This is a genomic window from Georgenia sunbinii (genome assembly GCF_036421875.1).
Classification (GTDB): domain Bacteria; phylum Actinomycetota; class Actinomycetes; order Actinomycetales; family Actinomycetaceae; genus Georgenia_B; species Georgenia_B sunbinii.
Window position 1 is genome coordinate 56,266 of sequence record NZ_JAZGOL010000004.1, and the last position, 57,671, is coordinate 113,936.

The 57,671-nt window shown below is 72.5% G+C and carries 48 protein-coding genes (2 of these 48 only partly in view); 13 read left to right on the plus strand and 35 right to left on the minus strand.

Translation table 11 applies throughout. The features are described from left to right. Positions 1-153: the start of a mannitol dehydrogenase family protein gene (locus tag V2J52_RS11365; protein WP_331227829.1), read on the minus strand. 1,233 nt of this gene lie to the left of the window's left edge; only the first 153 of its 1,386 coding nucleotides appear in the window; its start codon is at positions 151-153; its stop codon lies beyond the left edge, outside the window. Continuing rightward, on the minus strand, positions 150-1,583 hold the full coding sequence (gene uxaC / locus V2J52_RS11370; RefSeq protein ID WP_491062121.1) for a glucuronate isomerase: 1,434 nt from the start codon (positions 1,581-1,583) through the stop codon (positions 150-152). The genes V2J52_RS11365 and uxaC overlap by 4 nt, the downstream gene beginning before the upstream one ends. A gap of 142 nt (positions 1,584-1,725) precedes the next feature. Between uxaC and V2J52_RS11375 the strand changes: the two genes are divergently transcribed. Beyond that, a complete protein-coding gene (locus V2J52_RS11375; RefSeq protein ID WP_331227831.1) occupies positions 1,726-3,045 on the plus strand; it encodes a nickel-dependent putative hexonate epimerase in 1,320 nt (439 codons plus the stop codon). 255 nt (positions 3,046-3,300) lie between these two features. Next, positions 3,301-3,528 (plus strand): hypothetical protein, encoded by a 228-nt coding sequence (locus V2J52_RS11380; RefSeq protein ID WP_331227832.1) that lies wholly within the window; start codon positions 3,301-3,303, stop codon positions 3,526-3,528. 31 nt (positions 3,529-3,559) lie between these two features. On the opposite strand, the gene V2J52_RS11385 is transcribed toward V2J52_RS11380, so the two are convergent. From V2J52_RS11385 to V2J52_RS11395, 3 genes are all read right to left on the minus strand, one after another. Next, positions 3,560-6,151 carry a glycoside hydrolase family 3 protein gene (locus tag V2J52_RS11385; protein ID WP_331227833.1) on the minus strand — a complete coding sequence of 864 codons (2,592 nt, stop codon included), beginning with the start codon at positions 6,149-6,151 and terminating at the stop codon, positions 3,560-3,562. Between the two features lie 409 nt (positions 6,152-6,560). Then, positions 6,561-8,009 (minus strand): NADP-dependent phosphogluconate dehydrogenase, encoded by a 1,449-nt coding sequence (gene gnd / locus V2J52_RS11390; RefSeq protein ID WP_331227834.1) that lies wholly within the window; start codon positions 8,007-8,009, stop codon positions 6,561-6,563. 92 nt (positions 8,010-8,101) lie between these two features. Next, on the minus strand, positions 8,102-9,130 hold the full coding sequence (locus V2J52_RS11395; RefSeq protein ID WP_331227835.1) for a LacI family DNA-binding transcriptional regulator: 1,029 nt from the start codon (positions 9,128-9,130) through the stop codon (positions 8,102-8,104). Positions 9,131-9,248: 118 nt separating this feature from the next. On the opposite strand from V2J52_RS11395, the gene larE reads away from it, so the two are divergent. The 5 genes from larE (at position 9,249) to V2J52_RS11420 (ending at position 14,080) form a co-directional block, all read left to right on the plus strand. After that, the gene (gene larE, locus V2J52_RS11400) at positions 9,249-10,127 is read left to right on the plus strand and encodes an ATP-dependent sacrificial sulfur transferase LarE (RefSeq protein WP_331227836.1); all 879 of its coding nucleotides are present in this window, start codon (positions 9,249-9,251) and stop codon (positions 10,125-10,127) included. Further along, entirely contained in the window at positions 10,120-10,803 is a 684-nt protein-coding gene (gene larB, locus V2J52_RS11405; RefSeq protein WP_434056421.1) for a nickel pincer cofactor biosynthesis protein LarB, read from the plus strand. The genes larE and larB overlap by 8 nt, the downstream gene beginning before the upstream one ends. Positions 10,804-11,083: 280 nt before the next feature. Next, a complete protein-coding gene (locus tag V2J52_RS11410; RefSeq protein WP_331227837.1) occupies positions 11,084-12,106 on the plus strand; it encodes a TRAP transporter substrate-binding protein in 1,023 nt (340 codons plus the stop codon). Between the two features lie 41 nt (positions 12,107-12,147). Then, positions 12,148-12,768 carry a TRAP transporter small permease gene (locus V2J52_RS11415; protein WP_331227838.1) on the plus strand — a complete coding sequence of 207 codons (621 nt, stop codon included), beginning with the start codon at positions 12,148-12,150 and terminating at the stop codon, positions 12,766-12,768. A 1-nt stretch (position 12,769) separates the two neighbouring features. Beyond that, positions 12,770-14,080: a TRAP transporter large permease gene (locus tag V2J52_RS11420; protein WP_331227839.1), complete on the plus strand. Its 1,311-nt coding sequence runs from the start codon at positions 12,770-12,772 to the stop codon at positions 14,078-14,080. Between the two features lie 375 nt (positions 14,081-14,455). On the opposite strand, the gene V2J52_RS11425 is transcribed toward V2J52_RS11420, so the two are convergent. From V2J52_RS11425 to V2J52_RS11455, 7 genes are all read right to left on the minus strand, one after another. Then, complete coding sequence (locus V2J52_RS11425) at positions 14,456-14,812, minus strand: cation:proton antiporter (protein WP_331227840.1); 357 nt, start codon at positions 14,810-14,812, stop codon at positions 14,456-14,458. Beyond that, on the minus strand, positions 14,809-15,066 hold the full coding sequence (locus V2J52_RS11430; RefSeq protein ID WP_331227841.1) for an MrpF/PhaF family protein: 258 nt from the start codon (positions 15,064-15,066) through the stop codon (positions 14,809-14,811). The genes V2J52_RS11425 and V2J52_RS11430 overlap by 4 nt, the downstream gene beginning before the upstream one ends. Next, a complete protein-coding gene (locus V2J52_RS11435) occupies positions 15,063-15,455 on the minus strand; it encodes a Na+/H+ antiporter subunit E (protein WP_331227842.1) in 393 nt (130 codons plus the stop codon). Before V2J52_RS11435 ends, V2J52_RS11430 begins: the two co-directional genes overlap by 4 nt. Next, entirely contained in the window at positions 15,455-16,996 is a 1,542-nt protein-coding gene (locus V2J52_RS11440) for a monovalent cation/H+ antiporter subunit D family protein (protein WP_331227843.1), read from the minus strand. The genes V2J52_RS11435 and V2J52_RS11440 overlap by 1 nt, the downstream gene beginning before the upstream one ends. After that, entirely contained in the window at positions 16,993-17,301 is a 309-nt protein-coding gene (locus tag V2J52_RS11445; RefSeq protein WP_331227844.1) for a sodium:proton antiporter, read from the minus strand. Before V2J52_RS11445 ends, V2J52_RS11440 begins: the two co-directional genes overlap by 4 nt. Next, positions 17,298-20,132, minus strand: a complete 2,835-nt coding sequence (locus V2J52_RS11450) for a DUF4040 family protein (RefSeq protein ID WP_331227845.1) — start codon at positions 20,130-20,132, stop codon at positions 17,298-17,300. Before V2J52_RS11450 ends, V2J52_RS11445 begins: the two co-directional genes overlap by 4 nt. A 250-nt stretch (positions 20,133-20,382) precedes the next feature. Next, positions 20,383-21,006, minus strand: a complete 624-nt coding sequence (locus V2J52_RS11455; protein WP_331227846.1) for a hypothetical protein — start codon at positions 21,004-21,006, stop codon at positions 20,383-20,385. Positions 21,007-21,098: 92 nt separating this feature from the next. On the opposite strand from V2J52_RS11455, the gene V2J52_RS11460 reads away from it, so the two are divergent. Continuing rightward, positions 21,099-22,328: an amidohydrolase gene (locus V2J52_RS11460; protein ID WP_331227847.1), complete on the plus strand. Its 1,230-nt coding sequence runs from the start codon at positions 21,099-21,101 to the stop codon at positions 22,326-22,328. Between the two features lie 32 nt (positions 22,329-22,360). Beyond that, positions 22,361-23,407, plus strand: coding sequence for a glutathione S-transferase family protein (locus V2J52_RS11465; RefSeq protein WP_331227848.1), 1,047 nt, complete (start codon positions 22,361-22,363; stop codon positions 23,405-23,407). Positions 23,408-23,501: 94 nt separating this feature from the next. Here V2J52_RS11465 and V2J52_RS11470 read toward each other — a convergent pair whose 3' ends face one another. Beyond that, positions 23,502-25,451, minus strand: a complete 1,950-nt coding sequence (locus V2J52_RS11470; protein ID WP_331227849.1) for a hypothetical protein — start codon at positions 25,449-25,451, stop codon at positions 23,502-23,504. A 154-nt stretch (positions 25,452-25,605) separates the two neighbouring features. Between V2J52_RS11470 and V2J52_RS11475 the strand changes: the two genes are divergently transcribed. Then, positions 25,606-25,941 (plus strand): thioredoxin family protein, encoded by a 336-nt coding sequence (locus V2J52_RS11475; RefSeq protein WP_331227850.1) that lies wholly within the window; start codon positions 25,606-25,608, stop codon positions 25,939-25,941. Positions 25,942-26,038: 97 nt separating this feature from the next. Here V2J52_RS11475 and V2J52_RS11480 read toward each other — a convergent pair whose 3' ends face one another. Further along, positions 26,039-26,452, minus strand: a complete 414-nt coding sequence (locus tag V2J52_RS11480) for a MarR family winged helix-turn-helix transcriptional regulator (protein WP_331227851.1) — start codon at positions 26,450-26,452, stop codon at positions 26,039-26,041. Positions 26,453-26,639: 187 nt separating this feature from the next. On the opposite strand from V2J52_RS11480, the gene V2J52_RS11485 reads away from it, so the two are divergent. Beyond that, positions 26,640-28,463: an ABC transporter ATP-binding protein gene (locus tag V2J52_RS11485; protein WP_331227852.1), complete on the plus strand. Its 1,824-nt coding sequence runs from the start codon at positions 26,640-26,642 to the stop codon at positions 28,461-28,463. Between the two features lie 25 nt (positions 28,464-28,488). Here the strand turns inward: V2J52_RS11485 and V2J52_RS11490 are convergent, their stop codons facing one another. From V2J52_RS11490 to V2J52_RS11515, 6 genes are all read right to left on the minus strand, one after another. Then, entirely contained in the window at positions 28,489-29,259 is a 771-nt protein-coding gene (locus tag V2J52_RS11490; RefSeq protein WP_331227853.1) for an HAD-IIB family hydrolase, read from the minus strand. A 21-nt stretch (positions 29,260-29,280) separates the two neighbouring features. Then, the gene (locus tag V2J52_RS11495; RefSeq protein WP_491062183.1) at positions 29,281-30,111 is read right to left on the minus strand and encodes an aldo/keto reductase; all 831 of its coding nucleotides are present in this window, start codon (positions 30,109-30,111) and stop codon (positions 29,281-29,283) included. Positions 30,112-30,148: 37 nt separating this feature from the next. Then, positions 30,149-31,132: an NAD-dependent epimerase/dehydratase family protein gene (locus V2J52_RS11500; protein WP_331227855.1), complete on the minus strand. Its 984-nt coding sequence runs from the start codon at positions 31,130-31,132 to the stop codon at positions 30,149-30,151. Positions 31,133-31,146: 14 nt separating this feature from the next. After that, entirely contained in the window at positions 31,147-33,840 is a 2,694-nt protein-coding gene (locus V2J52_RS11505) for an alpha/beta fold hydrolase (protein ID WP_331227856.1), read from the minus strand. Next, entirely contained in the window at positions 33,837-34,871 is a 1,035-nt protein-coding gene (locus V2J52_RS11510) for a 3-oxoacyl-ACP synthase III (RefSeq protein WP_331227857.1), read from the minus strand. The genes V2J52_RS11505 and V2J52_RS11510 overlap by 4 nt, the downstream gene beginning before the upstream one ends. Before the next feature lie 81 nt (positions 34,872-34,952). After that, entirely contained in the window at positions 34,953-35,555 is a 603-nt protein-coding gene (locus V2J52_RS11515) for a DUF4282 domain-containing protein (RefSeq protein WP_331227858.1), read from the minus strand. A gap of 114 nt (positions 35,556-35,669) precedes the next feature. Here V2J52_RS11515 and deoD point away from each other — a divergent pair, with 114 nt between their 5' ends. Together deoD and V2J52_RS11525 are read left to right on the plus strand one after the other, a co-directional pair. Next, positions 35,670-36,386 carry a purine-nucleoside phosphorylase gene (gene deoD / locus V2J52_RS11520; RefSeq protein ID WP_331227859.1) on the plus strand — a complete coding sequence of 239 codons (717 nt, stop codon included), beginning with the start codon at positions 35,670-35,672 and terminating at the stop codon, positions 36,384-36,386. Positions 36,387-36,519: 133 nt separating this feature from the next. After that, positions 36,520-39,846, plus strand: a complete 3,327-nt coding sequence (locus V2J52_RS11525; protein ID WP_331227860.1) for an AfsR/SARP family transcriptional regulator — start codon at positions 36,520-36,522, stop codon at positions 39,844-39,846. Here V2J52_RS11525 and V2J52_RS11530 read toward each other — a convergent pair. The 15 genes from V2J52_RS11530 to V2J52_RS11600 form a co-directional block, all read right to left on the minus strand. Further along, complete coding sequence (locus V2J52_RS11530) at positions 39,746-41,572, minus strand: zinc ribbon domain-containing protein (RefSeq protein ID WP_331227861.1); 1,827 nt, start codon at positions 41,570-41,572, stop codon at positions 39,746-39,748. The genes V2J52_RS11525 and V2J52_RS11530 overlap by 101 nt on opposite strands. Continuing rightward, the gene (locus V2J52_RS11535; protein ID WP_331227862.1) at positions 41,556-42,107 is read right to left on the minus strand and encodes a phage tail protein; all 552 of its coding nucleotides are present in this window, start codon (positions 42,105-42,107) and stop codon (positions 41,556-41,558) included. Before V2J52_RS11535 ends, V2J52_RS11530 begins: the two co-directional genes overlap by 17 nt. 10 nt (positions 42,108-42,117) lie before the next feature. Continuing rightward, on the minus strand, positions 42,118-44,067 hold the full coding sequence (locus tag V2J52_RS11540; RefSeq protein ID WP_331228094.1) for a putative baseplate assembly protein: 1,950 nt from the start codon (positions 44,065-44,067) through the stop codon (positions 42,118-42,120). 2 nt (positions 44,068-44,069) lie between these two features. After that, a complete protein-coding gene (locus V2J52_RS11545; RefSeq protein WP_331227863.1) occupies positions 44,070-44,477 on the minus strand; it encodes a GPW/gp25 family protein in 408 nt (135 codons plus the stop codon). A 15-nt stretch (positions 44,478-44,492) separates the two neighbouring features. Then, positions 44,493-46,343, minus strand: coding sequence for a VgrG-related protein (locus V2J52_RS11550; protein WP_331227864.1), 1,851 nt, complete (start codon positions 46,341-46,343; stop codon positions 44,493-44,495). Next, a complete protein-coding gene (locus tag V2J52_RS11555; protein ID WP_331227865.1) occupies positions 46,330-47,133 on the minus strand; it encodes a CIS tube protein in 804 nt (267 codons plus the stop codon). The genes V2J52_RS11550 and V2J52_RS11555 overlap by 14 nt, the downstream gene beginning before the upstream one ends. A gap of 8 nt (positions 47,134-47,141) precedes the next feature. Further along, complete coding sequence (locus tag V2J52_RS11560) at positions 47,142-47,585, minus strand: phage tail protein (RefSeq protein WP_331227866.1); 444 nt, start codon at positions 47,583-47,585, stop codon at positions 47,142-47,144. A 6-nt stretch (positions 47,586-47,591) separates the two neighbouring features. Continuing rightward, complete coding sequence (locus V2J52_RS11565; RefSeq protein WP_331227867.1) at positions 47,592-51,449, minus strand: hypothetical protein; 3,858 nt, start codon at positions 51,447-51,449, stop codon at positions 47,592-47,594. A gap of 3 nt (positions 51,450-51,452) precedes the next feature. Beyond that, positions 51,453-51,611, minus strand: a complete 159-nt coding sequence (locus V2J52_RS11570) for a DUF6760 family protein (RefSeq protein WP_331227868.1) — start codon at positions 51,609-51,611, stop codon at positions 51,453-51,455. Beyond that, a complete protein-coding gene (locus tag V2J52_RS11575; protein WP_331227869.1) occupies positions 51,608-52,081 on the minus strand; it encodes a hypothetical protein in 474 nt (157 codons plus the stop codon). The genes V2J52_RS11570 and V2J52_RS11575 overlap by 4 nt, the downstream gene beginning before the upstream one ends. Next, the gene (locus tag V2J52_RS11580) at positions 52,081-52,530 is read right to left on the minus strand and encodes a phage tail protein (RefSeq protein WP_331227870.1); all 450 of its coding nucleotides are present in this window, start codon (positions 52,528-52,530) and stop codon (positions 52,081-52,083) included. The genes V2J52_RS11575 and V2J52_RS11580 overlap by 1 nt, the downstream gene beginning before the upstream one ends. Before the next feature lie 35 nt (positions 52,531-52,565). Next, positions 52,566-54,116, minus strand: a complete 1,551-nt coding sequence (locus tag V2J52_RS11585; RefSeq protein WP_331227871.1) for a phage tail sheath family protein — start codon at positions 54,114-54,116, stop codon at positions 52,566-52,568. Between the two features lie 131 nt (positions 54,117-54,247). Continuing rightward, positions 54,248-54,949, minus strand: coding sequence for an eCIS core domain-containing protein (locus tag V2J52_RS11590; protein WP_331228095.1), 702 nt, complete (start codon positions 54,947-54,949; stop codon positions 54,248-54,250). Between the two features lie 125 nt (positions 54,950-55,074). Continuing rightward, positions 55,075-57,135 (minus strand): AAA family ATPase, encoded by a 2,061-nt coding sequence (locus V2J52_RS11595; protein ID WP_331227872.1) that lies wholly within the window; start codon positions 57,133-57,135, stop codon positions 55,075-55,077. Continuing rightward, positions 57,132-57,671: the 3' portion of a Pvc16 family protein gene (locus V2J52_RS11600; protein ID WP_331227873.1), read on the minus strand. The gene runs 282 nt beyond the window's last position; the window shows 540 of its 822 coding nt (coding positions 283-822); the start codon falls outside the window, past its right edge; its stop codon occupies positions 57,132-57,134. Before V2J52_RS11600 ends, V2J52_RS11595 begins: the two co-directional genes overlap by 4 nt.

Here is a 57,671-nt window from a genome sequence, read left to right on the forward strand (position 1 = left end):
GCCGGTGAAGGCGGCGATCCCCCACTCCGCGGCGTCGGGCGCGTTGGCGGTGTACCAGGCCTGGTGGGCGCGGAAGAAGTTGCCCAGGCCGAGGTGGACGATGCGTACCGGCGCAGGCTGCTGGTCGGGGCGGCGGGAGAGTCGTTCGGTCACAGCTTGAACACCTTCTTGGGGATCGTTGCCACGAGGTCGTGGGCGACAGCCATCGCCTCGTCCTCGTTCAGCCGGTGCTCGACGACGAGCTGGGCGAGATAGCCGGCGTCGAGCCGGCGTGACATGTCGTGGCGGGTGGGGATGGACAGGAACGCGCGGGTGTCGTCGATGAACCCCGACGTCCGGTAGAAGCCGGCGGTCTCGGTGACCGCGCCGCGGAACCGGCGGATCGCCTCGGGTGCGTCGATGAACCACCACGGGACGCCGACGTACATCGAGCTGTAGAAGCCGGCCATCGGGGCGAGCTCGCGGGAGAACACCGTCTCGTCGATGGTGAAGACGACGAGGTTGAGGTTCGGGTGGTTCCCGTACCGGCCGAGCAGCGGCTGCAGTGCCTTGGTGAACTCCACACCCACCGGGATGTCCGAGCCGGCGTCCGCGCCGAAGTCGGCGAAGTTCTGCGGGTCGTGGTTGCGGTGGACGCCGTGGTGCAGCGTCATCACCAGCCCGTCGTCGCAGGCCATCCGCGCGGTCTCGCTCATCATGTGGCGGCGGAACGCGACGGTCTCGGCGGTGCTCGCCTCGCCGCGCAGCGCGGCGTCGTAGATGCGGGCCGCCTCGGACTCCTCGAGCGGCTCGGTGCCGGCGTCGAGGTGGGAGTGGTCGGTGGAGACGCCGCCGTTGTCCTTGAAGTACCGGCGGCGGTTCTCCAGGGCGGTGATGTAGCCGGCGTAGGAGCCGGTGTCGACACCGGCGACCTCGCCGAGCTGGCCGGCCAGCGTCGGCCAGTCCGCTCGGGCGAGCTCGAAGAAGCGGTCCGGCCGGAAGGTCGGCAGCACCCGGCCGGTGAACGTCGGGTCGGCGGCGAGCGCCTGGTGCGGGGCGAGGTCGTCCAGCGGGTCGTCGGTGGTCGCGAGGATCTCGATGCCGAAGCTGTCGAACAGTGCCCGGGGACGGAACTCGGGGCGGGTGAGCGCCTCGGCGATCTGGTCGTAGATGGCGTCCGAGGTGGCGGCGCTGGGCACCTCGGTGATACCGAAGACGTCGGCGAAGGTGGTGTCGAACCAGTACTTCACCGGGGTGCCGCGGAACAGGTAGTAGTTCTCGCAGAGGATCCGCCACGCCTTTCGCGCGCCGGCCTCGTCGAGCTGGACCGGGCCGTTCGGGCCCCGGCCGAGGTCGCTCAGCGACGCACCGTTGGCGTGGAGCATCCGCAGGACATAGTGGTCGGGCTGCAGCAGCAGGTTCGCGGGGTCGGAGAACGGCTGGTTCTCGGTCAGCCACTGCGGCGGGACATGGCTGTGCGGCGAGATGATGGGCAGGCCCTTGACGCTGTCATAGAGCCGGCGGGCCACCTCCCGGGTCTCGGGCGGAGCAGGCAACAGCCTGTCGGGGTGGACAGAGAGTCTGGGGTTCGGATCGGCGGCCATTGCCTCATCGTCCCGATGGCGGCAAGGCATGGCAACCGGGTTGCCATGCGTTGCCACCTGCTCCGGGCGGGTTCTTGGAAATCTCGGCCGCACCGCCGGTGAAGGGCGCCATCATGGGCGTCGACCGACTACCGTCGGTGCCATGACGTGGTTCAAGGAAGAGGCCCGGTTCATCACCCGGCCGCAGATCGAGTCGATGTGTGACCGTCTCCTCGACGAGGCCAAGGAGCGCCTCGGTATCGCGGAGTACCGCCGGGTGCTGCTGCTGCCGCCCGACCTCACGAGGGCCCACTCCGGCACCGGCTGGATGACCGAGTACCTCTACAACACCCTCGACGCCGCCGGGGTGGAGGTGCACGTCATCCCCACACTGGGCCAGCACGTGCCTCACACCCGCGCCGACAACGAGTGGATGTTCGGCTCCATCCCCGAGGAGCGGATCCACGCCCACGACTGGAAGGACGGCGTGACGAACGTCGGCACCGTGCCGGCGGAGTTCGTCCGTGAGCAGACCGGCGGGGCGGTGGACTGGGAGATGCCGGTCGACCTCAACACCATGCTCGTCACCGAGCAGTGGGACCTGATCATCAACGTCGGGCACGTCGTGCCGCACGAGGTGCTCGGCTTCGCCAACCACAACAAGAACTACTTCATCGGCCTGGGCGGCAAGCGGCTGCTCGGCGCCTCGCACATGGCCTCGGCGGTCTACGGCATCGAGAACAACCTCGGCAACCTGCTGACCCCGGTGCGGGCCTGCTTCAACTACGCCGAGGACCATTTCCTCGGTCACCTGCCCGACGTCTACCTGCAGGTCGTCATGGACTACGACGACGACGGCAAGCTGGCCCACACCGGCGTCTACGTCGGGGACGACCTCGAGACGTACTTCGACGCCGCTCGTGCCTCGCGGGAGCAGAACTTCACCGAGTTCGACGAGCCGGTGAAGAAGATGGTCGCCGTCATGCAGGCCGACGAGTTCCGCGCCACCTGGGTGGCCAACAAGGCGGTCTACCGCACCCGGATGGCGATCGCCGACGGCGGTGAGCTGCTGGTCATCGCTCCGGGTGTCGAGCGCTTCGGCGAGCAGCAGGAGGTCGACGACCTCATCCGCAAGTACGGCTACATCTCCCAGGCCGAGGCGCTGCGGCTGTTCCAGACCGAGGCCGACATGCAGGACATCCCGCACGGGACGGCACACCTGCCGCACGGCTCGGCCGAAGGCCGGTTCACCATCACCTACGCCCCGGGGCACCTGAGCCGCGAGGACATCGAGTCGGTCGGCTACCAGTACATGGACGTCGACGAGGCGCTGCGCCGCTACGACCCCGCCGTGATGAAGGACGGCTGGAACACCATGCCCGACGGCGAGGAGGTCTTCTACATCTCCACCCCGTCCGCCGGCCTGTGGTCGACCAAGGAGAAGCTCGACCAGCGCGCCACCCACGAACGCCACCAGCCCTAACCCCCAAACTCGTCCGCGACAGCCGACTTGTCACCGACAGCTGGATTGTCACCCACAGCAGACTTGTCACCGACAGCAGACTTGTCACCCACAGCAGGATCGTCGCCGACAGCCGACTTGTCACCGACAGCCGACTTGTCACCGACAGCTGGATTGTCACCGACAGCTGGATTGTCACCGACAGCTGGATTGTCCGCACGCCTGGGCCATTCGTTCGACGGCTGAGAGTGGCCCCCACCACGACGTCACCAGTGGGTGCGGACCGCCGCAACTCTCGTGGGCAATCCTGCTCTCGCGGACAAGTCGGCTGTCGCGGACAATCCTGCTCTCGCGGACAAGTCGGCTGTCGCGGACAAGTCGGCTGTCGGGGACAATCCCGCTGTCGCGGACAAGTCGGCTGTCGGGGACAATCCCGCTGTCGAGGACAAGTCGGCTGGCGGGGTGACGAAGGGCCCGCCAGCGGGTGCTGGCGGGCCCTCCTGACCTCAGGTCAGTGTCGGTCGAGCGGGAGTGCTCAGGCCGCGTTCGTCATCGCTCGGCGACGGATGGCCACGAAGGCTCCACCGAGCGCGAGCAGTGCCACGACAGCCAGGGCGACCCAGCTGCCGATCTCGGCACCGGTCGAGGGCAGCGAGCCACCCGGAGCGGCGGCGTCGTCCGAGCCGTCGTCGGTCGGGTCGGTGGCGCCGTTGTCGTCGCCGTCGCCGTCATCGCCCGGGATGGTGGGCTCCGTCGTCGTCGGCTCCTCCGTGGTGGGCTCCTCGGTCGTGGGCTCCGCGGTGGGCTCCTCGACGTCGTCCTCGTAGGTCAGGCCGAAGCCGAACGGGTAGAGGGCGCCGTCGTCGGTGTCGTCGTAGCCCGGGGCGTCGGGAGCCTGCTGGATGATCGCCTCCGGGGTGCCGGCCAGCGCGAAGGGCATCTTGCCCTGCGGCGCGTAGTCACCCGACAGCACGTCGAGCAGCGCGGAGTCGGTCATGCCGAAGCCGGCGAGGATCGCACCGGCGTCCCGCAGGCCGCTCTCGACGTCAAGGACGTAGGGCTGGCGGAAGTAGACGTGGAGGACGACCTTGCTCGGGTCGTCGACCTCGTTCATCACCTGCTGGATCGTGTCGAGCGAGGGGATGACCTCCCACGACTCGGCGGCCTGCATGCCGGTGAAGTCGAGCGTGCTCGACTCCCACGGGTAGGCGCCGCCGAAGCGCAGACCGCTGTCGGTGCAGCTGGCGTCCTCGTCGATGGAGCAGACGTCCGCCGCGCCCCAGAGGCTCTCGCCGTCCAGGCCGGTGATGCCGTCGATGATGCTCGGGTTGATGCCGTGCTCGGGATTGAGGCCGGAGTCCGGGCTGTTGCTCACGTAGTCCCCGCCGCGAGCGGCGGCCGTCATCGAGATGAGGACGTAGTCGCTGTCCTCGGCGCTCGGGCGGGTCTCGCCCTCCTCGACATTGCCGTTGGTGACGTCGTAGCCGCGAGCGGCGACGGTCTCCTCGGTGAAGTCACCGAGGATGTAGACGTCCGAGCCGTCCTCCAGGGGCAGCACCGGGCCGGCCTCGGTCTCCTCGTTCTGCAGGAGCACGAGGGACTCGCGCTGCAGGTCGACACCCACGGCGCGGTGCTCGTCGGAACCGATCGTCGTGGTGGCGAGGTCCGGGTCGACGTAGGGGTTCTCGAACAGCCCCATGTCGAACAGCGGCTCGAGCAGGCGCGCGGCGGCCTCGTCGATGCGCTCCACGGTAAGCAGGTCTGCCTCAACGAGGTCGATGATCACCTGGACCTCGTTGAAGCCGGAGAGCGTCTCGGTGCCACCGTTGATCGCGGCCGCGACGCGCTCGGGGACGGTGTTGCCCTCGAGGCCCCAGGCGCGGTCATTGATGATGCCGGTGTCGGAGTTGACGTAGCCGGTGAAGCCGAGCTGGTCGCGCAGCAGGCCGTTGACGATGGAGTCGGAGAATGCGAACCCGGTCTCCGGGTAGTTCTCGGTCTCGTTGCCGACCTCCGGCACGTCCACGGGCACGCCGTAGTACGGCATGATCGAGGAGACACCGGCGTCGATGGCCGCCTGGAAGGGCAGGAAGTGCTCCTCGAAGAGCTCGGTCGGGTAGACCTGAGCCTTGCCGAAGGCGTAGTGCGGGTCGAAGCCCAGCTCCTGCGGGCCACCGCCCGGGAAGTGCTTGAGGGTCAGCGCCACGCGGGTCTCGGGGCTCAGTGCCAGACCGTTGTCGGTGAGCTCCTCGCCCTGGAGGGTCTGGACGAGGGTCTCCATGATCGCGGCCGCGTGCTGCGCGTCCTCGGTGAAGGTCTCGTGGGTGCGGTACCAGCGCGGCTCGGTGGAGAGGTCGGCCATGTAGCCGTACATGCCACGCAGGCCGATGGACGCCCACTCGTCACCCATGACGTTCGCGAAGTCCTCGATGACGGACATGTCGCCCGTCGTCGGGTCCTGGCCGGTGGTCAGCGACTCGGCGCCGAGGGCGGCGGCAGCGAGGCCGGCCTCCTTCGGGAAGGCGGTGAAGGCGCCGGCAGCCTCGTTGATGCCCACGCGGGCATCGGGGTCGATGTGGTTGCGGGCGTTGGACTTGAACAGCGCCGGGATACCCAGGCGGGTTGCCTCGCTCATCTCCTGGATGGCGTTGGTGTACTCCGCCGCCTGCGCCGGCGTGATCGTCGCGCCGGACCGGCCACCGCCAGTGGGGCAGTTAGCCTCCGGGGCCACGACGTTCCGGAAGACGAACCGGTTCATGTGCTGGTCGTTGATGAAGTTGTCGGCGTTCTCCGGCACCGCTCCGTCGCACGCCGCGTTGAGCGTGTCGATGAGCATGAGGCCGGCCTTCTCCTCGAGCTCCATCTGGCCAACGAGGTCAGCGACCCGGTCCTCGGTCGACTCGCGCCAGTCCTCGTACACGTCGAGCTCACCGTTGCCGTTGAGGTCACGGAACTGCAGCTCGTCGACCGTGATGTGTGCCTTCGGTCCGTCGCCGAGCTCCGGCTGCCCCGCGGCGGGCTGCCCGACCTGGGCAGTACCGGCGCTGATCCCGACCATGAGGGTCAGCGGCGCGACGGCCACCCCGGCGACGATTGCTCGAAGCCTCCTACGTGGGCTTCTGGACATGGATCTATCCCCTTCACTTAGGTCATCGTTGACTGTCGTCATCGACGTTCCCGCTGCGTCGAACTCACAGCGAGGCGGGTCCGGCCGAAGCCGAACCCGTCATTGACCTGATCCTCACGGTGAGGCACGCAACACGGCGAAGAGTTGCCAGGTGTTGCCAAGAGCACCGGGGATCCGCGGATTCTTGCCTTTCTCACGCCGTCGTCCGTGGACAACTCTGCTGTCACGGTGAGGGGTGGGGGCGAGTGGCGGGGGCGGCGTGGACAAGTCTGCTGTCGCGGTCAGGGGGAATGCAGAACGGGTGGGTTCCGTCAGTTCTGGACTGACGGAACCCACCCGTTCCGGGCGCTAGGGGTGCGCTAGCGCCGGCTAGCGGGGCGCCAGCGGCAGCGCGGAGGGATCAGCGAGATCAGCTCTCGGTCTCGCTGCGGTCGCCGGACCACTCGGTGTGGAAGGTGCCGGCCTTGTCGGTGCGCTGGTAGGTGTGCGCGCCGAAGAAGTCGCGCTGCCCCTGGACGAGGGCTGCGGGCAGACGCTCGGCGCGCACCGTGTCGTAGTAGGCCAGCGCCGCCGAGAAGCCCGGTGCCGGGATGCCGTTGCTGATCGCGTGGGCGATCGCGCCGCGCCACCCGTCCTGGCTGGCAGCCAGTCCGGCCGACACCGACGGAGCCTCGAGCAGCGTCGTCAGGTTGTGCGCCGCGTACTCCGAGCGGATGCGCTCGAGCAGGCGTGCCTGGATGATGCAGCCGGCCCGCCAGATCTTGGCGACCTCGGCGATGTCGATGTCCCAGCCGAACTCCTCGGAGGCCGTGCGGATCTGGTCCAGACCCTGGGCGTAGGCGACGACCTTGGAGGACCACAGCGCCTGACGCACCTGCTCGATCAGCGCGGCGCGGTGCGAGGAGTCGACGCCGTCGCGGTGCGGGCCCTTGAGAGCGCCGCGGGCCGCCTCGCGCAGGGCGGTGTGCCCGGACGTGGAGCGGGCGAAGACCGACTCGGCGATGGTGTTGACCGGCACGCCCAGCTCCAGGGCGATCTGCACGGTCCAGGAGCCGGTGCCCTTCTGCGCAGCGGCGTCGAGGATGACGTCGACGAGCGGCTTGCCGGTCTCGGCGTCCACCTGCCGCAGGACCTCGGCGGTGATCTCGATGAGGTAGGAGTCGAGGTCGCCCTCGTTCCACTCGGTGAAGATGTCGGCGAGCTCGGCGGGCTGGAGACCGGCCGAGCGCAGGATGTCGTAGGCCTCGGCGATGAACTGCATGTCGGCGTACTCGATGCCGTTGTGCACCATCTTGACGAAGTGGCCGGCGCCGTCGGGGCCGATGTGCACGCAGCAGGGCTCGCCCTCGTACTTCGCGGAGATCTTCTCGAGGATCGGGCCGAGGGTCTCGTAGGACTCCGCCGGGCCGCCGGGCATGATGCTGGGGCCGTTGAGCGCGCCCTCCTCGCCGCCGGAGATGCCGGCGCCGACGAAGTGGAGCCCGACGTCGCGCAGGGCCGCCTCCCGGCGGCGGGTGTCCTCGTAGTGGGCGTTGCCGCCGTCGACGACGATGTCCCCTTCCTCCAGCAGCGGGATGAGGGACTCGATGACGGCGTCGGTCGGACCGCCAGCCTTGACCATGATGATCATCTTGCGCGGCCGCTCGAGGCTCGCGACGAACTCCTCGAGCGTCGCGCTCGGCACGAAGGCGCCCTCGTCGCCGTGGGCCGCCATGACCTCGTCGGTCTTGGCGGTGGTGCGGTTGTACAGCGCAACTCCGTACCCGTGGCGAGCGAGGTTCCGTGCGAGGTTGCTCCCCATCACAGCCAGCCCGATGACGCCGATCTGCGCGGTAGCAGTCGCCTCGTGGTCACTCATGTCCAGTTCCTTTCGTACGCGATCATTGCGGAAAATCGTGAGGTGCTGCGTCCAGTATGGCGGCGGTCGGTCGCGGTCGACGGCGGCGACCATCACATGAGCGTGAGCCGGCCGGTGCGGGCCCGGCTCGTCGAGGCGCGCGGCACCAGCTTGACCGGCAGCACCACCGGCTGCTGGGAGGACATCGCCCCGCCGATGATCGCCATGAGGTTGCGCACCGCGGTGCTGCCCTGGAGCGACAGCGGCGACGCCACCGAGGTGAGTGCCGGTCGGGTCAGCGCGCCGGTGCGGCTGTTGTCGAAGCCGACGACGCTGACGTCGCGCGGCACCTCGACCCCCAGCGCCCGCAGGCCGCGGATGAAGCCGATGGCCATGACGTCGTTGAAGGCCACGACGCCGGTCGTGGGGTTGCGTGCCCAGGCCCGCGCCGCCTGCTCGCCACCGGCCGTCGTCGGCTCGTGGGGGCCGACCCGCCGGGTGCGCAGCTCCAGCTCGATGCCCGCCTCCTCCAGGCTGCGCCAGCGCACCCCGTCGGTCCACGACGCCTCCGGACCGCTGAGGTAGGTGACCTCACGGTGCCCGAGCTGCCCGAGGTGCTCGGCCGCCCGCCGCACGCCGCGCGCGGCGTCGGTGAGGACGCTCGGCAGGCCGCGCACCACCCGGTTGAGCACGACGACCGGCCGCTGCTTGGCGAGCACCCGGATGCCCGAGTCCGCCAGCCGGGGGCTGGTGAGGATGAGGCCGTCGACGGCGGGCAGGAACTGCTCGGCGGCGGTGCGCTCGCGCACGTCGCTCTCCCGGGCGTCGACGAGCACCATGGTGTAGCCGGCTGCGTCGGTGGCCTCCTCGGCGCCGCGGATGATGTCGACGAACACCGGGTTGCCGATGTCGGCGACGATCATCGCGATGAGCCGCGAGGGCACCGTCGCGAGGGCCGGCGCCGTCGAGGCACGCTGGTAGCCGAGGGTCGCCGCGGCGGCCCGGACCTTGGCGGCGGTCGCTGCGCTGACCCTTCCCGGGCGGGCCAACGCGCGAGAGACTGTCGACGGAGAGACGCCCGCCGCGAGCGCGACGTCGTAGATCGTCACCGCTCGCGGCGTCTGCACCGGCTCGCTGTCCATGGCGTCACGTTATGGTCGGCGACAAGCAATGGCAACAAGTTGCCATTCGTTGGCAGTAGGAACCGACGATGTCGGTCACGACGCGTCAGTCGCGACGCACCGAGCTGAAGGACCCACCATGACGAGCCAGCCGACCACGACCGACCTCCCGCTGCCCGCGGTCCGGGGAAAGGCGTCGGCCGAGGCGGCCCGCCACGTCCGGGAGCAGCTGCGCGACCATGCGCCGCTCGGGGTGGCGTACTCCGGCGGCGTCGACTCCGCGACGCTGCTCGCCCTCGCGGTCGCCGAGCTCGGCAGCGAGGACGTCGTCGCCATCCTCGGTATCTCCCCCAGCCTGGCCACCGACGAGCGCGCCGCGGCCCACGCCACCGCCGCCAGCATCGGCGTCCGCGTGGTGGAGGTCGAGACGCACGAGGGTGACAACCCCGCCTACCGCGCCAACGGCCCCGACCGGTGCTTCCACTGCAAGGACGAGCTGTTCTCCCGGATCTCCGACGAGGTGGTCACCGAGCTCGGTCTCGTGGCTGTCGCCTACGGCGAGAACGCCGACGACGCGCAGCGGCCGGACCGCCCCGGCAGCCAGGCCGCCACGAACCACGAGGTGCTGCGCCCGATGGCCGTGGCCGGCATGACCAAGGCGATGGTGCGTGAGGTGGCCCGCGGCTTCGGGCTCGACGTCGCGGAGAAGCCGGCGGCCCCCTGCCTCGCGTCGCGCATCCCGCACTTCCAGGAGGTCACCCCGGAAAAGCTCCGGCAGGTGAACGAGGCCGAGGCCGGCCTGCGCCGGCTCGGCTTCTCCGACTGCCGGGTGCGTCACCACGGCGAGATCGCCCGGATCGAGGTGCCGACCGCGGAGATCGTCATGGCCGCCGAGCAGCACGACGCCGTCCACGGGGTCGTCGCCGCCGCCGGGTTCCGGTTCGCCGCGCTCGACATGCGCGGGATCCAGTCCGGCGCGTTCACCATGCCCCTCGTCTCGGCGGCCGGCCGTGGCTGACGGCACGCAGCCCTGGACCCCGGGCCCCGAGATCGAGCAGGTCCGTCTCGACGACGACCGCACCCGCCGCCGCGGGTACCCCGAGGCGGTGCTCTGCGAGCCGAAGACCGTCGCCCAGGTGGCGGCCATCGCCGCCCAGGTCGCCGTCGCCGGCTCGCCGATGCTGTTCACCCGGGCCGACGACGACCACGCCGCCGCCGTGCTCGCCGCGCTTCCCGACGCGCAGCACTACCCCGAGGCCCGGCTGCTCGCCTGGCCGCCTGCACCGCCCCCGACGACCGGTGGCCTGGTGACGGTGCTCAGCGCCGGCACCTCCGACCTGCCCGTGGCGCTGGAGGCGCAGCTCACCGCCCATCATCTCGGGCGGCAGACCGAGCTCGTCGTCGACGTCGGCGTCGCCGGGCTGCACCGGGTGCTCGGCCAGCTGGAGCTGCTGCGGCGCAGCCGGGCGATCGTCGTCGCGGCCGGGATGGACGGCGCGCTCGCCAGCGTCGTCGCCGGCCTCGTCGCCGCGCCGGTGGTGGCGGTCCCGACGTCGGTCGGCTACGGCGCCGCCTTCGGTGGGCTCGCACCGCTGCTGTCGATGCTCAACGCCTGCGCTCCCGGCGTCGCCGTGGTCAACATCGACAACGGCTACGGGGCCGGCCACCTCGCCGCCCAGATCGCCGCGCCGTGAACCCGGCCCGGCGGCACCCGCGCGCGATGGCAACTTGTGGCAACCAGTACGTGACGCAGCGCTCTATCTGGCTGAATCAATGCCAAGAGGACCAGCACCTGCGACCGATGCCATCGCGACCGCTGCTCCGTGACAGTGATCCCAGGACGATGAGGTTCCCAGCTCGTCGCTCGGGGTTCACGACCATCGACGGATCCGCCTCGCACACGCGACGCGGTCCCAGGCACCACCCACGCCCTGCCCCCCTGCACGGCGCCCCACATGAAGAATGGATCGCAACATGAGTACCAAGAAGAGCACGATCGTCATCTCGAGCGTCGCGGCGGCGACTCTTCTCCTGGCCGCCTGCGGGGGCGACGGCGACAACGGCGGCGGTAGCGGCGACGCCTCGGGCAAGACGATGCGTCTGGCGCTCAACCAGACCGAGGAGCACCCCTCCTACATCGCGCTGGACAACTTCAACACCTACCTCGAGGAGAACACCGACGGGTGGGGCATCGACGTCTTCCCGAACGAGACCCTCGGCGCGCAGGCTGAGGCGATGCAGCTGGTCTCCGACGGCTCGGTCGACATGGCGATCGTCTCCGGCCCGCAGCTGGAGAACCTCAACTCCGACTTCACCGTCTTCAACCTCCCGAAGGTGTTCGACGACGTCGACCACCAGATGAGCGTCATCCACGACGAGGAGATCGTGGGGGACCTCTACACGTCGCTCGAGGAGTCCGAGAGCATCACCGTGCTCGGTGGCTTCACCCAGGGTGCCCGCAGCGTCTACACCAAGGACGGTGCGATCACGACCCCGGCCGACCTCAACGGCCAGAAGCTCCGTGTCCAGGAGTCCCCGCTGAACATCGCGATCGCCGAGGCGCTGGGCGCCTCCGCCACCCCGATGGCCTACGGCGAGCTCTACACCGGTCTGCAGTCCGGTGTCGTCGACGCCGCCGAGAACAACGAGGTCTCGTACTTCACCCAGCGCCACTACGAGGTCGCCCCGTACTGGTCCTACACCAACCACCTCGTGGGCCTCGACTACCTGATCATCAACTCCGACGTCCTCGCCGAGATGAGTGACGAGGACCGCGCCGCGTTCGACGAGGGCTGGACCGCTGCCCACGAGGAGCACACCCAGCTGTGGGCGGACGCCACCCAGGAGGCCATCGAGGGTGCCGAGGCCGGGGGCGCGACCTTCTCCGAGGTCGACGACGCCGCCTTCACCGAGCCGCTGGTCGCGCTCGCTGACGAGTTCATCACCAACGAGAGCCAGCAGGCCCTGTACGACGCCGCCCGCGCCGCCGCAGAGTGATCTGACAGGCCGAGCCAGACAACCAGGAAGGGAGGTCAACCGTGGAAACAGTCAAGAAGGGCCTGGACAAGGCCCTCTACTGGATCACCGTGGTGCTGTTCGCGCTGCTCGTCGTCATCGTCGTGTGGCAGATCTTCAGCCGCCAGGTCATCGGCACCCCGGCAACATGGACCGATGAGGGGGCACGGCTGACCTTCGTCTGGCTCGGCCTGTTCGCCTCGGCGTTCGTGTTCGGGGAGCGAGGGCACATCGCCGTCGAGTACGTCGCCCGCAAGCTCCCCGCCCGCGGGGAGCGGGTCATCGCGATCCTCGTGCAGGTCATCGTGCTCGCCTTCGCCATCGTCGTGCTCGTGTGGGGCGGCTGGCGGGCGTCGCAGAACGCGTGGAACCAGGAGCTGAGCGCACTGCCGTTCACCTTCGGCCAGATGTACCTCGCGCTGCCGATCTCCGGCATCCTCATGGCGTTCTACTCGCTGTTCTACATCCAGGGCCTCGCCCGCGGCGTCGTCGCGCCCTACGCGGACAACAGCGACGAGGACAGCCCGGACCTGCAGATGGCCAAGTACACCGACCAGAGCCTCGTGCTGCCCGACGCCGACGACACCACGTCGCCGAGCGCCGCGTCCCCCGAGGGCCCCACCGACACCGGCAAGGAGGCCTGACATGGATCCCGCAACGCTTGCTGGGCTCATCCTGCTGTTCGGCGTCATCATCGGCATCGTCCTGTCGATGCCCATCGCCGTCGTCATCGGCGTCTCCTCCCTCCTCGCCGCGATCCCGCTGCTCGGGATGGAAGAGGCGGTGCTCATCACCGCGCAGCGGATGTTCACCGGGATCAACTCCTTCCCGCTGCTGGCCATCCCGCTGTTCGTGCTTGCCGGCGTCATCATGAACAACGGTGGTATCGCCGGCCGGCTCGTCGACGCCGCCAAGGTCCTCACCGGCCGGATGCCGGCCTCGCTGGCGCAGACCAACATCGTCGCCAACGCGCTGTTCGGCGCCGTCTCCGGGGCGGCCGTCGCCGCCGCCGCAGCCGTCGGCACCGTGATGAACCCACGGATGGCCAACGAGGGCTACGACCGCAAGTTCACCGCCGCCGTGAACGTCGCCTCCGCGCCGTCCGGGATGCTCATCCCGCCGTCGAACACCTTCATCGTGTACTCGCTGGTCTCCAGCACGTCGATCGCGGCGCTGTTCATGGCCGGGGCGGTCCCGGGCCTCATGTGGGCCCTCGCCTGCATGATCGTCGTCTACCTCTACGCCCGAAAGCAGCCCGGCCGCCTCAAGTCCAAGGACCGCGTGACCTTCTCGCAGGCGCTGCTGGTCATCTGGCGCGCGGTGCCGTCGCTGCTGATGATCGTCATCGTCGTCGGCGGTATCCTCGGCGGCTTCTTCACCGCGACCGAGTCGGCCTCCGTCGCCGTCGTCTACTGCCTCGTGCTGTCGGCGGCCTACCGCTCGATCAAGATGAAGGAGATGCCCGGCATCTTCATCGACGCCGGTCGCACCACCGCGATCGTCATGCTCCTCGTGGCGGTCTCCACGGCGCTGTCCTTCGTCATGTCCTTCGCCCGGATCCCGGACGTCATCTCCGACGCGATTCTCGGTGCCACCGAGAGCAAGACGGTCGTGCTGCTCATCATGATGGTCGTGCTGCTGATCGTCGGGACGTTCATGGACCCGACACCGGCCATCCTCATCTTCGTACCGATCTTCCTCCCGATCGTCACCGAGCTCGGGGTCGACCCGGTGCACTTCGGTGCGATGATCGTCATGAACCTGTCGGTCGGGGTGATCACCCCGCCTGTCGGCAACGTGCTGTTCGTCGGCGCGAGAGTCGCCAGGCTGCGGATCGAGCCGGTCATCGGCCGGCTGTGGCCGTTCCTCATCGCGATCATCGCGACGCTGTTCCTCGTCGTCTTCATCCCGCAGCTCTCGCTGTGGCTGCCGACGGCCATGGGACTGCTCGGCTAGCAGTAGTTACGCGGAAGGGGCGTCTGGACGGACATCCGTCCAGGCGCCCCTTCTTTGCTGCCCGGCTGCCGTGCTGCCCGGCCCCGCTCCTGGCTCACCGCGCTCGCCGCGCCGGCGATCGGGTGGACAACGCCGGACGGTGCCTGCCCTGCGGCCTCACGACGGCCCTGCCCGTCGTCGTGGCGACCGGACGTCGGCCGCTACCGCCTGCCCGGCCGATGGGCCATGATCAGCCCCGCCGTCGTCATCACGCGGCTCTCGCGGTGGCTGCTGCCGGCGGCCACCGGGCTGCTCCGCCCGTCGCAGGTCGATGAAGGCACCCGCTCACGGCTCACCGCGCTCACCGCTCCGGCCACCTGGCGGCCGGCGCGGTTCTCAGAGCTGGGTGCGCGGGTCGTCGTCGGGCAGCTCGGCGGTGGCCAGCTCGTCCCAGTGCGTCCGGGGGCTTCGCGCGACGTCGGTCAGGTAGGCCGCTCGCGCCATCGCGCCGCCGCCGACACCTGCGGTCGTCAGCTGGATGACGATGGCCAGGGCCACGAGCAGTGCGTTACCCCAGCTGGGGAAGTAGGCGAGGACGCCGAGGAGGACGAGGATGATCGCCAGCCCTCCGGACAGCCCGACGGCGCTGAGCCGGCCGTAGAAGTCGGGCATCCGTACCAGACCCAGCGCACCGACGGCGAACACCACGGCGCCGAGCACGAACAGCACGTCACCGACCGTGTCGAGGTTCATCGTTTGCCTCCGGTGATCAGACGCGCCAGCGAGAGTGCCGCGAGGAAACCGACGATCGTCGCCACCACCGCGATGGTGATGACGACGTCGCTGCCGCGGACCACACCGATGAGGATGACGATCGCGACGAAGCCGTAGAAGACGAGGTCGGCCGCCACCGCTCGGTCCGCCGGCTCCGGTCCCACGACCATCCGGTAGGCCGCCGGGAGCATCGCCAGCACGAAGACTGCCAGGACGACATAGACAACTGTCATCGGTTGGTCACCCTCTTCCAAGCGCCGACCTGCGGGATCTTGGACGGCGCGCCGTCGAGCCGGGTAGCCGCCAGGAGACGTTGCTCCATCGCGTGCACGTCCGCCCGGAAATCGTCGGGTGTGGTGATGTACAGCGAGTGCACCCAGACGGTGGGCGACTCGGCGTCGACGGCGACGGTCACCGTCCCGGGCGTCAGGGTGATCATGTTGGCGATCATCATGATCTCGAACGGGGTCCGGCAGCGCAGCGGGATCTCGATGAAGCCGGCCGACATCCGGGTGCCGGGCGTGATGATGTCGGCGCCGACGGTGACGTTGGCCTTGACGATCTCGAACAGGAAGTAGGGAGTGAACCACAGCGCGTGGCCCAGCCACCGGACGTACCGCATCACAGCCCGTTCACCGCCTCGAGGTACGCGGTGAGGTCCAGCAGCCCTGCGGCCGCCTGACCGCTGAGCGCGAGCAGGCTCTGCCCGGCGAGCCCGAGGAAGAGGGTCACCCCGGTGAGCACGAGCGCCGGGGCGATGAGTGCGGTGCGTACCCGGATCGGGGCGATCACCGTCGAGCTGCCGGAGCTGCCGGAGCTGCCGGAGCTGGCGGAGCTGGCGGAGGTGGCGCCGGTGATGTCGCCCGCTGAGCTCGGCACGTTGCCGCCCCAGAACGGACCCGCCCAGATCTTCAGCATCGACATCAGCGTGATGAGGCTGACGACGATGGCGATGGCGAATGCCACCCACTCGCGGGCCTCGGCCATCCCCATGAGCAGTGACAGCTTCGCCACGAACCCGGAGAACGGCGGCATCCCGGCGAGCGACAGCGCCGCGCCGATGAAGGCGAACCCGACGAGCGGCTGACGACGTGCCACCCCGGCGATCTTGCTCAGCTCGCTGGTGCCGTAGGTGTGCTCCACCGCCCCGGTCGACAGGAACAGCGACGCCTTCACGATCATGTGGTGGATCAGGTAGAAGATGCCGGCGGTGAGCCCGAGCTGGGTGAACAGCGCGACGCCGAGCAGGATGTAGCCGATCTGGCTGACCATGTGGAACACCAGGATCGACCTGCTGGTGGACTCCCCCACCGCGCCGAGCACACCGATGAGCATGGTGGCGGAGAACACCGCGACGCCGATCCACAGGTAGGTCGGGTCGCCGTCGAACATCGTGGCGTAGATGCGGTAGATCGCGTAGATCGCGACCTTGGTGTGCAACCCGGAGAACAGCGCCGTCACCGCCGGCGACGTGTCCGGGTAGGTGCGGGTGAGCCAGCCGTGGACCGGCACGACCGCGGCCTTGATGGACAGCGCGAGGAGCATCACCCCGCCCGCCGCGGCGACCAGCTCGTTCTCGCGCGCCACCGCTGCCAGCTCGCCGAGGTGCACGGTGCCGGCGACCCCGTAGACCAGCCCGACGCCTGCCAGGTAGACCGTGGACGTCAGGAGGTTGACGGTCACGTAGAGGCGCCCGGCCTTCATCCGGCGCCAGCCGCCGGTCATCGCGATCAGGCCGTAGGACGGCAGCAGCATGACCTCGATGAAGACGAAGAGGTTGAAGATGTCCGCGGTGAGCAGCGCGCCGTAGACACCGGCGGTCAGCACCGCGACCAGGGAAGGGAAGAACGGCGCGAGATCCTCGCGGGTGGCGATCGCGAACCACGCGCTCACGAGGACGAGGAGCGAGGTCGCGGTGAGCATGAGAGCGCTGAGCGTGTCCACCGCGAACGGGATGGCTATGCCGGTCGGCCACAGTCCCACGTTGTGGGCAAGCACCGTCCCGTCACTCGTCTCCCACACCAGCAGCGCGCCGCCGACGAGGCCGGCCGCCGGGGTGGCGAGCAGCACGACGGCTCGCCAGACGCGGTTCGGCACGACGGCCATCACGGCGGCCGCCATCAGCGGCACGGCCAGGAACAGCGGCAGGAGGGATGCGCTCACGAGTCTTCCTCGGTGTCGTCGTCGCGGTCGGTGACGGCGAGGGTCAGCATGTACACGGTGATGGAGAAGCTGATGACGATCGACGTGAGCACGAAGGCCTGCGGCAGCGGGTCAGCCGCAGCCGCGGCCGCGGTCTCCCCGATGAAGGGGATGTCACGCGTCGCGGTCACTCCGGCCGACAGCAGGAGAAGGTTGGCGGCGTGGCCCAGGAGCATGAAGCCGAGCACCACCCGGACCAGGCCACGCTGCAGCATGAGGTAGACCGCGCCGGCGACGAGGATGCCGATACTCAGTGCGAGGGTCATCGTCCACCTGCCATCTCGTCGACCAGTGGGGCGTCCGTGCCGGCGTCGCCGTCCTCGACGGGCGCCTCGTCGTCCTCGCTCGGCTCGTCGTGCCCGGCCGCGTCGCTGCCGAGCTCGCGCAGCGCGACCAGGATGACGCCGACGACGGCGAGGTAGACGCCGATGTCGAACACCAGCGCCGTCGTGAAGTCGTAGCCGCCCCACGGGAAGGGGATCTCGAAGTGGAGCGGGTGGAGGAACGAGCCCTGGAAGAAGCCGAGCAGCCCGGCGCCGGCGCCGGTCGCGATGCCGGCGGCGATGAGGGCGACCGGCGATATCCGTAGCCGCCCCTCCTGGTCACGCGCCGCCGTGAGGTAGTGCAGCGCCGCAGCGGCGCTGCCGACGAGCGCGGCGATGAACCCGCCGCCCGGTCGCTGGTGGCCGGTGAACAGCAGGTAGACCGACCACAGCAGGATGACCGGCACGAGAAGGCGTGCCGCGGTGCTCATGACGATGACGTTGTCACGCGCGACGTGGACGATGTTCCGGGCGTAGCGCGAGATGCCCGGCACCCGCCAGAAGGCAGCCAGCCCGTTGGCTCGGATCACCGCGATCATGATCAGACCCGCCACGCCGAGCACCGTGAGCTCGCCGAGCGTGTCCAGCGCCCGGTAGTCGACCAGGATGACGTTGACGACGTTGCTGCCGCCGGTGTCGTTGACGGTCTCGGTCATGAAGTAGTCGGACGCCGGCGAGCGCTCGCGACGGCCGGTGAGGGCGTAGACGCCGATGGCGGCGCTGGCCCCGGCGGCGATCGCGATGAGACCGGTCCACCCCTTGCGGCGGCGCGGGATGGGCAGGAAGCGGCGCGGCAGCCGGCGGAGCACGAGGACGGCCACGACGACGGTGAGGATCTCGACCATCAGCTGGGTGAGCACGAGGTCGACCCCGCCGACCAGCTGGAACCACATCGCCACCGTGAAGCCGGCGATGCCCACCAGCGAGAGTGCCGCGAGCCGGGACCGGACGACCACGGCCGCGCCGACGGACACGAGAAGCAGCCCGACGAGCAGCCAGTCGAGCGGGTGTGTGACGTCCGCGGGATAGTCCGGCAGCTCGGGCGCGGCGATGACCTGCGCGGCCGCGAAGCCGATGAGGACGACCACCGTCGTGCCGAGGAACGGCGCGAGCGAGTGCGTCCGGGTGAGGTCACCGATCCGTCGGCCGGAGGCGACGATGCTGCCGTGGAGGGTGTCGAACACGACGGTTCCCGGTACCGGGAACAGCTTGCGTCGCAGGACCAGCTCGACGGTTCGGTGGCCGCGGGCCAGCACGATGCCGACCGCGATCACCACCGCCGAGAGCAGCAGCGGGAGGTTGAGGCCGTGCCACAGTGCCAGGTGCGGCTCGTGGACCACCCCGAGGGTGTCCAGCACGGTACGGCTGATGAGCGGGTCCAGCCGGCTGAGGACGGTGACCGCGACGACGCCACCGACCGCCGCGACCGCAGGCGGCAGCAGGAGGATCAGCGGCTCGCGGGCGCCGCGCTCACCGGCCGGGCCGCCGAAGGCGCCGCGGACGATCCGGAACGAGTAGGCGAAGGTACCGACCGAGGCGAGCACGGCCACGGCCGCGGCGATACCCCCGGCACTGCCTGGCAGCTCGAGATAGGCCGCGAACAGGCCCTCCTTGCCCACGAAGCCGAACAGCGGCGGGATCCCGGCCATCGACAGTGCGGCGATGAGCGTGAGCACGGCGGTCACCGGCATGGCGCGCCGGAGGCCCGACAGCTGCCGGATGTCCCGGGTGCCGGTGGTGTGGTCGATCGCCCCGACGAGCATGAACAGCGCTGCCTTGAACATCGCGTGCGCGAGGGTGTGCACGGCCGCGGCTGCCAGCGCTCCGGGGGTGCCGACGCCGATCGCCGCGACAATGAGGCCGAGCTGGCTGACCGTGGAGTACGCCAGCAGCTCCTTGAGGTCGTTGCGCTGCAGCGCGAAGACCGCGCCGATCACCGCCGTCAGCAGGCCGGCGGTGACGAGGGCCGCGTTCCACACCGCCACGTCGGCGAACGCCGGCGAGAACCGCATCGCCAGGTAGATACCGGCCTTGACCATGGTGGCAGCGTGGAGGTAGGTGCTCACCGGCGTGCTGGCGGCCATGGCGTCCGGCAACCAGTAGTGGAAGGGGAACTGCGCCGACTTGGTGAACACCGCCACGATCACGAGCACGACCACGATGGTCAGGAAGGTCCCGTCCTGTCGCCAGGAGGAGTCCGCCAAGATGACGCTGAGCGTGGTCGTGCCCGTGCGCATGACGAGCATGATCACCGCGGCCAGCAGCGCCAGACCGCCGAGCGCGGTGACGATGTAGGTGCGCACCGCGGGCCTGGTCGCGGTGATGCCGGTGATGCCGATGAGGAAGAACGAGCAGATCGTCGTGAGCTCCCAGAAGACGAACATCATGACGATGTCGTCCGCGAGCACCAGCCCCTGCATCGACATCGCGAAGGCGGTGATGAGGAAGTAGAAGCCGGTGCGACGCCCTGGCGGGAAGTACTTGGCCGCGTAGGCGAGCACGAGCGCACCGATACCGAGGACGAGCACGGTGAACAACCAGGCGATGCCGTCCATCCGCAGGTGCAGCTCGACACCGATCTCCGGCATCCACGCCACCACCTGCTCCAGCGTCTCCCCGCCGGCCAGGATGGGACCGCCGGCAGCGAGCACCGGCACCAGCATCGCGACGAACGCGCCCGCGAGGACCCATCCGGCGGCCCGCCCCAGGAGCCGGTCAAGGACGGGCGTCAGGAACGCCGCAGCCGTGAGACCGCCGAGGAGCAGAAGGAGCATTGGGGGATCGTCTCACAGCCAGGACAAGGGTTTCGGCAGGATCTCGCGCCCTCACACGGCTCGTGCGATGCGTCAGCAGACACTGCTGGCAGGCGAGGACCCGGCGAACCTGGGACCCTCCAGCGCGTGCGGTCGGGTCACTGGACTCTACTGTCGGTCGCGGTGACCTTGAGCACGAACCAGTTGCCGCCTGTTGCCGCCTGTGTGCCTTGCTGTGTGCCCTGCGGGCGCGTGAAGCCGGCGGCTGCTCCTACGAGGTCGCCGAGATGAGGTTTCCGGCCCAGGTGGCGATGCACACGAGGAACACGTAGGTGCCGACCGCCAGCGCCGTCGTCGCCGGCCACCGCGGCGCGACGCGCTGGCTCGCCGCGACGATCCCCAGCACGGCCGCCCCGACGCCCAGCACCAGGCTGATCAGCAGCCAGACGGAGGTGTAGGCCTCCCGGGTGTCGAGCCCTGGACCGGCGACGGTCAGCCCGTAGACGACCTGCCAGACGAGCAGCACGACGGCGACCGTCAGCGCCACCCAGCCGAGGCGGCTGCCGGTGGCCGGTCGGTCCGGCTGCCCCGAGCTTGCCCCCGCCCCGCCTCGGTCGCTCGTGCCCGAGCTGCGCCCGCCGGGGGTGCCCGGCCGTCCCCGCTCACTCGCGCCCGGGTCGCGCCCGCCCGACGGCGTGCCGGCAGTCCCGGCGCCGCCGGCCGATGTCCCGCCCGACGTCGCCGCGCGGCCCGGCGTCGTCCCGCCCTCGGCGGCGCCCGCGGTGCCGGCACCAGCAGCGGACCCGGCGCTCGTGCGCGTCGCCGGCGCGTCGGCGTCCGACGCGCTCCCCTGCCCCCGGCCCGGCCGCTGCGCCGCTGCGTCACGTTCGGTCATTGGTGCCTCCTCGTCTGCGGGACGGGCGACACGCCGCCCCGGCCACAGCCTGCCAGCAACAGCGCGGCGCCACGAGTGGTACCACTGGAGGCATGACCTCAGCTGACAGTCCCCGGCTCACCACCCTCGGCTCCGTCGCGATCACCGGCGGCTACGTCGTCCCCGTCGACGGCGAGCCGGTCGACGGTGGCACCGTCCTCGTCCTCGACGGCGTCATCGCCGCGGTCGGCGCCGACGTCGCGGTGCCCGACGGCGTGCGGGTGGTCGACGCGCGCGGCTCGTGGGTGCTGCCCGGGTTCGTCGAGTCCCACGCGCACCTGGGCGTGCACGAGGAGGGCGAGGGCTGGGCCGGGGCCGACGTCAACGAGATGACCGACCCCGTCGGCGCCGGGCTGCGCGCGCTCGACGCCATCAACGTCGAGGAGGAGGGCTTCCGTGACGCGCTGCTCGGCGGGGTGACCTCCGCCGTCGTCAAGCCCGGGTCCGGCAACCCGATCGGCGGCCGGACGGTGGCGATCAAGACGTGGGGCGGGCGCACCGTCGACGAGCAGATCATCCGCGCGGCCGTGTCGGTGAAGTCCGCCCTCGGGGAGAACCCCAAGCGCGTCTACGGCGACCGCAAGACGCTGCCCTCGACCCGCCTCGGGGTCGCCCACGTCATCCGCAGCGCCTTCGTCAACGCCCAGAACTACGCCGCTCGGCGCGCGCACGCCGCCACCGAGGGCAAGCCTTTCGAGCGCGACCTCAGCCTCGAGACCCTCGCCGCGGTGCTCGACGGCGAGCTCATCTGGGACCAGCACACCCATCGCGCCGACGACATCGCCACCGCGATCCGGCTCGCGGAAGAGTTCGGCTACCGGCTGGTGGTCAACCACGGCACCGACGGCGCACGCCTCGCCGACGTGCTCGCCGAGAAGAACGTGCCGGTGATCTTCGGGCCGATGCTCACCAGCCGCTCCAAGGTGGAGCTGCGCGACCGCGACATCGCCAACCTCGCACGGCTCGCCCAGGCCGGGGTGCAGGTGGCCATCACCACCGACCACCCGGTGGTGCCCATCAACTTCCTCGTCCACCAGGCGTCCCTCGCCGTCAAGGAGGGGCTGGACCGCGACGTCGCACTGCGTGCGCTCACCGTCAACCCGGCACAGATGCTCGGCCTCGACGACCGCGTCGGGTCGTTGACGCCGGGCCTCGACGGCGACGTCGTGCTGTGGTCCGGCGACCCGCTCGACGTCTACGCCCGTGCGCAGCGGGTGTTCATCACCGGCACCGAGGTCTACTCCCTCGACACCGGCGTCACCGAGCGCAGCGCCCGCTTCTAACGCCCCGAGGAGAGCGGCGGTACGGTCGAGGCATGAGCGACACTGAGCACCCCGAGCACACCACCGCGGGAACCTACGTGAGCAGCGGCAAGGAGTTCACCCGCGACACGAACTACATCACCACGCGGATCACCGCCGACGGCCGCGACGGCTACCCGGTGGAGCCGGGCCGCTACCGGCTGGTCGCGGCGCGGGCGTGCCCGTGGGCGAACCGCACGATCATCGTGCGCCGGTTGCTCGGGCTCGAGGACGCCATCTCCCTCGGTACCCCCGGGCCCACCCACGACGCCCGGTCGTGGACCTTCGACCTCGACCCCGGGGGCGTGGACCCGGTGCTGGGCATCGAGCGGATCCAGGACGCGTACTTCGCCCGGTTCCCCGACTACCCGCGCGGCATCACGGTGCCCGCGATCGTCGACGTCCCCACCGGCCAGGTGGTGACCAACGACTTCGCCCAGATCACCCTCGACCTGTCCAGCGAGTGGCGCGCGCACCACCGGCCCGGCGCGCCCGACCTGTACCCCGAGGCGCTGCGCGAGGAGATCGACGTCGTCAGCAAGCGGGTCTTCACCGAGGTGAACAACGGTGTCTACCGGTGCGGGTTCGCCGGCTCGCAGGAGGCGTACGAGAAGGCGTACGACCGGCTCTGGACGGCGCTGGACTGGCTCGAGGAGCGGCTCACCACCCGCCGTTACCTCGTCGGCGAGACCATCACCGAGGCCGACGTCCGGCTGTTCACGACGCTGGTGCGCGTCGACCCCGTCTACCACGGCCACTTCAAGTGCAACCGGAACAAGCTCAGCGAGATGCCGGCGCTGTGGGGCTACGCCCGCGACCTGTTCCAGACGCCGGGGTTCGGCGACACCGTGGACTTCGAGCAGATCAAGCAGCACTACTACGTCGTGCACGCCGACCTCAACCCGACCCAGATCGTGCCGGTCGGCCCGGACCTGTCGGGCTGGGTCACGCCGCACGGCCGTGAGTCACTGGGCGGGCGCCCATTCGGCGACGGCACCGTGCCCGGGCCGGTCCACGACGGTGAGCGGGTCGACCCGGCGCACACCCCGCTGCGCGACTGACGGCCCTCGTCGAGGCTCGTGGCGCCGTGGCGCCGTGGACAATCCCGCTCTCGGCGAGGGAGGGGCTACCGGTAGCTGATGACGAGGGAGGAGGCTACTGGTAGCTGATGAAGTTGGGGAACGGCTCGACCAGGGCAGTCTCCTGCGGCGTGAGCATCGGGATGTCCTCGTCGTAGAAGTTCTTCCAGCCCCACCACTCGATGTCCGGCGCGTTGGCGTGCAGCGTCGCCCAGGTGCCCTGCTTGGCCGACTGGCCGCCCTGGCCGTCGGCGTGCACCAGCACCGCGATCTCCGAGCGGGACAGGTCGACGTCGGCGACCGTCTGGATCATCCGCACCTGGAACTGGTGCAGCACGAGCATCTTCTGCGGCAGCGCACGCTCCCGGGTGAAGTCGGCGAGCCAGTCGACGACCTCGTTGACCTCCGCCGCCGTCGTGCTGCCGATCTGCACCATGTGCACCTCGTCGGGCCCGAGGTTCCACTCCGGGTCCAGGGCCAGGCCCACGTGCGGGTACTCGAGCAGCTCGGCGTAGTGCTGGGCCTGCTCGAGGAAGGACGAGCGGCCCGGCTGCAGGTCGAGGACGACGTACTGGCCGGCCTCCCCCGCCGCCTCGATGAGTGGTCGCAGGCTCTCCGCCGGCAGCTCGTTGGAGTAGTTGCCGTCCGAGCCGGCGCTCGACGACGCCACCGTGGTGATGATCTCCAGCGCCGGGACCACCGGCTCGTCGCTGAGCTCGTCATAGTCCGCGGCATGCTCGGCGGCGCGCGCGATGGTGCCGGGCACGTCCTGCTCGCCGAGCACCCCCAGCGCCGTCGTCGACGGCGTGCCGTAGAGCGCGACGTAACGCTTGCCGGGGAACACCAGCTGGCCGCCGCCCGGCAGCTCGGTGCCGGTGGCGGCGGTGGTCACCCGCCAGCCGAGCGTCTCGTCGTCCTCGAACGCGGCGCCAAGACCGACAACGACGTCGACACCCGCCTCCGCGACGACGGCGATCGCCTCGCTCGACGCACGCGGGTCGCCGCCCGGGGCGACGGCGAGCGTGGCGCCCGCAGCAGAGGCGGTCGCGGCCGCGGCGACGTCGTCGCTCGAACCGCTCGACAGCGCGAGCACGCCGGTGAGCGGCTCGGCCGGTTCGGTGGGCGGCAGCTCGGCGGTGCTCGGCGGCGCAGGCGTCGCGTCGTTCGTCGGAGCGTCGGAGGCACCGGCCTCGGTCTCACCGACGTCCGGCGCTGCGTCTGCGTCGTCCGGCCGCGTGTCCTCGGCCGCGGCGCCGGCGCCGTCGGCCTCCTCGTCGGCCGGCTGCTCGCCGTCGGCGCCGTCCTCCGGCTCGGACTCGGGGCTCTCGGCGTCGCCCTCGGCCGGTTCATCGATCGCCACTGGGGTGAGCTCGCCGCGAGACAGCGCCATGACGCCCTCGATTTCGGCGCCCGGCGTCACGGTCACCTGCTCCGTCGCGGCGAGGCCCAGCAGCTCGGCGAGCGCGGCATCGTCCGCCGGTGCCGGCACCAGGAGAACGTCGTGGCCCGTGGTGTCGTCGGACGAGCCGGTCGCGTCGTCGGCAGCGTCGTCGTCCTCGGTCGCACTGGCATCGGTTGCAACGTCGCCGGCCGCGGCAGCGTCCTCGGCCGCGGCAGCGTCGTCGGGCAGCTGCGCGCCGCCGAAGGCGAGCACCGCCTCGGTGCCGAGCCGGTCGAGCTCAGCGGCTACCGCGGCGTCGTCGCCGGTGAGCAGCACCGGTGCGGCGAGCGCGACCCCGGCGCCGGCGCCCCGCAGCACCTCGCCGAGGTCGTCCGCCTCGGCGAGGACCACCACGGGGGCAGAGCTGAAGAACGCCGAGCTGGCCGCCACCGCGAGGGCAGCGGGCTCGTCCTCGGCGAGCACGGTCGCCGGCCCGGCAGGCAGCTGCAGCTCGGCCTGCTGGGGGCCGGGATCGTCCGTCGGGTCCGGTGCGGCGTCGTCGGGGTCGTCGCTGCTCGTGCATCCCGCCAGGGCGACGACGGCTGCCAGCGCGAACGCCGTGGTGCGCGTGCGGCGTGCGGACACGTGGTGCTCCTCGAGATGGGCGACGACTCTCCTCGTCGCCACTCTACGTGGCACGTCGTCGCCCCGCGCCGCGGCCCAGGGGGACGAGGTGCCGCGGCCCCAGCGGGTCCGAGCCACCTCCGGCCGCCAACGCATCCGCCGGTAGACTGGGTCGATGAACGCTGCCCCCGACCGTCTCACCGCGGCCGATCTCGGGCTCCGCGACGCCGGCCTGGGGAGCGCCGCCACGCTGCTGCAGATCTCCTCCGGGTTCTGCGCCCCGTGCCGCGCCGCTCGGCACGTGCTCGAGCACGTCGCGCAGGAGTCGCCGGGAGTCAGCCACCTGGAGGTGGACGTCGCGCACGACACGGCGCTCGCCGCGCGGCTGGCGATCACCCAGACCCCGACGGTGCTGCTGCTCGACGCCGAGGGAACCGTCCGCAGCCGTCACGAGGGCGTGCCGCGCCTCGCGGCCGTGCGAGAAGCGGTCGGCCGGCTCGTTCTCGCGTAGTAGTCGCTCTGCCGGCTGCGGCGTCTCGTCGGTCAGCCGGGCTTCACCGATCGGCCGGCCCATCTCCCGGCCGGCCTGGACGCCCGGGCCGGCCGATCTAGTCGACCAGCCGACGCAGCAGGCTCCCGAGCTGCTCGCGCTCGGTCGGGTCGAGCCGGCCGAAGAGTGCCTCGGCGGCGACGGCGCGGGCCCGCTCGGCCGCGATGTGCATCTGCCGCCCTTCGGCGGTGGGGACGACGAGCACCGCGCGCCGGTCGGCCGGGTCGGGCTGCCGCTGGACCAGGCCGCGCGCCTCGAGGGAGTCGATCACCTCGGTGGCCGAGCGCGGCGCGATCCGCAGCCGCGCGGCGACCTCGCTGAGCCGCGCTTGGTCCTGCGCGCACACCGTCCTCAGCGCCCGGGCCTGGTGCGGGGACACGTCCCACTCCTCCAGCGCGTGCCACGACCGCCGCCGCAATGCCCGGCTGGCGTGCATGAGGGCTTCACTGAGGTCAGGCTCACGCGCGGGCATGACGTCCAGACTAGCGCAATACCACATAGTGAGGTAACCTCTCCTTTGCGTCGGCGACCAGTGGTCGGCCCCTCCCCCGGGAGCCCGGCCCGCGCCCCATGACTTCACGTGCGCCCGCCCACGACGGCGGCACCTCACCACGACACGCCGCTGCGGCGTCGTCCAGCAAGAGAGCGAGGTGGTGCTCATGTCGAGCCCCTCCTTCCGATCCCACTCCCCCGCGCGCCGCGACCCGGCGGACCGTGCCCAGCTCGAGTCCCACCCGGTACGGCTGCGTCGTATCACCGCCCTGTTCCGCCCGCACCTGGCCACACTGTCGCTCGTCGTCGTCCTCATCGCGGCGAGCTCGGCGCTGGGCCTGGCCACCCCGTTCCTCACCCGGCACGTCATCGACGTCGCGCTGCCGGAGCAGGACGTCCGGCTGCTGGCCGGTCTCGTCGCCGCGATGGTCGCGGTCACCGTGGTCACCTCAGCGCTCGGCGTGCTGCAGACCTGGATCTCCACCTCGGTAGGACAGACGGTCATGCACCGGCTGCGCACCGACGTGTTCGTCCACGTCCAGCGCCAGCCGATGTCCTTCTTCACCCGGACCCGCGGCGGCGAGGTGCAGTCCCGCCTCACCCACGACATCGGCTCGATGCAGTCGGTCGTCACCAGCACCGCCACCGCGATCACCGCGAACGTCACGACGGCGGTGGGCACCGCGATCGCGATGGTGGCCCTCAGCTGGCAGCTGTCGCTGCTCTCGCTGGTCGTCATCCCGCCGGCCATCTGGCTCACCCGGCGCGTGGCGATGCTGCGCCGGGAGGTCACCGGCCGGCGGCAGCGCGCGCTGGCGGCCCTGCACGGGCAGGTCGAGGAGTCGCTGTCGGTCAGCGGCGCGATGCTCGCCAAGACCCTCGGTGCCGGCCCCGAGCTGGGACGCCGCTTCGAGGACGCCTCCGCCGATCTCGTCGACCTCGAGCTGCGCTCCGAGCTCGCCGGCCGCTGGCGGATGGCGACCACCAGCGTGATGTTCGGTGCGATCCCGGCGCTGGTCTACCTGGCCGCCGGCCTGCCCGGCTCCGGTGACATCTCCATCGGGACGCTCGTCGCCTTCGTCACGCTGCAGGCCGGGCTGTTCCGCCCGCTCATGGGGGTGCTCAACACCGGTGTGCAGATCACGTCGTCGCTGGCGCTGTTCAGCCGCATCTTCGAGTACCTCGACCTGCCCGTCACCATCGACGACCCCGCCGAGCCCACCATCCTGCCGGCGACCACCGCGCCCGGCGCGATCACCTTCGACGGCGTCGCGTTCCGCTACGAGGGCGCCGACGACGACGCCGTCAGCGGCCTCGACCTGCACGTGCCGGCGGGCGCCCGGCTGGCCCTCGTCGGCGAGTCCGGCGCCGGCAAGTCGACCATCGCCGCGCTCGTCGCCCGGCTGTACGACCCGACCGCCGGCCGCGTGCTCATCGACGGCGTCGACCTGCGCGACCTCGAGCTGGCCGAGCTGGCCCGCCACATCGGCGTGGTCTCCCAGGAGACCTACCTGCTGCACACCACGGTGCGGGAGAACCTGCGCTACGCAAACCCGGCGGCCACCGACGCCCAGATCGAGGCGGCGGCCCACGCCGCGCAGGTGCACGACGTCATCATCGCGCTGCCCGACGGCTACGACACCGTCGTCGGCGCCCGCGGCTACCGCTTCTCCGGCGGCGAGAAGCAGCGGCTGGCGATCGCCCGCACGCTGCTGCGTGACCCCCGGGTGCTCGTCCTCGACGAGGCCACCAGCGCGCTGGACACCCGCACCGAGCAGGCCGTGCAGGAGGCGCTGGACGTGCTCAGCCGGGGCCGCACGACCATCACCATCGCCCACCGGCTCTCCACGGTGCGCGACGCGGACCTCATCGCCGTCGTCGACGGCGGTCGCGTCGTCGAGCAGGGCGACCACACCACGCTGCTCGCGGCCGGCGGGCGCTACGCGGCGCTCGTCGCGGCGGCCGACCGGGCGCCGGTGCTCACTCCTTAGCTCAGGTGGCCGGCGAGCAGCACGCCTACCGGCCGGTGGTGGGCACCAGGTCGGTGAGCAGCCGCCGGACCACGGCCGGGGTCTCCGCCGCGCCGTCGACCGCCAGGCAGGGCACCCCCATCGCCTTGACCGGGTAGTCGTTGCCGCCCTCGTCGAGGCGGTCACCGATGAACAGCATGTCCTCGAGGTCGATGCCGGTGTGCTCGGAGAGGCGGGTCATGCCGTAGGCCTTGTCGATGCCGGCCCGGGTGATGTCGATGGAGGTGGACCCGCCGGAGCGGACCTCGAGGTCCGGCAGCAGCGGGGCGACGGCGGCGCGCAGCTGCTCCTTCTTCTCCCCGGTCGGGTCCCACAGCCGCTTGGCGTCCAGCGGTGCCTGCTGACCGAGTGCGGAGAAGGTGATCTGCGAGCCGCGGTCCTCGAGGATCGGGCCCCACGGCTCGGACTCCCACAGCCCGAGACGACGAGCCTGCGACTCGACGGCGGCGGTCGCGTCGGTACGCTCGGCCTCGGTGAGGTCGTTGGCGTAGATCTCGCGCAGCACGTCACCCTCGTACCGGTAATAGCGGGTGCCGCAGGTGGGCATGAGGTGCAGCCGGGCCCGGGCGGTGTCGTCGAGGTCGAGCCGGTCGGTCACCTGGGCGGTGAACTGGCCTAGCCGCCCCCCGGAGATGATGCACACCGGCATGGCGGCGAGCAGGTCGGTCAGCGCGCCGGCCATCTCCGGGGAGATCGGTGACTTCGAGGGCGTGAGGGTGTCGTCGAGATCGAAGGCGACGAGGCGGATTCCGGGCATCGGCACACCCTACAAGCCCGATCAGAACTCCTCGTGGACCTCCGGGTCCCCGCCGAGCCTGCCGCGCTCGAGGCCGGTGATCTGCGCCATCTCCGAGTCGGACAGCTCGAAGCCGAACACGTCGAGGTTGGTGCGCTGCCGCTCCGCGCTCGCCGACTTCGGGATCGGCAGCGCGCCGAGCTGGACGTGCCAGCGCAGCACGACCTGGGAGATCGCCGCGCCGTGACGGCCGGCGATCTGGTCGAGCGTGGCGTCGGCGAGGAGGTCGGACCTGCGACCGAGCGGGCTCCACGACTGGGTGACGATGCCGCGCTCGGCGTCCGCCGCCCGCAGCTGCGCCTGCGCGAAGTACGGGTGCAGCTCGATCTGGTTGACCGCCGGCATGACGTCGGTCGCGGCGACCAGCCGGTCGATGTGGGCGGCGGTGAAGTTGGAGACGCCGATCGAGCGGACGACGCCGTCGTCCCGCAGCTTGATCATCGCCCGCCAGGTGTCGACGAACTTGTCGAGCCGCGGCAGCGGCCAGTGGATGAGGTAGAGGTCGATGTACTCCAGCCCCAGCGCCTGCCGGGAGGCCTCCGCGGCCCGGAGGGTGGGCTCGTAGCCCTGGTCGTCCCCGCGGACCTTGGTGGCGACGACGAGCTCGTCGCGCGGCACGTCGGACTCGGCGATGCCACGACCGACCTCGGCCTCGTTCTCGTACTTCGCGGCGGTGTCGATGAGCCGGTAACCCATCTCCAGCGCGGCGCGGACAGCGGTGGGCGCCTCGTCACGCATCGGCCAGGTGCCCAGGCCGATCGCCGGGATGCGGGTGCCGTCGTTGAGGTCGAGCGTGGGGATCATGCCTGCCATTGTGCCGGGTCGCCGCAGCCGTCGCACCGGGCGCGGCTCAACGCCGCGCGGCGTAGTGCTCGGCGAGCAGGTCCAGTCCCTCGTCGAGGGTGACCGCGGGCTTCCAGTCGAGCAGCTCGCGGGTGCGGCGCTGGTCGAACCAGTGCGCGGTGGACAGCTGCTCGGCGAGGAAACGGGTCATCGGCGGCTCGTCCGCGCCGGGCCGCACCGCCCACACCGCCTCGACGAGCCCGCCGGCCACCCGGGCGAGCCGAGCCGGCACCCGCCAGCCGGGCGAGGTCACCCCGGCGGCGCGGCAGATCCCGGCGAGCAGGTCGCCCACCGGTCGCGGCTCGCCGTTGGTGACGACGAGCGCATGGCCGTGCGTCACCTCGATGCGTTCGAGCGCGGCGACGATCGCGTCGGCCGCGTTGTCGACGTAGACGGAGTCGATGAGTGCCGCGCCGTGGTCGAGCAGCGGCAGCCGGCCCGCGCGCGCCCGTTCGACGATCCGCTCGACGAGCTGGGTATCCCCCGGCCCCCACACCAGGTGCGGGCGGACCGCGACGACCGCGAGGTCCGGCGAGTCCTGCGCCAGCGCGAGCAGCTCGGCGGTCGCCTTGGTGCGGGCGTAGTGGCCGCGTGCCGAGCCCGGGTCCGCGGGACCGGCGCCCACGCCCACGAGCGAGCTGCCCGCGTGCGCCACCGACGGCGAGGAGACCTGCACGACGCTGGTGACCCCGGCCGCCCGCGCGGCCGCGAGGAGCCGGGCTGTGCCGTCGACGTTGATGCGCTCGTAGTCCGCGGCCGCCCCGCTGACCGAGACCTTCGCGGCGAGGTGCACGACGGCGTCGCGCCCGGCGACCGCACGGGCGACCGCGGCGTCGTCGTCGAGCGAGCCGAGCTCGTCGCTCGCCCCGGCCACCCCCGAGGGGCGGCGCTGGAAGGTACGGACGTCGTAGCCGCCGGCGACGAGGCGGGCGGCCACCCGGCCACCGAGCAGGCCGCTGGCCCCGGTGACGAGGACTCTGCCGGCGGGCATCGGCGCGGCGTGGCTCACGGTGCTCTCATCGGCCCGCCGGCCAGCGCCTCGGCGGCCCACCGGGAGAGCCGGGAGCGTTCGATCTTGGCGTTGTGCCGCACGTCGGTGGGCAGCTCGGCCACCCGCAGCACGGCGGCGACGTCCGCGTCGCACCGCTGCTGGACGGTCCGTCGCACCAGCCGGGTGAGCCCCGGGGTGGCCAGCGAGGGTGCCCGGCGCGACCGCGGGTCGACGGCGGGGTCGGTCTCCAGCACGATGACGAGCTGCTCGGTCCCGGCCGGCCCGACGCCGACCGCGGCGGCCCGCCGCACCCCGGGGACCCGCTCGACGGCGTGCTCGACCGCCACCGGGGTGAGCACCCCGCGCGGCGTGCGGACGACGTGGCCGAGGCGGCCCTCGACCCACACCCGGCCGACGGCGTCGAGATGGCCGACGTCGCCGGTCCGGTGCCAGCCCGGGTGGTCCGCGCTAGCGGCCTGGGTCGCCCACAGCCGGTCGTAGCGGTCCTTGAGGTGGGGCGCGGTGACGACGATCTCGCCGGTGGTCCCGGGCTCGTCGGTCAGCGGGCCGGTGGCCTCGCCGTCGTCGTCCAGGGTCGCGATCCGCACCTGGGCGCCGGTGACCGGCAGGCCGACGCAGGTGCCGCCACCGGCCCCGACCATCCCGGCCGCGGCGTCCTGCGCGGCGGCGCGGACGGCGTCGAGGTCGACGTCGGTGACGGGCAGCACCTCGGTCATCCCGTAGGGGGTGTGCGCGGCGGCGTTCGGCATGATCTCGCCGGCCTCGGCGAGCAGCTCGGGGGCGATCGGCGCCCCGGCCGAGAGGAACAGCGTGACGCCGGCGAGCGCGTCGCGGTGCTCGGCGCTGAGGTCGTCGGCGGTGTCGAGCACGTTGCGCAGCGCGGCCGGTGAGGTGAACACCGCGGTGGCGTTGCCCTCGGCCACCGCGCGAGCCAGTGCGACGGCGGTGAGCGTGGCGGGCGCGGAGACGTCCATGTCCGGGGTGATGGCCAGTGAGCCGAGCGCCGTGCCGAGGAGCGCGAAGGGTGCGAAGCCGGCGACGAACGGCGTCGTGCTGCCGAGCGAGTAGGTGCCGGCGAGCGCGTCACGCATCGCGGCGAGCCGGCGGTGGGTGTAGACGACGCCCTTGGCCGGGCCGGTGGAGCCGGAGGTGAACAGGATGGCGGCATCGTCGTCGGGAGCGGGGCGGGCAGGCAGTGCGGCGCCACCGCGTGCCAGCTCGGCACCGCGCTCGATGAGTGCGGGCACGGTCGCCGTCACGCCGAGCGCGGCGGCCCGGACGGGTGGCAGGTCGTCGGCGGCGATCCGCCGGCCCGGCCACGAGAGCAGCCGAGCACCGGCGAGGCCCCGCTCGATCCCGATGATGACGTCAGGACCGGCGCCGCGGATGGCGCGTCCCATGCCCTGCAGGCCCAGGCCCTGGTCGGCGAGCACGACGACCGCGCCGAGCCGCAGGCAGGCGAACAGTGCGGTGGTGAGCCCGACGCCGGGCGGGACGAGGAGGCTGACCCGCTGCCCGGGACGGACGCCGACGGCGTGCAGGCCCAGGCTCAGGTTCTCGACGCGGCGGGCGAGCGCGCGCCAGCTGACGACCTCGACGTCCTCGCCGTGCAGCGCGACGACCGCCGGCTGCTCGCTGCTGCGCCGCTCGTCGAGCACCTCGGTCAGCGCCCGGTACGCGGGAGCGGCCGGCTCGTCGCGGACAATCCCGCTGTCGGCGGGAATCCCGCTCTCGCTGACAATCCCGCTGTCGGGGACAACCCCGCTGTCGGCGGGGAGGGTGGTGTCGAGCCAGGCGGTGATGGTGCGGGCGACGTCGGCGTCCTCGGGGAGCAGGTGGCCGGCCTGCTCGAAGCGGTGGACGTCGGCGTGCGGCAGCCGGGTGAGCAGGTCCTCGAAGTACCGGCCCTGGAACACCGGGTCCTGCGGGCCCCACATGAGCAGCGCGGGCACGTCGAGCGCGCGGACGCCCTCGGCGATGGCCGCCAGCGTCTCGTGGCTGGGGTGGTCAGGGGTGGCGGGGATGTCGGCGACGAAGTCGGCGATCGCGTCCCGGTCCACCGACTCCGCGTAGGGCGCGAGGTAGCCCTCCCGGACCTCGGGGGCGAGCGCCGGCCGGGCCAGCGCCAGCGTGGCGCGCAGGAAGGTCGTCGTCCGGCTGGTGGCCCAGCCGTGCAGGGCCGGGTTGCCGGCGAGCCGCAGCAGCGCCGGGATCGCCGACCCGCCGTCGTGGTGGATCGCGGTGTTGGTGAGCACGACGCCGCCGAGCTGCTCGGGGTGGGCGACCGCCCAGCCGAGGGAGACCACCCCGCCCCAGTCGTGCCCGACGGTGACGACCGGCCCGGGCAGGTCGAGGACGTCGGTCAGCGCGCCCAGCTCATCGACGCGGTCGGCGAGGCGGCGCAACCGCCCGTCGCGCATCGAGTAGCCCATGCCGAGCTGGTCGACGGCGACGACCCGCCAGCCGGCCTCGGCGCCGGCCGCGAGCAGCGTGCGCCAGAGGTAGGACCAGGTCGGGTTGCCGTGCACCGCGAGCAGCGTGCCGCGAGGCGTGCCGACGACGTCATCGGCGTTGTCGAGGACGTGCCAGACCGCGGGCGGGTCGACGCCGGCGCCCGGGACGACGACGCGGCGGCTCCACCGCGGGTCGAGGCCAGGCAGCGGTGGGACCGGCGCGCCGGGGCTCACCACGTGAGCTCGAGCATCGCGGTGTTCAGCCCGGAGCCCACCCCGAGGCACAGCACCCTGTCGCCCGGGCTCAGCGAGTCGGCCTGCGCGGCGAGCGTCATCGGCAGCGAGGCGGGGCCGACGTTGCCCCAGTGCGAGAACGTGATGGGCACCCGGTCGGCCGGCAGATCGAGCGCCTGGATCACCGCCTCGGTGTAGGGCGTGGAGATCTGGTGGGTGACGTACCGGTCCATGTTGTTCCAGCGGAACCCGGTGCCGTTGTTCGCCTCGTGCCAGGCGGCCTCGACCAGCGCGAGCCCGCCCTGGAGCAAGCCCTTGGTGTCGGTGAACATGCCGTCCAGCCCGCCGACGCACAGCTCGTGGTGCTCGGTGCCCGCGCGCGAGACGCCGCCGACGACGCGGTGGCCGCCGGGGTGCTGGTCGGCCCGTCCGATGACTGCGGCGGCGGCGCCGCTGCCGAGCGTGAGGGAGGCGAACTCGCGGTGGAAGTCCTGCCGGGTGGACTCGGGCCGGTTGAGCCGGCGGATCGTCGTCTCCTGGGTGCCCTGCGCGTCCTCGCTGTTGACGATGACCGCGTAGTCGATCTGCCCGGAGTCGATCAACGTGGCGGCGAGCATGATGCCGTTGACGAACCCGAGGCAGGCGTTGGCGATGTCGAAGTTCATCGCCGAGCTCGGCAGTCCGAGGCCGTGGTGGATGCGGCTGGCCACCGACGGCTCGAGCTGGGTGCGGGTGACCGAGGTGTTGATGAGCAGCCCGACGTCGTGCGCGTCGACGCCGGCCTCCGCCAGCGCCTTCGCGCCGGCCTCGATGGCCGCGTCGTCGAACCGGGTGCCCGGCTCCCACCAGCGCCGTTCGACCACCCCGGAGACCCGCTCGAGCAGGTTGTCGGGCAGCCGCAGCCGGGTCCGCGTCTGCGCGAGCTGCTCCTCGAAGTGCGAGGACGGCACCCGGACCGGGGCCTCGATGTGCGTGACGGACAGCAGCGACGCGTTGCGATAGCGGGAGGCCGAGTTACCTGCGTGGTTCACCCATTGAATTTATCCGGGGAACCTGGGAAACGCACATCGCGCGCTGCGGTCCCCAGGTTCCCGCTGGTCGGGCGCCGGTGATCAGCGTCCGGCGTCGCCGCGGACCTCGGCCTGGCGGTCGAGGAACAGCTCGAGGAAGAAGCGGCTGAACGCCACGGTCAGGAAGCCCCAGATCGGGCTGAGCACGAGCACGATGAGGCCGCTGAGCACCGCGCCACCGCCGCCGAAGTACCGGTCGCCGGCCATCGACAGCATGCCGATGGCGGTGATGATGCCCACGATGGTGGTGATCACGGCCATCACCAGCACCACGATGTGCACGATCTTGGCGAGCCCGGGCGTGATGCGCCGGGTGAAACCGAGGTCGAGCAGGCTGCCGAGCGGTGACGGCGAGGACGGCTGCGAGTAGCCGTAGCCCGGCTGGCCGCCGTAACCCGGCTGGCCTGGCTGGCCCGGCTGAGCGCCGTACCCCGGCTGCCCCGGCTGGCCCGGCTGGCCCGGCTGGCCGAAGCCCGGCTGCGCCGGCTGACCGTAGCCCGGCTGCGCCGGCTGTCCGTAGCCCGGCTGACCGGGGTGACCGGCGGCGGGGTTCTGCGGCGGCACGTAGCCGGGCTGGGCCGGGAAGCCCTGCGGGTCCTGCGGTGTCGGGTTGGGGTGCTGCGGGTCGGTCGGCTGATCGCTCAACTGACTGCCTTTCCTCGTACGGGTGTGGTGATCGCAGCGAGCGTATCGCCGATGGCCCCCGCGGCCATGACCGGGGTGGCACGATGGGATACCGCCCCGGACCTTGGAGGTTCCATGCCCACCCCGCACATCTCGGCGGCGCCCGGCGACTTCGCACCGGCCGTCCTCTTTCCCGGGGACCCGCGCCGCGCCCAGCGGATCGCCGAGCTCCTCATGCCCGACGCCCGCCTGGTCACCGATGTCCGAGGGATGCTCGGCTTCACCGGGACCGTCGACGGACGGCCGCTGAGCGTCATGGGATCGGGGATGGGCCAGCCCTCGGCGACCATCTACGCCACCGAGCTGTTCCGCGAGTACGGCGTGCAGCGCATCATCCGGGTCGGCACCGCCGGCGGCATCGCGCCGCAGGTGAAGGTCGGTGACGTCGTCGTCGCCCTCGGCGCGCACACCGACTCGCAGATGAACCAGTTGCGGATCCCCGGCGTCAACTTCTCCGCCGTCGCCTCCTACGGCCTCGCCCACGCCGCCGTCGCCGCCGCGCCGGTCGCCGGTGTCACCGACCTCCACGTCGGCACCGTCATCTCCCGCGACCACTTCTACCTGCCGGTCCCCGGGCAGGTGGAGCTGCTCAGCGGCTACGGCGTGCTCGGGGTGGAGATGGAGGCGGCGGCGCTGTACGGCGTCGCCGCGGAGCTGGGGCGCGAGGCGCTGGCCGTCCTCACCATCTCCGACCACCTGCTGGACTCCTCCGCTGACATGAGCGCCGAGGACCGCGAGACGCGCTTCCAGGGCGCGCTGGCCCTCGCGGTCGCCGCCGCCCACTCCGACTGACCCGACGGCCGGCACGGTCCCCCTCCACTGCCGGTCCACCGACACCGATCAACCGCGGACGCCCATCGACGGCTACCCCCGCGGGCGGCGCCACACACTTCTACACTGTGATCACCGACGAGGGGGACGACCGATGCATGCACGGGACGTGCGTCCGGCCGCACCTCGTGCTGCCCACCCGGTGCTCCCGCAGGCGTCGGTCGCGGTCCCCCCGGTCGGTGGCCTGCGTCGTCCTCAGCTGCTGAACGCGCTCGACCCGGTGACGACCACCGCGCTGGGGCTCGTCGTCGCACCGGCGGGCACCGGCAAGACCACGCTGCTCGCCCAGTGGGCGGTGAGCTCGACGCTCCCGGTGGCGTGGTGCCGGCTCGACGTCGGAGCCACCCGTCCCGGGCGTCTGGTTGAGTGGCTCTGGCAGGCGCTCGAGGAGTACGTGATCCCGCCGCCGCGTGTCCCGCCCCGCACCGTCGAGGAGCTCGCCCTGGCTCTCGAGCAGCACCCGGGTCGCATCCTGCTCGTGCTCGACGACCTGCACCGGCTGGCCTCCTCCACCGGTGAGGCAGAGCTCGAGCAGCTGCTGCTCCTCGCGCCGCCGCAGCTGCGGGTGGTCATCGGGTCGCGGCAGATGCCCAGCTTCAACCTGGCACGGTCCGAACTGCCGCCGATCGTCGTGCTCACCGGGGACGACCTGCGGTTCCGCACCTGGGAGGTGGAGAAGCTCTTCCGGAGCATCCACCGGGCACCGTTGCCGCCGCAGGACGTCGCCGCGCTCACCCGCTACACCCAGGGGTGGGCGGCCGCGCTGCAGCTCTTCCACCTCGCCACGATGGAGGGCGACGTCGCCGCCCGGCAGCGAGCGGTCCACGCCCTCGCGGGCCGCTCGCGCTACGCGCAGGGGTACCTCACCGGCCAGGTGCTCGCCGGGCTGCCCGCGGAGACCACCGAGTTCCTCGTGCGCACCTGCGTGTTCGACGCCCTCACCGCCAGCCGGTGCGACGCGCTCCTCGGCGCCCGCACCTCGCAACGGACGTTGCACGAGCTCGTCGACCGGCAGGCGCTGACGACGACGACAGACGGCGGGGAGACCTTCACCTACCACGACGTGCTCCGCCGCCACCTCGAGGCCACCCTCCACGAGGAGCTCGGGGCCACGGCCACCCGCGAGTGGTACGAGCGCGCCGCGCAGATCCTCGAGGACGAGGGCGACGTCATCGAGGCGCTGCGGGCGCGGTGCCGCGCCGAGGACTGGAACGGCGTGCGGCGCCTGCTGCGGGAGTTCGGGCCGCGGCTGTTCGACGGCCCCCACCCGACCCGCTCCGGCGACCACACCTGGAGCGACCTCGTCCCGCGGTGGCTCATCGAGTCAGACCCGTGGTGCTGCCTCGCCGAGGCCCGGCGGATGCTCAACGACGGACGCCTCGACGACGCAGCAGCGATGTCCCGGCAGGCCGAGGCGCAGTTCACCGACCCCGCCGCCCGCAAGCTGTGCGAGGACATCCGCGCCGAGGTCACGGCGTGGCAGTCCGGCGCTGCCGGTGGGCGGCCGGGATGGCCCGACATGCTCCTCGCTGCCACCCGGCGCGACCCGCTGCGGGTGGCCCGGGAGGCGCGTGACAGCGACTCGGCCCGGGTGCGACGCACCGAGGGCTTCGCGCTCGTGCTCGGCGGCGACCGGCGCGGTGGCCAGCGGCTGCTGCGGGACCTCGCAGCGGAGCCCGGCGTCGATCCGGGGCTCATGCTGGCCGCCCGCCTCCTGCTCGCGACCATCGAGGCGGTGGGGACCCAGCCGCTGGAGCAGGCCGGCCGTCGTCATACCGGGCGACCGTTGTCGGGCGCGGCGGGGACCCCGTTGGACCAGATCTACCGCGACGCCGAGCGGCACGGCCTCAGCTGGCTCGCCCGGCTGACCTCGAGCGTGGCGGTGGTGGTCCAGTCTCCGCGTGCGGTGAATGAGATCGCGGGCATCGTGGCCGACCTCGACCGCCGGGGCGACCGCTGGTCGGCGGCACTGGTATCGATCTGCCACACCTTCGTCATGCTGCGGTCCGGCACCGTGGACCTGGCGGCGCTGGAGCGGCTGCGCACGCGGCTGCGGGCGCTGGGCGCCGGTGTCCTGGAGGTGTGGATCGCTGCGGTCGGTGCACTGCTCACAGCGACCGAGCAGCAGCCCGACGCGACCGACGTCGCCCGGGCGGCCGAAGCGCAGGCACGCGTCGCCGGTGTCCCGGGGGCGGCCGCGTTCGCCTACGCCGCGCTGGCTGCCGCCGAGCCCGCCCAGCGCGACGACTTCCTCGCGCTGGCGCGGGCCACGGCCAGCTCCTCCGGGCTGGACTGCCGGCCGTGGGCATGGCTGCCGGACATGTCACCGTGGCGGCGCGGGGCGACCGGCGGCGGGGCCGACGCCGGTGGCGAGCCCAGCACGGTCGGCAGGTCCGGGGCCGGCAACCGGTCCGACGCGGCTGACGCTGCTGACGAGCGCACCGGCACCGCACCGCGGCGAACCGCCTCGTCCGACGACGCCGCCTCGCCCGACGACGCTGCGCCCGCGGGCTCGGGCGACTCACCTGACGATGCCGCGCACGACGACGCGGCCGGCGACGCCTCACCGCGGGCGGGCAGCCCGGTGCCCGGCGCAACGATCGAGCTCACCTGCTTCGGGGAGTTCCGGCTGCTGGTCCGCGGCCGGCGGGCGGACCTCGGCGCGGTGCGTCCGCGGGTGCGGGCGATGCTCAAGTTCCTGGCGATCCATGCCGGTCGACCGGTTCACCGCGAGCTCATCGCCGACGCGCTGTGGGGCGACCTCGACCCGGAGGCCGCCATGCACAACCTCCAGGTCAGCCTGTCGAGCCTCCGTGCGGCGCTCGAGCCCGGCGTGCCGGGGCGCCGCAGCAGCCTCATCATCCGGGACGGCGAGACGTACATGCTCGCGCTGCGGCCGGGGTCGCGCTGCGACATCGTCGAGTTCGACCGCGAGCTGGCGGCGGCCAACCATGCCCGGCGCAGTGGCGACGTCGCCGCCCAGCTGGCGTCGCTGGCGACCGCGCTGGCGCTCTACACCGCGGACCTGTTCCCCGAGGAGGGGCCGGCGAACTGGCTGGTGACCACGAGGGAGCGGTACCGGGCACGCGCCGCGGACGCCGCCGCCCAGCTCGCCGACCTCAACCTCGCGGCCGGTGACCACACCGCGGCCATCGCCGCCGCCCAGCACAGCATCGAGATCGACGAGTACCGCGACGACGCGTGGCAGGCGCTGATCCAGGCGCTGCGGGCCGCCGGCGAGCCGGCCGCGGCCCACCGGGCGGTGCGGGCCTACACCGCCGTGCTCCACGAGCTGGGCGTCGAGCCGCTGCCCGACATCGTCAGCGTCCCCGGAACTCCACCTCCGCGACCGCGACCGGCGCCTGCAGGTTCTCACCGTATGCCGAGAGGATCGTCAGACGTACCGCCGAGACATCACTGACCCCGACGGTCACGCCCTGCGGCTCCGCGACGTCGTCGAGCGTGGCCTCCTCGACCACCAGCCCGCCCGGGGTGGTCATGCTCAGCCGGATGTCCCGGGGGCGGGCCTCGGCGAGGCGCTGGTCCTCGTCGGGCGAGGCCCCGGCCGTGACGACGACGGTGACCAGCCGGAACGGGTCGTCGAACGGGAACTCGATCCACTCCCCCGCACCGTCGCCGAGCGTCACCGGAGCCCAAGACACGTTGTTGAAGCCGTCCCGCGCCTGGCTCGCCGGGCGCCCGTCGAGCGCGCTGGACGCCGTCGGTTCAGCCGGGTTGACGGGGTTGTCGCCCGCCACCCTGTCGACGGCCCCCTGGTAGAGGTCACCGAGCGGGCCGCGGAAGTACCAGCCCGCCCCGACGAGGAGCCCGAGCACGACCAGCACGACGACGAGCCGGGTCGGGAAGTGCACCCGCCGGCGGTTGCGCGGTCGGCTCCCGGCGCTCGGGCCGGGACGGCGCTCGGGGCGCAGCAGCCGCCGCCACCAGGAGCGCTGCGGCTGTACCGGTGCGTCGGCGAGGCTCGCGCCGCAGCGCCGGCAGAAGTTGCGGTGGGGGGCGTTACCGGCCCCGCACGCGCCGCAGATGAGGTCGCCCGGCTGCGGCTGCGGCTCGTCCGCGCTGGCCGCCGGGACCTGGCGCCGCGGCACCGGCGCCCCCGGCTTCCGGGCGGCCGGCTTGCGCGGCCCGGTCCCGCCGGCGTCTGCCCCGCCGCCCGCCCCCGCCCTGCCGGCGGCCGGGCGAGCGGCACCTGGCTGCGTCGCGGCCGGTTTCGTGGCGGCCGGGGTGGTCGGCCCCGGCGTGGTCGCCGCGGGCCTGCTCACGGCGGCGGACGTGACGTGACGGACCGCACCCGCGGCGATCGGCGGTCCCCCGGCGCCGGTCGCGGCGCGGCTGACCTCGGAGGCTGCGGTGCGGCCCGGAGCACCGGTGAGGTTGCGGGCCTGCGACCGTGCCCGGGAGGCGCTGCCGCCCAGCTGGGACGCCGCACCACCGGTGGCCTGGTCGGCGGCCTGGCGCAGCAGGCTCGACGCCCGACCGCCGCGGACCCGCCCGAGACCACGGCCGGCCCCGCCAGCCCCCCGTGGCTTGTCCGCCACCGCTGCAGCCGCCGGCTCCTCGGCAGGCGCCAGCTCCTCAGCGGGGGCCGGCTCGTTCCCTGGCGCCGGGCCGTCGGCCACCGGGGCGAGGTCGTCGCGCCGAGCGCTGACCGGCGCGGCGTCATTCCTGCCAGCCGCCGCGCCCGCCGTCACCGCACCTAAACCCGCTCCGACCGTACCTACCGCCGCACCTGCTCCGTCGTCGCCGGCACCATCGCCCGAGCCGCCCGCGGGAGCGTCGCGATCCGCCGTCGCTGTGTCCGTGCCTGCCACGACCTGAGCGCCGCCGACATCTGCGTCGACCTCCGCGTGGACGTCGTCGTCGGCTCCCGCCGGCAACTCGCTGCCGGCCGGCTCGGCCGCGCCCCGCTCACCACCGGCCGGCTCGGCCGCGCCCCACTGACCACCGGCCGATTCGTCTGAGACCGAATCCGGCGCCGCGACGTCGTCGGCGGCGGGTTCCTCGACCGCCGCTGCCGCGGTGCCCGGCGCCGGCTGGGACTCTGCCCACTCGAGGTAGGTGCCGCAGCTGCCGCAGAACAGCTCGCCGTCTTCATTGCGGTCGCCGCACTCAGGACAGGTCTGCATCGGAGTCCTCCGCCACGATCTCGATGATGTGCGGCACGTGGGCCGGCTTGACGGTCGTCACCGCGCGGTCCAGCCGGGCCCGGTCGATGCTGCTCGGGTCCGGTACCCGAACCGTCACCCGCAGCACGGCGTCGGCCGAGCCGGGCAGCTCGGCGCCCGGCGTCGCGGACCACGTGCTCGCGCCGTTGTCCTCGATGCTCACCCGGCCACCCACCGCCAGCCGGACGGCGTCGGCGATCCCCACCGCGGTCCCGCGCCGCCGGTGCATGGCGGCGGCGCCGGCGATGATCTGGCGGCGCCGCTCGACCGACCACGTCTCGTCCATCTCGATGCCCACCCACTCCCCGAGCCAGGCGAGGAAGTCCGGCGGCGCCAGCTGCGGATCGACGTAGCAGGCGAGGGTGTCGAGGGTGAGGAAGATCGGCGCGAGGGCGTCGTCGAAGGCCTGCACGAAGCGTTGCAGGAACTCGTCCTCCTGGTAGACCGCGGGCAGCCGCTGGGCGACCGGGGCCACCGCGACGAGCCCGGGGATCATGCCGCGCACGTCATCGCCCCCCGACTACGCGCACCTGGTGGCGGTAGGAGAACACCAGCCCCTGCGGGTCGACGTCGATCCGCTGCAGCGGGTCGCCGCGCTTGCCGGTGATGGGGTCTGCCCCGAACAGCTTGACGTCCTCGACGATCTCGGTGCCGCGCAAGCCCTGCAGCACGGCGTACACCTCCCCCGCCTGGACCGGCCGGCCGAAGGGCCAGCCCTCGCCATCGGGCCCGCCGGCGACCGGGTCGAAGTACCGGTTGAGCGCGCCGACCGCGTCGATCGCCAGCTGGTCGCCGTCGGCCCGGGACCGGGCCGCGATCCGGGCGATGATCGTCACGCCCTGGTAGAACGGCGGCTCGACGAGCACCCGGGCGCCGATCGGCCGGCGCCGGTCGAGGTACTCGCTGATCCGTGCGAGGGAGGTCTCGCTGGGGATGAGGTCCTCGAACCGCAGCCGGCCGCTCTCGTCGGGCACCGCCGTCGGCACGACGAGCAGCCGCACGCCACCCGCCTCTTCCGGCGTCGTCGCCGGCACGCACCGGACCCGGGCGATCGACGGCGCCGCCCGCAGCGCGAGCTCCTCGAAGTCCTCGGCGGTCACCGCCCGGTCGCGAGTGCGCAGCAGCAGCGGGCCCCGCTCCTTGGCCTGGTCCACCGTCTCGGCCGCGACGCCACCGAGGGCCGGGCGCCGGTTCTCCACCCGGTCGACCAGCGGGATCGGGGTGCGCAGGTCGGTGATCGTCCGAGCGGCAACGTTGCCCCGTGGCCCGCCGCCGGTGCGGTAGGCCGGTACCCGCAGCGGCGCCCCCTTGGGCGGTATCGCGCCGAAGGAGCGCAGCGTGCCGTCGGGCTCGCGGACGGCGGGGCCGAAGTGGACCTCGCCGGTCGCGCGGTCGAGCCGGACCACCCGGTCGGCCGGGCCGGCGTCGGCGAACGAGTCCACCTCGGTCCACTCGTCCCAGCCGGCGCCGCCCGCGACCTCGACGACGAAGTCCGGCCCGCCGATGACCACCGGGCTGCGGTCGAGGGTGAACACCTGCCCGGGGACGCCCTCGGACAGGCCGAGGATCTCGTCGTGGACGGTCTCGGCGTGGCTGGCGGTGACGGTGCCACCGATGGTGAACGCGCTCGCAGCACTGATCGTCGGCGAGGCGCTGTACCGGGGGTACCCCTCGACCGGTTCGACGGCCCGGCAGCGCAGCCAGCCGGCGCGGTGGCCGTTGATGATCGAGGTGCGGTGGTCGCGCGGGACGTGGAGAACGACGTCGCCGCTGCGGTTGAACCCGCCGGTGCCGTCGGAGTCCACCTCGCAGGGCCGCCACGCGCTGCCGGTCCACGCCTCCCACTCCACCGGGGGGTAGCGCGGGTCGACGCCGACGCCCTGGACCTCGCTGTCGAACCGCAGCACGACGACGCACGACGCCGCGGCGTCGTCCAGCCCGAGCAGGAGGACATCGTCGGGCGCGGGCGGGGTGGTGAAGACCGCGAAGCGGTCGGCCGAGCGAAGGTCCTCGACGTGGTCGACGGCGTCGCCGTCGGCGGCCTGGGTCAGCACGTGCGCCAGCGAGCGGGGCGGCACGCGCAGCTCCGTGGTGGTGAGGAAGGCGACGAGGTCCTCGCTGTCGACCCGCGGGGTGGCGGCCTCGGACTGCACCGCAACGACGACGGTCTCGTCCTGCGGCGCGGAGAGCCAGTAGGTGAGGTCGACCGCGGCGGCGGTGGGCGGGTGCAGGGTCATGCCGAGCAGGTCGAGGAAGGTGACGTACAGCTTGTCCGGCACCCGGTTGAGCCGGTAGGACAGCTCGTCGACCATGAACGCGAAGGTCTCCACGAGGGTGACGCCGGGATCGGAGACGTTGTGGTCGCTCCACTCCGGGCAGGTCGCCTGGATGCGGCGCTTGGCGTCGTCGACGAGCTGCTGGAAGCGGCGGTCGTCGAGGTCCGGGGCGGGAAGCATGGTCACTGACCTTCCTCGTGCTGGGGGATGACGTAGAACGGGAAGACGAGGTTGCGGGGATCGTTGGTGCCACGCACCGAGTAGCTGATGTCGATGTACAGCACGCCGTCGTCGACGGCGTCGAACCGCACCGACACCCCGGACAGCTCCACCCGCGGCTCCCAGCGCTCGAGCGCCACCCGCACGGCGTAGGCGATGTCGCCGGCGGTCGACGCGTCCGCCGGGGCGAACACGTAGTCGTGGACCGAGCAGCCGAACTCCGGGCGCATCGGCCGTTCTCCCGGCGAGGTGGCGAGGATCAGCCGGATGCTCTCCTCGATCTCCCGCTGGTCGGAGACGAGCGCGATCCGGCCGGTAGCGTCGGTGCGCAGCGGGAACGCCCACCCGGTGCCGATGAACTCCTGTCCCATGTCGATCCTCTCGCGCTAGTTGATCTTGACCATCGCGCCGCGGACGGTGGTGACGCCGCTGGCGGCGAGCTCCGCGGTGGCCTGGCCGTTGATCTTCACGGCCGCCGCCTTGACCTCGGCAGTGGCCTGGCCCTCGGCGACGACCTGCGCGCCCTTGACTGTGGCGTTGGCCGTCGCCTCGATGGACACGTTCACCGCCTTGACCGAGAAGTCGCCGGTGCTGGTCGACATCGAGATGTTCTGCTTGCCGGTGACGGTGATGTTCTGCTCCGCGGTGACGTCGAGCGGCCCTTGCGAGACCAGCACGATGCCCTTCGACCCCGTCTGGGTGAGGGTCAGGTGCTGCGCGCCGTCGTTGGTGGCGACGGTGAGGGTGTCGTTCTGGCCGTCCTCGATGAACTCCAGGACCATGCCGTTGCGCGAGGTGAACGCCCGTCGTTTCACGGTGCCGTCGCTGCTGGTCACGTGGGCGGCCCAGCCCTGGCCCGCCTTGTCGAGGCCGTTGTACAACCCGCCGAGGACGTACGGCTCGTCGAACGAGCCCTGGCCGAAGGCGACGAGCACCTCGTCGTTCACCTCGGGCAACCAGGACGTGCCCCGCCCGTTGCCGGCGCCCAGCTGCACCGGCCGGGCCCACCAGCTCTCGTACTCGTCGGAGAACACCGGGAACTTGACCTTGACCCGGCCCAGCCCGTCGGGGTCCTTGACGTTGGTGACCACGGCGGTGAGGACGCTGCGGTGCGGCTGGTCCGACCCGGGGCCCACGGCTCCGCCGCCGCTGATGAGGCCGTACACCGAACGGTCGGAAAAGTCGGCGGCGGTGAACGTCGTCCGGTACCCGTCGACCGGGTCGATCTCGTGGCGCACCGCGGTCAGCACGTACTTGCCGGAGAACGACGGCCCGACCTCGACGACGTTGACCGGTGTGCCGGCCCGCAGCACCGGGTTGCCCCGGACCACACCCTCGATCTCGGCGTAGCCGCCCGCGCGCACCGCCGCCGTGGTCTCGGCCAGCTTGCGCGTCGTCGCCGCCAGCGCGAGCGTGCTGCGCCCGACGACGTGCCCCGTCCCGCCGAGCGCGCTCGCCAGCACGGCCGGCGCCGGCTGGATCGCGACGCTCGCGGTCCTCACCTGGCCCGCCGCGGTGGTCGCCTGCTTCTGGCGGGGGTCCCAGCCACGCGCCTCGACCTTCGGCACCTGTCCCGAGCCGGTGACCGTCGCGCGCAGCGAGATGAGGTTCGTGCCCCGCTGGATCACCTTCGGGTCGGTGCCAGCGTCGGTGCCGGAGGTGGCGGTGGCCGCCGCCGGCGGGGCGGCGAAGTGGACCGTGCGTCCGGTGACCCACGTGAGCGCCCCGACGCCGCGGGCGAGCCGGCACAGGAAGTCCCAGCTGGACTCCATGTCCTTGGCGAGGTGCGCGTGCTGGGTGGTGAAGCTGCCGACCTGGCTCTGCAGGCCCGCCTCCTGGATGGTTCGTGTGACGATGTCGGTGACGGACATGTTGGCGTAGGCGGTGGCGCCGGCACCCGACTGGAGCCGGTAACGGACGTCGAGCCCGCGGATCGTGGTGAACACCCCGCGCGAGTCGATCTCCTCCTCCAGCGCGGTGATGTCGCCGTCGATGAGCTCGACCGGGGTGCCCTGACCGCTCTGCTGGACCGCGACCGACACCTGGCTGCCGATCTTCGCGCGGATCCCGGGCAGGACGTCGTGCTCCGGGTCGCTGAAGCGCAGCACGAACAGGCCGGGCAGGTGGACGGAGTCGTCGACGTACGCGGAGACGAGCAGGTCGCGCATGTTCGGGGCCAGCGGGGAGCCGTCGATCTTCACGACGACGGCGTTGGCGGTCGCCTCACCGAGCGGCATGGTGCACCTCCCGGGATGACGGCGTCGTCGTGCGTGCGGGGCGCCGCTGGGCCATGAGCTCCTCGGCGGCCGGCAGCAGGACGGTGCTGCCGAGCCGGATCCGGAACGGGTCGTCGATGCCGTTGGCCAGCGCGAGGTCGCGCCACATCTCCGGCTTGCCGTACTCCCGGTAGGCAAGGCCGGGAAGGGTGTCGCCCTCGGACATCACGTGGATCCGGCGCGGCACCAGGCCGCCGGAGGTCGGGTTCTGCCCAGGTGGGTCCCCGGCGAGCTCCTCGAGCACGACGGTGACGACGGCGCGGATCGGCACGCCGCTGCTGGTGAAGAGGGAGTACTTGGCCGAGACGCTGGAGATGTAGGCGAGGAAGCCGGTGATCCCGCCCCAGCGGAACACCACCCAGGGCGGGGAGTCCCGGTTCTGGGCGTGCGAGGCGCTCGTCGGCACGCAGCACCCGAGGAGCAGCTCGACGGTCTTGACGACGGAGTCGTTCTGGGTGTCCGAGGCGTCGAGGAACATCTCCAGGTTGAGCTTGGACGGCAGCGGCCCGTTGTACTGCGGCGGTCCGCTGCGGGTGTTGCCGGTGCCGGTGGCGCGCGCCCAGCTCGCCGACTTCCCGACGGTCAGCTCCCGGGGGTTGAACTGGAACTCCACCCGCCCGAGCGGCCCACCGGGCTTGGCCAACGAGCCGTCCCGGGAGGGCTCGTAGAGCTGCAGGTACGCCTTCTCGAACTTGGTGGGCGCACCCGCCCCGGACGTCGCGGTCGCGGCGTCGAAACCGACCTTGGCCATCGCCGGTCCTACCTTCCACCCGTGTCGAGGAAGCCGTGATGGGCGATCTCGATCGTCTCGGTCAGCACCTTGGCCTGGTCCCCGGAGAGCGCCGGGCCCGTCCACCGCACCGGCACGACGCCGGTGAGCTGCCACTGGGCGACGACGGCGCCGTTGGAGCTCTTCGCCTGGATGGTGGCGGTGGAGCGGGTGTAGCCCCGTGCGACGCCGGCGATCCAGCTGGCGATCTTGCTGGTGTCGGCGCCCAGCGGTCGAGTGAGCTTGATGTTGGTGTACTTGATCCGGGTGGGCAGCTGCCACACGAAGGCGTTGTTGCCACCCTCCTCGCGGGTCTCGATCACCACCTCGCAGCCCAGGCCCTCGCAGCTGCTGAACGAGCCGAGGCTCTGGTCGTCGATCTTGACGACGTACTGCACCGAGATGGCCGTGTCGACCTCAGCCAGCGTGGTCATTGCCCCTCACCTCCGGTCCGTGCGTAGGCCGCGGCGTTCCCGGTCCAGCAGGATCTCGTGCCGGACACGGCGCAGCAGTGGTTGGAACAGGGCGTCCGCCAGGCCCGCCAGCTCGGTGGCGTCCATCGCGGCGGCGGGACCTGCGGCGGGAGCGGCGGTCGCCGTCGCGTCCGGCGACGGCGGGACGACCTCGGTCTGGACGTCGTCGATCACCATGCCGCCGCCCTCGCCGGACTCGGTGCCCTGCTCCGCCGGTGGCGCGACGACGTCGTCGGCCTGCTCGGGCACGGTGGGCACCAACGGCATCCTCGCGCGGCGCCGGTGGCCGGCAAGGCCCCGCCGGCGCGACGGGGTCGAGGAGTCCACCTGGCCGACGACGAAGGCGCGCTGCACGCTGGTGGCGACCGGTGGCCACGCGGCCTCGTAGCGGACGTCCGCCGGCAGCTCGACGGGTGGCGCGGCGGCGTCGAGCGCGGTCATCACCGGTCCGGGCCCCCGCCCGGCGAGAGTGTCGGCCGAGCGGACGGTCGGCCCCCGCCCCGCGAGGACCGCGGTCGCACCGTCGGCGCGGATGGTGGTGGTCGAGGCGGTGGTCGAAGCAGCAGTCGGGGCAGTGGTCGGGAGGGCGGTCGGGGCGGTGCTCGGGAGGGTGCTGGCCACGCTGCGCTGGGTCGCCGGCCGCTCGCCACGCGTTCCCACCGTGCCGAGCGGCACGCGCTGGTGGGGCGCGCCGATGGTGCGCCAGGGCAGCGGTCGGACGCCGTTCGCGACCGCCCGGGAGACGACCGGCGCCCTCGGACCGGTGCTGGCAGCCGCTCCCCGGCCGGCGTTCGCCGCCGGCTCGTCGGCGCCGGTCGCGGCCGAGGTTCGGCCGGTGCTCGCAGCCGGTTCCCGGACCGCGCCGCCCGCCGCGCCCGGTGCGCTCCCCGGCGCACCGCCCGCCCCGCCCGGTGCGTCCGCCGCCGCGCCGCCGGCGGCGAGATCCGCGGACTGCGCCGGCATCGCGAAGGTGAGCGGGGCGGTACCGGCCGGTCGCAGCTGGGGCTCGGCGGGTGGTGCCGCGGTCTCGGCCAGCCGCGAGACCTGCGCGCCGTGGCCGACCGTGGCGACCTCGACCGACCGGCCGCCGACGTCGTCGGCAGCGTCGGCCGGGCTCCTCTCGGTCGCGGGCCGGTTCTGCCTGTCGCTCGGGGCGGCGCCGACGGTTGGCGCGGTGTCGGTCGACATCCGCTGCGCCACCGGCACGGCCCCCGCCGAGGGCGCTGCCGGCGTCGTTCCTGAGGTCGCGGCTACCGGCAACGCCGGCGGTGCCGACCGTGGCGCACCTGACCGCGGCTCGGCCGGCCTTGACGTGGCCGCCGCGGCGGCGCGGCCCACCGGGACGCCGAGGGCCGGGTCGAGACTGCCGGGCCGGACACTGCGCTGCGCTGGGAGTGGCCGTGCCACGGGCGGTCCCACGGACACTCCCCCGCCGCTCGTCAGGCCACTGCGCTGGCCGCTGCCGGAGGGGCTGGCGCCGGTGGTGGGGCCACCGAGCGGCGGCCGCGTGGAAGCCACCGACCCGCCGCCGTCGCCCGTTGCCGCGCGGGCCACCACAGGATCGCGGCCGGCCGTCGAACCGAGCGCCTCGCGCGCGACCGGCAGGGCGGGCGTCTCGCTGCGGTACGCGGGACCGGACTCGGCGTCGGTTCCGTGCGGCACGGCCGAGAGGACCGCGCCGTCATCGCCGACCGGCACGCTCCCGGCGGCAGCCGAGACACCGGGCACGGAGGCCGAGGAGGCGTGGGCGCCGGTCGTCGCGACCTCCCCGTCGACGACGGTGGTCGCACGCTGCACGGCTGGCCCCGCACCGGACGTCGGCAACGCGGGCCGGGACGACGTCGAGCCAGCCCCGGGCGCCCCGGCACCGGGCGCCGTGGCAGTCCCGGCCTCGTTCAGCGGCGTGGCGTCGCTCGCCGTCACCGGGTCGGCGGCCGCGGCGGTCGTCTCGGATGGCGACGGAGACGGCGCCGCCGGTCCAGCAGCTGCGGCGACCGCCGAGCCGGCAGCCGCGTGCGTGGCGGACGGCGCAAGCGGCAGCGGTGTGCCGCCGGTGAGCACCGGGGCAGCCGGCGAGTCACTACCGGCATCCGAGCGATTGTCGCCGTCGCCGTCGCCGGACCCGTCGCCGAGGAGGGCCGCTGTCCGTTGCACGGTGGCGGAGTGGCCACCGCCGGCACCATCACCGCCACCGCCACCGCCACCACCGCCGCCGTCGCCGTCGCCGTCGCCGTCGGCACCGTCCGTCCCAACCTCGAGCACCGTGCCATCGCCGAGCGTGGTGCCGGCCTCGGTGGTGACCGCACCTGGGTGTGACGGCGCCGCCGGGTCCGCCGTGGCGCGCTGCACCACCGCCGCCTCGCTCGCACCGTCGTTCGTCGAGCTCGTCGGACCCGACGGCTCGGCGCTGATGATCGCGTCCGCGCTCCCGGTGGGTGCCGGTACGACGATGCCCGGCGCAACCGGGGCCGGCGCAACCGGTGGCTCGCTGTGGTCAGGACTCGCTGCGGTGGCGCCCTGCGGGTCGTGCGAGGCGGTCGCGGCGCCCGGCGGCAGCGGCATGGCCGGCGCGCTCTGGACGGACGTCGACGGCGCAGGCGCCTCCACTCCCGTCGCCCTGCCGCCGTGCCGGTCACCGAGCAGCGAGGCCGCGCCAGGCGCTGCCGCCGTCCCCCCGACGTCGCCGTCGGCCGCAGCGCGCTGCACCGGCTCGTCGGACGCGGCGACGGCGGCCGGCCGGACCCGCCCGCCCACGGGTCCAGCCCCGCCCGCTCGTTGCCCCGCGCCGTCCGCGCCGACGCCCTCGGGGGTGGTCACGCTCGCGCGGCCCGCCACAGCGGCGACCGCGCCGTTCGTCTCGGCCGGCTCGGACGTTCCCGGCTCCCTGACCGGTGAGCTCGCGGCTCGCGACACCGCGGGCGACCCGGCGACCGCCGGCCCCGCGGGGTTCGATGGGGCGGGGCTCGATGGGGCGGTGGTCGCCCCGCTGTCCTGCGGACGTCGGTCAGCGCCGCGCCGCACCGGGGTGTCGACGCTGGTCAGCGGCGCGCCGAGGCCGAGCCGGCGGTGGCTCACCTCGCTGCGTTGCACCGGTGGCGCCGGCGCGAGGTCCACCGGCCGGCCGGCCGGCAACGGGATCTCGACGACGGTGCTGCCGGCGTCGGCGACGTCCGGGCTCGCCCACCCCGGCCCGCGCCCGTCAGCGGCGTCGCCGATCGGTGCCGGTGACGACCATGCGGGTGCGGCGGGGACGACGTCGGCCGCCGCCTCGTCGGACCACACCCGGTCCGCAACCTCCTGCGAGACCGAGACCGAGGCCGAGGTCGCCGCGTCGGGAGCCAGCGGCATCGCAGGGCTGTCGATGGCGTACCGCAGCACCGGCACGCCGGGCGCCGCAGTGGCGCGGGTGAGGCTGCCGAGACGTCCTGGGTCGGTCGTGACCGGAGCCGGCGGCCGCCGCCAGCCGCCGCCGACGGCTGCCGGCGGTGCGGTGATCGGCGGTGGCACCGGCCCGGCGGTGTCGTCGCCCAGGCCACGACCGTCGCCGTCGACCACCCCGGAGTACGAGGAGGGGCTGACGAGGTGGGACATCGTGCCGGTGAAGCCCGGCTGGTGGCCGGTGGTGGTCCAGCCGGTACCGGCGCCGATGCCGCGCAGAGTCATCTCGGTGGCGATGGTCCGCTGCAGCGGGGCGTGGAACGCCCACCCGCTCGGGCTCGGTCCAGCCGTCGTCGGCGGGGCGGGCGGCCGCGCCGCAACGGGCCCGGCCCCCGGCCCGAGCCCGGCGTCCGCGCCGGCCTCCCGGCGCTGCCAGGGCCATCGCATGCCTCAGCCCTCCTCGGACAGGCGGGTGTTGATCCGCGCGATCTCCCGGACGTACCGAAGTCGTTGACCGTGCTCGAGGTCGAGGATGTCGTCGAGCGGCCAGTGGAAGTGGTAGGCGACGTACGCGACTTCCTCGTAGATGCTCTCCGGCGCGTACGTCACGATTCCCCCAGGCGGCCACCCGAGATGTCGAGGGTGAACCGGTGGGAGCACTCCGGGCAGGTCACCGCCGCGCGGGTGTGACCCTCGGCGTTGATCCGTCGGTAGAGGTCCTGGAGGAACGCGACGTCGGAGGCGAACATGTTCTCCACGACGTTGCTGTCCACCGTCGGCAGCGACCCGAGCCGGGTGATGACCCGGCCGAGGAGGACGACGGTGGTGAAGGCCGCGTTCTCCTGCACCCGGGCGTCGTACAGCGGCAGCAGCTCGTCGCGGGCCGTGGCCAGCCGCATCGTGCCGGACCGGTGCAGCACGCCGTCGGAGTCGAGGAAGCCGCGGGGCAGCTCGAAGTCGAACTCGGTGCGCAACGCCTCGCCGCGCTGGTTCTGGTTCTGGTTCTCGGGCCTGCCCGATGCGGCACCGTTCTCGACAGCCGCCTCGGGCAGCACCGCACCTGGCAGTCCCCGGCGCATCAGGCGAACGCCATTTCATCCCAGCAGACCGTGAAGGACTCGGTCATCGGCTCGGTGCCGCCAGCTTTGAGCGTCCCGCCGATCTCCACGTCCTTGATCCAGCAGTTGGTGTAGTTGAGCGTCTTCACCGGAGAACCGTCGGAGCTGTAGATGGTGACGGCCGCCGTCTTGCGGGAGCCGGCGAGGTCACCCTTCATGATCTGCGTGAGCCAGTCGGTGATGGTCTTGGAGTCGGTGAGTCCGCGCTTGATCTTGAACTCCCCCGGCTTCTGCCGGCCCATCATCTGGCGGGTGATGAACTTCCCGTCCGAGGCCTGGTGCTGGTAGGCGACCTTGTCGACCTCCGCCTTCAGTCCGCTGACCTCCATCACGTACGGCACCTGGACGCCGTCGATGGTCACGCTGAACGAGTAGGCCGGGGCGAGGTCCATGGCATCTGGCAGTGGCATGGCTTGTCACATCCTTCGTTGTCGATGTCGAGGAACTACTCGGAGACGAGGCTCGCCCCGCCGGAGAACTGCGCGAGCTGGAAGATGACGAACTCGGCCGGCTTCACCGGCGCCACTCCGATCTGGCACATGACCTGGCCGGCGTCGATGCCCTCGGCGGGGTTCGTCTCCCGGTCGCACTTGACGTAGTACGCCTCGTCCGGCGAGAGCCCGAACAGTGCCCCCTTGCGCCACTCGTTGACGAGGAACGCGGAGATGGTGCGCTCGATGCGCGCCCACAACGCGTCGTCGTTCGGCTCGAACACCACCCACTGGGTGCCCATGAGGATGGACTCCTCGAGATAGTTGAACAGCCGCCGCACGTTGAGGTAGCGCCACGCCGGGTCGCTCGACAGGGTGCGGGCGCCCCAGATCCGGATGCCGCGGCCCGGGAAGCTGCGCACGCAGTTGACCCCGACCGGGTTGAGCAGGTCGTGCTCGGCCTTGGTGATGTTGGTCTGCAGCGAGATCGCGCCGCGGATCACCTCGTTCGCCGGCGCCTTGTGCACCCCGCGGGTGTCGTCGTTGCGCGCCCACACCCCAGCGACGTGGCCGGCCGGCGGCACGAACCGGTTGGTGCCGGTCGCCGGGTCGAAGACCTTGATGTAGGGCCAGTACAGCGCGGCGTACTTGGAGTCGTAGCCCGCGCCGTCGACCCGCCACTCCTTGATCTGCTGCGGAGACAGGTTCGGCGGCGGGTCGAGGATGGCCAGCCGGTCACCCATGAGCTCGCAGTGCGCGATCATCGCCAGCTGCACCGCCTGCACCGTCTCGAGGTCGATGGCACCCTGCTCGTAGGCGGCCATGAGGTCCGGCACCGCAAGCATGGTCACCTCCTCGACGGCCTCCAGGCCGGCGAATCCGGTGCGGTCCGCGGCGTCACCGACGTAGTCGTCGGCCCCCAGACGGTCGGTCGACGGCGGGACCGGCTCCGGCTCCGGCGCCTCGAGGTCGACGGCGCCCTTGGCCGGCTTCATCAGCGCGCTGCCCTGGGCGACCTCCTCGATGGTGATGAGCTTGGACTCGGCGCTGACCTTGGTCGCGACGTTGTCGGCGCCCTTCTTGGTCGACACCGCGTCGTAGGTCTCGGTGGGCTTGCCGTCGACGTTGACCACCAGGCGAAACTTGTCCTCGCCGGCCTTCTCGTCCTCCGGCTGGGCGACCGTGACGCTGATCTTCTTCGACGACGTCGTCTTGGCGGTGACGAGGTAGCCGCCGAGCTTGGCCTGCGACGGCCCGTTGATCTGCTTCTGGCGCGACGCGCTCGACCGCCCGTTGCCGCCGCCGGCACCGATCCGTACGACGTAGCAGTTGCCGCCGCCGTTGAGGAAGTATCCGTAGACGCTGTGCGCGAGGTACGAGCCGTCGACGAAGTCGCCGAAGGTCTCGGCGAACTGGGTCCAGTTGGACACCAGCGTGGGCTCGTTCACGGGCCCTTTCTCCGCCAGGCCCACGAAGGCCGCGACGGCGGTGCCTACGCCTTCGATCGGTCGAGAGCCTGCCTCGACCTCCTCGACGTACACACCTGGTGACAGGTAGGTCGGCATGATCTCTCCTTCGGAAATACCGGCAAGCGGGTGACAGAAGCGTGGTGCGAAGCGGCCCGTGAGGTCAGGGCCCGGTGGTCGGCAACGCGGGTCGCGCCTGCTGCACGAACGGGCAGCGCGGCAGGGCAGGCCTACGGCGCGGTGTCCTCGATCTCGTCCTCGGCCTCGCGCTGCACGAAGAGGCCCTGGAGCTGCTGCTCCTCGCCCTCCTCGCGCTGCACGCCGAGACTCGCGCCGGCGGCCTCCGCGGCCGGCGCCGGCGCCGGACCTGCCATCGCCGCCTCCGCCGTCGCCGCGGCCTCCCGCTCGAAGCGGTCGCCGGGGTCGGACACCTTGACCCCGGTGCCCGTCTCGGTGCCGTCGACCGGCCCGGAGCGCTGCTGGACGACGTGGGTGAGCTCGTGGGCGAGCATCGTGCGGCCGGCCGTGGACGCCGGGTCGTACCGGTCGCGCTGGAACACCACGTTCGAGCCCACCGTGTAGGCGTGGGCGTTGACCGCCTGGGCCGACGCCGTCGCCGCCGTGTCGGTGTGGATGCGGACGTCGCTGAAGTCGCTGCCGAGCCGTGACTCCATCTCGCGCCGCAGACCGGTCTCCATCGGCTGGCCGCCGCCGGAGCCGACGACGTCGAGCACCGGCGAGCGCTCCTCGACGAGCTCGCCGGCCGCGTCATTGCCGGCCAGCCGCTGCAGCTGCAGCAGGCCCGACGGACCGAGGACGTCGGGCCGCCCGGCGACCGCCGCCCTCATGAGGCGCACGTCGGGACCCGGGGCCGCGCGGACCGGCCGTGGCGGCGCGGACGTCTCGGTCTGCAGGTGGTCGTGGTCGTGCATCGTCACCCCTGACGTCGCTCGTTGCCGGTTCCTCGCCACGGTGCCACCGGCGGGGCCGGGCCTGAAGGTGCCGGCGTCCATCCCATCGGGAAGCCCGCGGTGCCCGAACGGGCCAGTGCCACCGGCTAGCGCGGCCCGCCCGCGGCGGCGCCGGTACGCACGAGGTGCCAGTAGTCGCCGAACTCGCTCGCCACGGTCAGCCGGCCGAGCTTGCGGTACTCGCGCTGCACCGCGGTGATGAGGTGGCCCATCGTCACGGTGCCACCGTCGGCGGACGCGAAGTACCCGGCGGTGACCGCCGCGGAGCGGATCGCCCCGCCGGCCAGCTCGAAGGAGCCGGCGCAGAAGGCGAGGTCGAGGTCACCGGCCCGCGGCACGGCCTCGCCCAGGCAGCGGTCCCACAGCCGGCGCCGGTGCTCGACGTCGGGCAGCGGGAAGTCGACGACGACGTCGAGGCGCCGGGTGAAGGCGTCGTCGATGTTGGCCCGCAGGTTGGTGGCGAGGATCGCCAGCCCGTCGAAGCTCTCCAGCCGCTGCAGCAGGTAGGCGCTCTCGATGTTGGCGTAGCGGTCGTGGGCGTCCTTGACCTCCGAGCGCTTGCCGAAGATCGAGTCCGCCTCGTCGAACAGCAGCACCGCGTTGACCCCCTGCGCCGCGCTGAAGATCCGTTCGAGGTTCTTCTCGGTCTCCCCGATGTACTTGTCGACGACGGTCGCCAGGTCGACGACGTACAGGTCCAGGCCCAGGTCGTGGGCGACCACCTCGGCGGACATCGTCTTGCCGGTGCCGGAGTCCCCGGCGAACAGCGCCGCGACGCCGCGTCCCCGTCCACCGCCGGGGCGCATCCGCCAGTCCCCGAGCACCTGCTCGCGGTGCCGGGCACGTAGAGCGACCTCCCGCAGCCCGGTGAGCACGCCCTCCGGCAGCACGAGGTCCGGCCAGCCGACGGCGGGCTGGATCCGCCGGGCGAGCCGCTCGAGCGCGGTGCCGTTCTCGGCCCGTGCTCCGGCGAGCAGGTGGTCGACGCCGATGGTCGTGGCGCCGGCGAGCCGGGCCTGCACCCGTGCGGCGCTGGCGGCGCGCACCACCTGCTCGGGGCGCAGCCGGAACTGGGAGGTGGCCGCGACCTCGTCGACGCCGGACGCCTCACCGTCGAGCGCGTGGGCCCACAGCGCTGACCGCTCGGCCACGGTGCTCTCCGGCACGTCGACCAGCAGCGGGACGTCCGGGGACCACTGCGGGTCCCAGCTGGTGTCCCCCACGAGAAGCACCGGCGCATCGGTCGTCGTCAGCCGCTCGAGGAGACCGGCGGAGAGCGTGCCGACCGGCCCGGCGACGAGCCCGGCGCCGCGCAGCCGGACCTCCCGGGTGACCAGCCGCGCCAGCTCACCCGCGTCGGGGTAAGCGGCGAGCGCGGCGAGGTCGACATGGAGGGCGTCGTGGCCGGCCGCGCGCAGCGCACCGACGGCCAGCGCTCGCCCGGAGCCGGTCGCCGGCTCGCGCAGGTAGACCAGCCGTACCCCGCTCGACAGCGCGCGGGCGAGCGGGGCGGGGTCCCCCCACGGCACCTCTGGCACCTCGCGCAGCAGCGGGCGGACCTCCGGGTCTGGTGCGTCGTCACCGAGCAGGTGCCCGACGACGCGGTCCGGCACCCGCAGCAGCCGGCCGGCGAACGGCCGCTCGATGTCATCGACGACGAGCAGCCGCGACGTCGTCAGCGGGCCGTGCAGCATCCGGGCGCGGGCGTCGGCGGCGGCCAGCGGCACGCCGCACAGCGCCAGCGCGACCGCGACACTGGGGCGGCGCCGGGTGACGTCGTCGTCGAGGTAGCCGTAGAGCGCCTCGAAGCGGACGTCGAGGTCCCCGGCGAGGGCAACGAGGAGCAGCTCGACGTCGAGGTCGGTGAGGGCGAAGGTGCGGGCGAGGTCGCGCAGCCGGACCCGGCCGCCGCGGGCCTCGACGTCGTCGGCGAGCTGCTCGGCGGCGGCGCGGGCGGTGGTGTCGACCGGCCAGCGGACCGCGCCGGGCGGCGCGTCGAGCAGCCGGGTGACCATCTCGTCGCTGAAGTACAGCCCGCGGAACGGGTCGGTGGGGTTGGGGTCGGTGGCCTGGCGCTCGGCGACGAGGGCGCGGACCCGCTGCTCGACGACGGCGAGCCGGGCGACGAGGTAGCCGACGTCGGTCACGTCGACTTCCGCGGACCACGCTTGCGAGCCGGCGCGGCGGGCTTGGTCGTGCCGGCGTCGTCCTTGCCGGCCGTGGCCTTGGCGGAACCAGCCTTGGCGGAACCGGCCTTGCCGCCCTTTGCCTCGTCGGAACCAGCCGTGGCGAGCACGATCCGGCCGCGCCGTCCGGGCGGGTCGACGACGCCGCGGGCGATCGCGGCGCCCGACAGCGGCGGCGGCACGTGCTGGCGGCTGCGGTCGGTGCCGCCGTCGCGGCGGTCGGTCAGCTGCACGATCATCGGCTCGTCCACCGGCGGCGCGGCCGGCAGCACCATGCCGGCGCTGAACGGCGCGGTCAGGACGACGTCGATCGACGGCTTCAGCTGCCCGCCGAGTGAGGACCACACGTCGGCGAAGCCGCGGTCCTCCGGCGGCGGCATACCGACGGTGACCGGGATCCGGACGCCCTCGAGGTCGCCGCCGAGCATCTCCGGCGGCAGGATCTCCTGGCCGAGCAGCGTGACGAGCAGGCTGTCGAGCAGCCGGTGCTCGTCCTC

Excerpts from the sequence above, each read along its gene's own strand:
- V2J52_RS11460 (WP_331227847.1), top strand. The coding sequence starts at position 21,099 with ATGACCTCAGCTGACAGTCCCCGGCTCACCACCCTCGGCTCCGTCGCG.
- V2J52_RS11535 (WP_331227862.1), bottom strand. The coding sequence starts at position 42,107 with ATGATCCCCGGGCTCGTCGCGGTGGCCCCGGTCGCCCAGCGGCTGCCC.
- V2J52_RS11375 (WP_331227831.1), top strand. The coding sequence starts at position 1,726 with ATGACGTGGTTCAAGGAAGAGGCCCGGTTCATCACCCGGCCGCAGATC.
- V2J52_RS11430 (WP_331227841.1), bottom strand. The coding sequence starts at position 15,066 with ATGACAGTTGTCTATGTCGTCCTGGCAGTCTTCGTGCTGGCGATGCTC.
- V2J52_RS11550 (WP_331227864.1), bottom strand. The coding sequence starts at position 46,343 with ATGCCGCTCGGTGAGGCGACCGCCAACGCCGTCGTCGTGAAGATCGAC.
- deoD (WP_331227859.1), top strand. The coding sequence starts at position 35,670 with ATGCCCACCCCGCACATCTCGGCGGCGCCCGGCGACTTCGCACCGGCC.
- larE (WP_331227836.1), top strand. The coding sequence starts at position 9,249 with ATGACGAGCCAGCCGACCACGACCGACCTCCCGCTGCCCGCGGTCCGG.
- V2J52_RS11425 (WP_331227840.1), bottom strand. The coding sequence starts at position 14,812 with ATGAACCTCGACACGGTCGGTGACGTGCTGTTCGTGCTCGGCGCCGTG.
- V2J52_RS11525 (WP_331227860.1), top strand. The coding sequence starts at position 36,520 with ATGCATGCACGGGACGTGCGTCCGGCCGCACCTCGTGCTGCCCACCCG.
- V2J52_RS11420 (WP_331227839.1), top strand. The coding sequence starts at position 12,770 with ATGGATCCCGCAACGCTTGCTGGGCTCATCCTGCTGTTCGGCGTCATC.
- V2J52_RS11540 (WP_331228094.1), bottom strand. The coding sequence starts at position 44,067 with ATGCTTCCCGCCCCGGACCTCGACGACCGCCGCTTCCAGCAGCTCGTC.
- V2J52_RS11480 (WP_331227851.1), bottom strand. The coding sequence starts at position 26,452 with ATGCCCGCGCGTGAGCCTGACCTCAGTGAAGCCCTCATGCACGCCAGC.
- V2J52_RS11490 (WP_331227853.1), bottom strand. The coding sequence starts at position 29,259 with ATGCCCGGAATCCGCCTCGTCGCCTTCGATCTCGACGACACCCTCACG.
- V2J52_RS11565 (WP_331227867.1), bottom strand. The coding sequence starts at position 51,449 with ATGCGATGGCCCTGGCAGCGCCGGGAGGCCGGCGCGGACGCCGGGCTC.
- V2J52_RS11465 (WP_331227848.1), top strand. The coding sequence starts at position 22,361 with ATGAGCGACACTGAGCACCCCGAGCACACCACCGCGGGAACCTACGTG.
- V2J52_RS11455 (WP_331227846.1), bottom strand. The coding sequence starts at position 21,006 with ATGACCGAACGTGACGCAGCGGCGCAGCGGCCGGGCCGGGGGCAGGGG.
- V2J52_RS11580 (WP_331227870.1), bottom strand. The coding sequence starts at position 52,530 with ATGCCACTGCCAGATGCCATGGACCTCGCCCCGGCCTACTCGTTCAGC.
- gnd (WP_331227834.1), bottom strand. The coding sequence starts at position 8,009 with ATGAGTGACCACGAGGCGACTGCTACCGCGCAGATCGGCGTCATCGGG.
- V2J52_RS11450 (WP_331227845.1), bottom strand. The coding sequence starts at position 20,132 with ATGCTCCTTCTGCTCCTCGGCGGTCTCACGGCTGCGGCGTTCCTGACG.
- V2J52_RS11495 (WP_491062183.1), bottom strand. The coding sequence starts at position 30,111 with ATGGCAGGCATGATCCCCACGCTCGACCTCAACGACGGCACCCGCATC.
- V2J52_RS11500 (WP_331227855.1), bottom strand. The coding sequence starts at position 31,132 with ATGCCCGCCGGCAGAGTCCTCGTCACCGGGGCCAGCGGCCTGCTCGGT.
- uxaC (WP_491062121.1), bottom strand. The coding sequence starts at position 1,583 with ATGGCCGCCGATCCGAACCCCAGACTCTCTGTCCACCCCGACAGGCTG.
- V2J52_RS11545 (WP_331227863.1), bottom strand. The coding sequence starts at position 44,477 with ATGGGACAGGAGTTCATCGGCACCGGGTGGGCGTTCCCGCTGCGCACC.
- V2J52_RS11530 (WP_331227861.1), bottom strand. The coding sequence starts at position 41,572 with ATGCAGACCTGTCCTGAGTGCGGCGACCGCAATGAAGACGGCGAGCTG.
- V2J52_RS11585 (WP_331227871.1), bottom strand. The coding sequence starts at position 54,116 with ATGCCGACCTACCTGTCACCAGGTGTGTACGTCGAGGAGGTCGAGGCA.
- V2J52_RS11575 (WP_331227869.1), bottom strand. The coding sequence starts at position 52,081 with ATGCGCCGGGGACTGCCAGGTGCGGTGCTGCCCGAGGCGGCTGTCGAG.
- V2J52_RS11435 (WP_331227842.1), bottom strand. The coding sequence starts at position 15,455 with ATGCGGTACGTCCGGTGGCTGGGCCACGCGCTGTGGTTCACTCCCTAC.
- V2J52_RS11410 (WP_331227837.1), top strand. The coding sequence starts at position 11,084 with ATGAGTACCAAGAAGAGCACGATCGTCATCTCGAGCGTCGCGGCGGCG.
- V2J52_RS11485 (WP_331227852.1), top strand. The coding sequence starts at position 26,640 with ATGTCGAGCCCCTCCTTCCGATCCCACTCCCCCGCGCGCCGCGACCCG.
- V2J52_RS11590 (WP_331228095.1), bottom strand. The coding sequence starts at position 54,949 with ATGCACGACCACGACCACCTGCAGACCGAGACGTCCGCGCCGCCACGG.
- V2J52_RS11445 (WP_331227844.1), bottom strand. The coding sequence starts at position 17,301 with ATGACCCTCGCACTGAGTATCGGCATCCTCGTCGCCGGCGCGGTCTAC.
- V2J52_RS11385 (WP_331227833.1), bottom strand. The coding sequence starts at position 6,151 with ATGTCCAGAAGCCCACGTAGGAGGCTTCGAGCAATCGTCGCCGGGGTG.
- V2J52_RS11395 (WP_331227835.1), bottom strand. The coding sequence starts at position 9,130 with ATGGACAGCGAGCCGGTGCAGACGCCGCGAGCGGTGACGATCTACGAC.
- V2J52_RS11560 (WP_331227866.1), bottom strand. The coding sequence starts at position 47,585 with ATGACCACGCTGGCTGAGGTCGACACGGCCATCTCGGTGCAGTACGTC.
- V2J52_RS11555 (WP_331227865.1), bottom strand. The coding sequence starts at position 47,133 with ATGGCCAAGGTCGGTTTCGACGCCGCGACCGCGACGTCCGGGGCGGGT.
- V2J52_RS11475 (WP_331227850.1), top strand. The coding sequence starts at position 25,606 with ATGAACGCTGCCCCCGACCGTCTCACCGCGGCCGATCTCGGGCTCCGC.